The organism is Caproicibacter fermentans (genome assembly GCF_009746625.1).
GTDB lineage: Bacteria > Bacillota > Clostridia > Oscillospirales > Acutalibacteraceae > Caproicibacter > Caproicibacter fermentans.
On the sequence record NZ_VWXL01000100.1, the window covers coordinates 1 to 57,671 of the forward strand.

Sequence of the window (57,671 nt, forward strand, 5' to 3'; positions counted from 1 at the left end):
TTGTGCATGGGCTACAACTTGAACAAGCTCTGTGCGAAATGCAACACAGGAAGGCTAAAAACACATTTGTTTTGCCTTCAAAAAGAGTAGATTCCAGAAAAACAGAAAATGATTGATTTTTCAGCTTCGCTTTACGGCGGAGCTTAGCATTGCTATTCCTATTTCGACGATTTATCTCGCAAAGTTTTCAACAAAAGCTTCGTATTTAGATCACTTTTCAACATAAATGGGGGTGTTGCAAAATTTTCATTTTGCAACACCCCCGTTCCTTTTTTAAAAATTTGAAAACATATGTTAAAAAATGTATAATAAAAAAGAAAATTTTCGGAGAGTCAATTTTATTTGAGAATACAAGAATCATGAAACATAAAAAACAAGTTATTTCTTTTGGCCTGATTGCGCTTATCATCGGAATTTCATTTACAGCCCTTCTTTTTTATGTTCATTGGGAAACGGACAGAAGGCTTTCGGTTCAGGGTGGAAGAATTGATTTGTCCGATTGGGAACAGCAGCCGGATCGAAATCTGGTATCCCTGACGGGCGAATGGGAGTTTTACTGGAAGCGGCTGGTGACCGACAAGGAGCTGCGGGAGGGCGTAAAGCCGGATTTGCTTGTGACGGCGCCTAAAGTCTGGAACCGGTATCGGATCAATGGAAAAGGATTGGGCGGAACCGGCTTTGGCACCTATCGGCTTCATGTTACCGGCATTCGGAAAGGGGAACCGCTGGCTCTTTGGATTCCGACCTTTTCGACTGCTTACCGAATTTACATAGATGGGAAACTGCTGGCGGCCAACGGCGTTGTTTCTGCATACGAAAAGGATGGGAAACCGGAATACCGCCTGAATCAGGTTTGCTTTACCCCTTCCGGCAACAGCCTTGACATGATTATTCAAGTCTCCAATTATACCTATGCGCGCGGCGGTATGTGGGGGACGCTGTACCTGGGTACTCCGAAGCGCATCGAATCGAGCCGCGACCTTCTTCTTTTCCGGGATTCGTTTTTATTAGGCAGCTTTTTTGTAATGGCGTTTATATACGGCTCCCTTTTCTTTTTTCGCAGGCGGGAGAAAAGTCATATCTTTTTCTCGGCTCTTTGCGGAATGATCGCGGTGCGGACCTTACTGCACGGCAGTTATCTTTTCAAGACCTTTTTCCCTTTTCTCGGCTTTTCAGCGATTATTCGGGCGGATTACATGACGCTGTACTGGATTCCGATCCTATTGGGGCTGTTGTTTCAGAAACTGTTCCCTGATGAAATCCATCAAAAGGCTTTAAAAATATTCACGGGTTATGCTGTTTTTATGACGGCTTTGACTCTATTGACGCCCGTTTCTTTTTTTACCAGTCTGATTTACGGGATAGAAATAATGATTTTATCATCTCCGGCTATCTTTTCATCCGAATGTGCACCGCGGTTTTTCGAGACAGAATCCATGCTGCGCTGATTATGACCGGCGGCCTCGTTGTGTTGGAGTGCTGTGTCTTTGACATCCTGTTTCAGAATAATATTGTGAATGCAGGCTTGCTTGAGCTTACTCCGATCGGGTTTTTCCTCATGCTGCTGGGGCAGGCGCATGTATTGGCGGAAAGCTTTGCCGAGACCATCCGCAAAAAAGAGGAGACTCTGCTACAGCTCCAAGCTTCTTTGGAACGGGAGAGAAAATCGGAATTAAAGTTTCTAAAATCCCAAATCCGGCCTCATTTTATTCACAACGCATTAAATACAATCCTGTCGATTTCGCGAAAAGATGTTCCGCGTTCTCAGGAGCTTCTGGTAGAATTCAGCAGCTATCTGCGCGGATGCTTCGATTTTAAAAATCTGGAGGATATGATACCGATTGAAAAAGAACTGGAGTTTATTCGGTCCTATCTTTCTTTGGAACAGGCACGATTTGGGGATCGGCTTAAGGTCCGATATGATATTGACGATCAATCTGTCAGGGTACCTCCTCTTATCTTGCAGCCGTTAGTTGAAAACGCGGTGATTCACGGCATACGGCCTAAACCGGATGGAGGAAACATATTGGTGTATGTCAAACGAGTCGGTGACGCCGTGAAAATAGGGGTGATGGATGACGGGGATGGAATCCCTCCCGAGCGGATCGAAAAATTGATCGCCGGGGAAGAATCCGGAAGAGGTGTCGGTATTTATAATATTACGCGAAGACTCAAAAAAATTTATCATATCTCGCTTTGCATCCAAAACAGGGATACCGGCGGTTTGGATGTATCTATGAAACTGCCGTTAAATGGAGGTCGATACAATGCTGAAAGCAATCTTGGTTGACGACGAACTGCCCGCTCTGGAAGAGTTGGAGTACCAGTTAGAAAAATACAAAACGGTTACGATTGCGGCAAGGATTCAGGATTCCCGCACCGTGCTGGAAAGAGTGGAAGAAATCAGGCCGGACTTGATTTTCCTCGATATCAATATGCCGGGGACGAACGGTCTGGAACTTGCGCTTAAAATTCAGGACTTGTGTTACGGGATTATTATCGTTTTTGTCACGGCGTATTCGGAATACGCGCTTCAGGCGTTTCAGGCATATCCTCTGGATTACATTTTAAAGCCGGTCGATGAAAAACGCCTGCGCAAAACCATGGAACAAATTCTCAGGCAAAAGGAAAGACCGCTCGTTGCAGAGGAAGCATACCACACCGTGATCCGGTGCTTCAATCATTTTGAAACCTTCAGCGATAACACCCAAAAAATACCGATCAAATTTTCAACAAGATACGCGAAAGAGCTGTTTGCTTACCTGATTTGCCATTTTGAAACGGATGTTACGCGGAATGAGCTGATGCACAATATTTTTGACGGTAAGACGGATAAAAAAACCATAAACCTTCTTCATGTGACGATTTATCGTCTGCGCCGTTCAATCGAAGAAGCCCAAATCAGCTGGGACACCATTCAAATTTCAGGAAACTACAGGCTGGAAGCGGCCGACGGCGTCTGCGATTATATTGATTTTTGCAAATTTATCAAAAGAAATCCTTATATTGACGCGTCTAATATACAGCAGGCAAACGCAATGGCGAATCTGTATTCCGGTGCCTATCTGCAAAGCGAGGATTATATTTGGGCTGAGGAAATCCGGACGGAAATGGAGCTTAAATACGAATCGCTTATCCTGAAAATGGTGGAGTTTTATTACGGCACAGGCGAATTTGATCTTATTGAACGGCTGCTGATCACATTGATCCATTACAATCCATTGTCCGAAGCGGGCAACCGTTCTCTACTGGAGTTTTATATGCGGCAGGAAAATCGGGAAAAGTTTGAAATACAGTACAGGATTTATGAAAAAATCTTAAAAAGCGATTTACAAATTAGGCCGGAGCGAAAATTTGTCATATTTCACCAAATAGCCACCCGATAGCTGCAAACGTGCAATCCCCAGCTTTTGCTGCCGGCGCAGCGGGGCATGGACCGGGCATATATCTCTTCATGCTTCAATCCGTCTCTTTCTCGCCATCATCCGCAGGACCGTTGGATAGCTCCCTGCGGTTCTGGAAGTTTATCGCGATCCCGGCCCCCAGAAGAATCCAGAAAGCGGGAGCGACGCTGACCACCGAGTCGTTAAACAGGCCGGCGAACAAATATCCGACGATTCCAAGACAGAGCGCGATTCCGCGAATTTGATTTTTTTGATATTCCCTTTTCATGGCATACAGACGGAAACTGTCAATCAAATAGAGAAGCATCATGGCCAGAAAAGCCGCCAGCGCAACGCCGCCTTCGCCAAGTAGCGTTTGCAGATATAAGTTATGCGGCTTGTCAACCAGCATATTCGCGGTGCCGTACGCCCAATATTTGCCCAACAGATCGTTCTGCGGAAAATACAGTTCAAAAGTATCGGGCCCGGCGCCAAGCAGCAGACGCTCGGAAGCCATCGGCAAAGCACGGGACCAGATGTAGCCGCGCGCGGAGCCAAGCTTTTCCTTGCCTTTAAACCCGAACGTCGGCGGGGTTTTCAGGGAATCGATATCGACCGTGCCGGCGGAGTTGGTCATCTGAAGTTTATCCCCGCTGTCAATCCGGAAAAAAAACTGCGGCTGCCCGTCAATGCTGACCGCAATTCCAGGAAATTCCTGGTCCAGCCCCATCATTGTCAGCCCAAACCCGATCCTCTGAAAACGCGGGTCCGTGATCGCGCTGAGCCCGTTTTGCATCTGAATGGAAACACTGCGGCCGCTTCCGTCCTTTAAGTCCAGGGAATTCTGCTTCAGCGCGGCATTCAGCACGTCATTATTCTGTGTCACTATTTCAATCGTGCCGCCGTTTTTCACGGAAATATCTTTAACTGGGAGTTGGGAAAGGTAGTCGTTGCCGCTGCTGTTTTGAAAGACCGCCGAAACGTCGCTGAGCAGGCTGGGAATTCTGGAAAATATTTTTCCGTGGCTGACAGTGTTCACTCCGATCAGCGCAATCATGACGAAAGCGAAAGCGGACAGCGAAATTTTCCAATGCTCTGTAAGGATTTTCCAGAAAAATACGATTCCAAAAATCAGGGCGAAAACCACGCCGACAATCCCGGCGCGCGAGGTACTTCCCAGCAAAAGCCAGACGGAAAGCAGCGCCATGCTCCAAAGCGCAAGCCTTGCGCGCAGATTCTTTGCGAACAGCGCAGGCACGAAAAACACAGGCGCGGCAATGGCGGCAAAGCTGCCGGCATAATCCCAGTGATAAAACGTGCCGTACAGCCTTCCGGAACTTGACTGCAAACTTATTTTTTTAATCCGATCGAAATCCCAGGGAAAAACCGTCAGCAATTTGCTAAAATCCGTTTGAAAAAGGTCATGTCCGAAATATTGAAAAGAACCCAGGAAAGACGATACGGTCACCACGATTCCCAGAGCAATGAAAAGATTGCGACAATCCCTTTCCGTGCGATAGGCGTACATGGTATAGAAAAGCAGCAAAATATAACAGCAAAGAATCAGCGCGCCCTCGGCACGGTCGTGGGCTCCCCAGAAAGCAATGGAAGAGTACTGCGAAAAACAAGCGGAAAGAAGCGTAAACAGAAGGAAGACTCCGCCTGCGGCAAGGTATGCGGTATAAATGCGGCTTTGCTTTTTTAATATTTTCTTATAATTGAAAGCGCTTACGGCCAGCAAGATAATTCCGGTCAAAAAAAGAAGCCACGCCTTGCATTGAGAAAAGAGATCGCCGTAAGTATCCGTACCGATAATTTTCGCTTCGTTCGGGTCCACGGAGACGATTGTCATATGTACGGTCAAAGGGATGACCGCAAGGGCCAAAAGCACAGGCAAAAACAATCGGTTTCTATCCGACGAGAGAAGAACCGAAGTTGCTTCCGCCTTTTTTGAGTTTTTTTTCGCTGCTATTGCTTTTTTCTTTGATGACATTTATACACACCTTCTATATTTAAACCTTGAATCCGCTTCTTAATCATTTCAAACCGCTATTCTGTTCCGGGAGTTAAGCCGGGGCGAATAGCTAAATTATATCATTGGAACCACAAAGATACAACAGAATGGAAGGATTGCTCCGTTAATTTTGGAAACTCCCTTGTATTCATCCGGAAAAGCCATTACAATTAATGCAGATATTTTTTATAGTAAGGAATGCATATGATTAAAGATAACCAAAAAATATTAAATGCGCTTTTAGCTCTGATCGATGCGGGAATCTGTTTTGCGTCGATGATGCTCGCGTACGCGCTGCACTTTTGGAACTATCAGGGCGTCCATCTTGAAATCGCCTATTACGTAAAACTGCAGCTCTATATTATTCCGATTTACTTCTTTCTGTATCATTATTTTGACCTTCACGATTCCTTTCGTCACAAGTCTCTCGTTTCGGAAATCGGAAGTGTGGTGCAGGCGAATACCATTGGCACCATTCTTATCTTCGTACTGGTGTTCTTTTTAAAAGAAGTCCATGTTTCCAGATTTGTCATTTTAATGTTCGGCATCCTCAACGTGGTGTTTTCCTCTGTGTTTCGTTTCTCCCTGCGCAAATTGCTCCGGCGCATGCGGGCAAGGGGGTACAATTTAAAGCACTTGCTGCTGGTGGGCTGGAACGACGTTTCGGCGGAATTTTACGACAGAGTCCTTGCCAACCACAGCCTGGGCTATGATTTTGTCGGGTACCTTGAACACACAAAGGCCTATACGGCCGGAAGAAGCATCGCCTATGCGGGCGGATTTTCCTCTTTGCCGTCTCTTTTGGACCGCAAAGGAATCGACCAGGTTATTATTTCTCTTGATTACAATGATTTTTCCGAATTGGGCGGCTTGATCGAAGCTTGTGAAAAAGCCGGAGTAAAATCGAATTTACTTCCCTTTTACACAAAATATCTTCCGACCCGGCCATACATTGACGAAGTGGAAGGAATGCCGCTGATCAACATCCGCAAGGTCCCGATCGACAACATCCTGAACAGCTTCAGCAAGCGCCTTTTCGACATTGTCGTTTCCCTTTTTTCCCTGGTGTTGTTCTCCCCTTTGATGGCCATGACCGCACTCGGAATCAAGCTCACTTCACCCGGCCCCGTAATTTACAAGCAGGAAAGGATCGGCCGGCAGAAACAGCCCTTTCAAATGTACAAATTCCGTTCCATGAAAGTAGAAAACGACAATTCCGACATGAATACCTGGGGAACCGGGAACGACTGCCGCCGAACCAAATTCGGCGCTCTGATCCGCAAATTCAGCATTGACGAACTTCCTCAGCTGATCAATGTTTTGAAAGGAGACATGAGCCTGGTTGGGCCGCGGCCTGAACGCCCGTACTTTGTGGACAAGTTTAAGGAAGAAATCCCGCTCTATATGCTAAAGCACCTTATGAGGCCCGGAATTACCGGCTGGGCGCAGGTAAACGGTTGGCGCGGAGACACTTCCATTGAGGAACGGATTAAATGCGACATGTATTACATAGAAAACTGGACTTTCCTATTAGATGTTAAAATCCTGCTTTTGACCGTTTTCAAGGGATTTGTGAACAGAAACGAATCCATGAGGTAATTCTCCCAAGGAAAGTTGCGCGTGAATAACGTCCGCTGCGCCGAGGCCGATTTCTGCGATGTGCGCCATTGCCGGATGCTCCGGTTTCGGTCAAAAGGATTTATTCAAGAGAGCGTCGGATCAGTCTTCCTTCCGTTCAGAGTTATAAATTATGCATAAATTTTATTAAATATTATTATATATTTTGTTGGTTGACACAAAGCAAGAAATGACTTATAGTAATGATGGATTGTGACTAGTATTGTAGGCAAAACCACTTAATGAGTTGTGGTTTTGCCTTTTTATTTTGTTTCGAGAAAGAGTGAGCCGTATGACAATTTTAAAAATACTGAATAATAATGTAATTGTCACACGAAATGAAAATGATCGGGAAATTGTGGCAATGGGACGCGGAATTGCTTTTCAGAAAAAGCCTGGAGATAAAGTTGATTCTGAAAGAATTGATAAGATCTATGCGTTGTCAGATCAAAGCACTTTCTCAAAGTTTCAAGCCATGCTGGCCGAAATCCCTATGGAGTATATGCTCCTGTCCGAGCGCATCATTGATTATGCAAAAAACCGACTTGGGAACAAACTAAATGACTGTATTTATATAACCCTGCCCGATCATATTTCAACCGCCATTGCCCGATATAAAGAGAACATTGTGTTGGAAAATCCGCTTCTTTGGGACATCCGACGTTTTTATCCGGATGAATTCGAAGTAGGATTAAAGGCTAATCAGATTGTTCTGGAAGAAACCGGGGTAAAATTTATTGAGGATGAAGCGGCTTTCATTACGCTGCATTTTATCAATGCCGAGTTGAACAGTCAAATGAAAAACGTTTACGGCATTACGAAGATCATGCAGGAAGTCTGCACGATGGTTAAAGATTATTTCCATATGGAGTTTGATGAATCATCTCTGAATTATTACCGATTTATCAACCATGTCAAATTTTTTGCGCAGCGTCTTTTATCTGGGAGCCGTTATAAAGACGGTGACGACGATTTGTTGGAAGTCATTCAGTTTAAGTATAAGGAAGCCTTTCAATGTGCAGAACAGATCAAGCAGATGATTTTCAGCAGATACAACTACGATTTGGGGAAGGAAGAATTGTTGTACCTCACCATTCACATTTCCAGGATAACTCAAAAATCTTAACCCGTTTGACAAGGGATTGTAATGATTCAGTTCAGCAAAACCCGGATGGCGTAAGCATGATGCTTTGCTGTTCGGGTTTTTTCTTTTAAATGAAGAAGACCTTTGGCACTATTTTATGAATGAATGAAACCAGCGCGCGGGTTTTATTTATCTATGATTCAAAAAGGAAGTGATTGATTTCTTTTATCCGTCGGCAGACTTTAAATTAAAAAGTCCCGCCAAAACGGATTTGTTAAATGATCAGTCCAAAGAAATTTACTTAGGGAGGAAATAAGAATGGCTATCGATATGGAACAGCTAACTGCTACGATTATTGAAAAAGTCGGCGGCGCCGAGAATATCTCGTCGGTTTCTCATTGTGTAACACGCCTTCGTTTCAGTCTGGTTGATAAGGGCAAAGCCGATACCGAAAGTCTGAAAAAAGTCGAGGGAGTATTAGGCGTAACCTACGGGATGGAACAGTATCAGGTTATCCTGGGACAAAACGTTTTCGAAGTTTTTGATATCATTGAAAAAAACTATCGCTTGAAAACCGGCGATATCGTGGAGGAATATCACAAAGAGGATCTTAAGCCGGTGCCCAAGAAAAAAACCACATTGAAAGGCTGCATGCAGGATCTTTTCGGTTTTATCGTCAGTTCCGTAACACCGTTTATTACCGTCATCTACGGCGCTGGTATGTTAAAAGTGGTTATGTCACTGATTGCTTTTGCGTGGCCGGATGTCACAAACAACTCAACCTATATGATGTTCAATTATCTGTCACAGACAGCATTTTACTTTATGCCGATTTTAATTGCCTATGGCGCCGCCAAAACCCTGAAATCCAATCCGGCTTTTGCCATTACTATCGTGGCCATGCTTTTATATCCTGATTTTGTGGCCTTGATCGGAGGCAACACGAAAATGGATGTTTTCGGCCTCCCCGTTACTCTCGTCGTAAAATACTCCAACACGCTGCTTCCGGCATTATTATCAACATATCTAGTCGCAAAACTCGAAAAATTTTTCTACAAGGTGATTCCCGGCGTTCTCCGCACAGTTTTCGCGCCGATGCTGACACTGGGCATTGCAATGCCGATCGTTGTTGTTTTCCTTGCCCCGATCGGCGCGGTAACCGGTAATTATGTCGTCGAAGCCTTCAACTGGATCTATCGTGTGGCGGGTGGTTTTGCGGTCGGTATTCTTGCAGCCGCGATACCGTTTATTATTATGAGCGGTATGAATATGATGTTTGCCCCGTTTATGGTCAGCAGTATATCCTCTTTGGGTTACGACGCGTTTTTCCGTCCCGCGTTTCTTCTACATAACATGGCGGAAGGGGGAGCCTGCCTTGGTGTTGCGCTCAGAACAAAAAACAAATCGATTAAGACCGACGCCATCAGCGCGGCAATCGGCTGTATCGTTTCCGGTGTTTCCGAGCCTGCGATTTACGGGATTAATTTTAAGCTGAAAAGGCCCATGATCGCCGTCATAATCGGCGCCGGTGTCGGCGGCTGGGTTGCCGGATTGTTCGGAGCCAAAGCATTTGCCATGGGTTATTCCAGCATTCTTGCCGTTCCGATCTTTGAAAGCACGATGCTCATGATTACCATAGCCATTGTAGTTACGATTCTTATATCTGCCATTATGACTGTGATTCTGGGTTTTAAAGATGTTCCGGAAATAGATATTACCAGTGAACAATAAGGAGTAACCCAACTCCATTTCAGGCTGTGCCTTCGCTTTATTCTGAGGCCCTATGCTGAAAACGAAGCTCCCTCCGGCGAAATCCCACCCCGAGTATCTTAAGTGGATTTCGCCCGGAGAAACTCGTATGAATTTAAACAACCAGGCAAGAGTCCATATATACTGAATGCTGCCCGGTACAAGGAATGTTTGATATGATGAAATTATTCAAGAAAAAGCAGAAAAGTCTCGCTGAGGGAAATATTCTGACCGCCGTCGCCGACGGAAATTTGGTTTCGCTGGATAATGTCCCTGATGAAGTATTCTCAAAAAGGACATTGGGCGACGGTGTTGCGATTCAAATAAGGAGTAATACCATTGTTTCACCGGCTGATGGAGTGATTAACTCCATTTATCCGCATGCTTTCGGAATCACCCTTTCGAACGGAATTGAAATTCTGGTTCATATCGGCGTGAATACGGTCGTCCTCAAGGGAAAAGGCTTTGAAACACTCGCAGAAAAGAATACATCGGTAAAAAGAGGGGATAAAATCATACGGATTGATAAGGAGTTTATCGAAAGCAGCGGATTAAACTGCATTACGATGATGGTCGTCACCGATCCAAAAGACTATCATTTTACTTTTCAAACAGAAGGAATAGCTTGCGAAGGGGCCAGCATTGTTGCCACTTATAAAACTATGACAGAGTAAAAAGGAGATATCTATGAACAACGATAAAAGATCTGGATTTCCCCGCGGTTTTTATTGGGGAGGAGCAATCGCCGCTAATCAGGCGGAAGGAGCGTATCTGGAGGGCGGGAAGCTGCCTTCCACGGCGGACATCAAATCGCAGGGCTTTTTCGGCGGGTTAAGACGAGACGCTGATTTTTACCCCACTCATAAGGCCATTGACTTTTATCATCGCTATCGGCAAGACCTGAAATTATTCCAGGAGGCAAACTTTAACATATTTCGCACTTCAATTAATTGGGCGAGAATATTCCCCACGGGCGAAGAAAAGGAGCCGAATGAAAACGGACTCCAATTTTATGAAGATTTGTTCCGGGAAGCAAAAAGCGACGGGATAACAATCATGATTACTATTTCTCATTATGAGACGCCTCTGGCGCTTGTCGATAAATACGGGGGATGGGATAACCGAGCGTTTATCGACTTCTATCTCCGTTTTGTCCGTACGATTGTCACCCGATACAAGGGTTTAGTGAAATTTTGGCTCACCTTTAATGAAATTGGAAATGCGGCCGTAGTCCCGATCTGTTGGGACGCCGCCTGCATCGATCCCAAAAGTGATCACTTGTTGCAAAGAATGTATCAGGCTGCCCATCACCAGTTTGTCGCCAGCGCCCTTGCAACGAAAATAATTCACGAGATTGATCCTGACGCAAAAGCCGGCGCAATGATCGCCTATAAGACAGTATATCCGTACACCTGTAAAGTCGAGGATGTCAAAGCTGCGGAAGATGCCAAAAGAAAAGAGTATTTCTTTTCGGACGTTCAGGCCAGAGGCTATTATCCCTCCTATATCCGGCGGTATTTTGAAGAAAACAATATCCATGTCGCAATGGAAAGAGGCGACGAGGAGATTATCCGGCAACATCGCGTCGATTTTATTTCCTTTAGCTATTATCGCTCCCGCGTCGTATCCGCCGGCTACGAAGAACCTGCCGAAAAAACGACGGATTCACTGGAAGGATTAGTCAATCCCTATCTGCCTAAAACCGACTGGGGATGGACGATCGATCCCGACGGGCTGCGGCTGGCATTAAACGATCTTTATGACCGCTATCAAATGCCCTTGTTTGTTGTGGAAAATGGTTTGGGTGCGAAGGATATTGTCGAAAAAGATGGATCGATCAACGACACATACCGTATTGAGTATCTGTCTGCGCACATGAAAGCCATGAAGGAAGCAATCGCAGACGGCGTCGATCTGAGGGGCTACACCATGTGGGGCCCTATTGATATTGTCAGCAACGGTACCGGTCAAATGTCTAAGCGGTACGGCATCATCTATGTTGATCTGGATGATTACGGCAAAGGCACCGGCAAAAGGATTAAGAAAAAATCCTTCGACTGGTACCGAGAAGTAATTGCAAGCAACGGAGAAAATCTCTGAAGCAAAATCAGGTGCCACACATTTGTTGCAGCACACAGGAAACTGCCCTGCGCCCCGCAGCAGCTAGACTTCTCTGCAAGCTTTCTGCAGCCTGTTGCTTAAACTCACCCATAATCTGTTTCCCGGCACTCTTTGGGCATAAAAGCAGGGGTATTGCAAACCGAATTTGCAATAGCAAATTATACAAATGATCCACCCCAAATGCAAGAAAATGCGCCTTGAAATGGACTTTTCAGCCCATTCAAAGCGCATTTTTTGTGCAACATTTTTTTGAGAAGCTATGATGCTAAAACACGCCGATCTGCCTGGTGGAATCACCCCTTGGGCGAATGCCCGTTTTCACGTCGACGCGTACGGACGCGTGGGCCAGCAAATGATTCTTGCTGTCGTAAACGTCGAACATGATATACGCCGTGCCAAGGCCGTTTCCGGTGACTTCATAATTGCCGTTTTTCAGCTTTGTAACTGCCGCGGTTTTATCGTTTGTGGAAGTGACTTTTACGGATGTGGCTTTGCTGCCGGTCAGCTTCACACCGATCTGGTATTTGCCGTTTACCGGCATCTGGTAGGTTCTTGTGTCCAGTGTAATCGAGTCGCCCGTGCCTGCAACAATATAATAGCTGAAATGGGTCGTGGTAAAGACCAGGTATCCGTCCTGCACCGTCGCGCCGAGATCGGTCAGCGTGCCGTCCGCCTCATAGCGGTAGACGTGCGGCGTGCCGTGGATTCCGGCGGGGACGGGAATTCTGACCGTGACGCTGCCGGTGAAAGATACCGGGTTTCCGTTCTGGTCAAGCAGTTTCAGATGATAAAGATGCGGCGCCCCGATAATGTTCAGGGCCGCGTCGGACACGGCAGAACGGTAGGCCGCAGCGCCCTGCGGGTCGGCCGCGCCTCCCAACGCTCCTTCCGGAACACCGGCAGACGTTTCCGGAGTAACGGAAAGCGACACGCCGGTCACACCGGACGGGAAGCTCGCGCCGGAAAGATCGGCCGCCGCGCCGGTTTCACTGTTTGTGACCGCGGACGGAAGAGACGGTGTCGAAACAGTTGAAGAGGAGGAAGAAGAATGGTGACCGGAACCGCCGCCGTTGTCGGACCCCGAAACAGTCACGGCTGCCGTGCCGTATTTGCTCGGGTCGGAAGCGGAGACTGCTTTCACTGTCAGCGCTGACGCGGTTTCATCCGCAGCCACCGTCAGTTTTCCAGCTTGGTCCATCACTGTTTTTGGGTTCTGATTGCCCGCTACCGACCACGTCACCGCCTGACTTGGAGAATTCGTCCCCCCGACGACGGCGCTGAACCGCAAGGAATTCCCCCGGCGGATCGTCGCTGTGGACGGCGATACCGTTACGCCGGAAACACCGGGCAGCGGCTGGACCGTGACTGCAACCTCGGCGCTTACGCCGTCGTCCAGTACATATCCTTCCTCCAACGGCAGGACGGGAGAAAAGGTATAGGTTCCCGCCTGACTTGGATCATACGTGGGCGTGGAAGTCCATGTGACGGCTGTGGTTTCCGGCTTGCCGTCAACGGTAAGGGTCAGGGACGACGGCAGTTTCAGGTCCGCCTGCGCCGTGCCGTTCGCGACCCTCTGCGCCGCCGGCAGACCGGCGACCGCGGTGACAATTTTTTCACCGACTATCTTCGCCGTCGTTTCTTTCATAACAGACGAATTCAGCTTGTCTTGGTAACAGGCTACAAGACTCGCGGGCACGATGAAGGTAACGGTCACAGGTCCTTCACGGAAGGCATCCTCTCCGATTGCATCCAAGGACCCTTTCAGAACGACGCGGGTCAGGGCGGTGCAGCGGAAAAATGCGTCTTCGCCGATCTGGCGGACTGATTTCGAAATCGTGACGTCCGTCAGGCCGGTACAGTCCTCAAACGCATCCTCTCCAATGGCTTTAACTCCTTCGGGAACCGAAAAGGTTCCGCTTTTGCCTTCGGGACAAAAGATCAGCGTGGTCTTATCATGGTTATAGAGTACGCCGTCTTTGCTGGAATAAGTGGCATTGCCGCCGTTCACGTTGATTTCGGAAAGCTTAGTGCAGCTCATAAACGCCCAACTGCCGATGCTCCGCACGGAATCGGAAATCCGAATCCGGTCCAGGTACGAACATTGTCTGAATGCATATTCTCCAATACCGGTGACGCCTTCGGGAATCGAAAAAGTACCGCTTCTCCCCTCGGGGCAAACAATCAGCGTTTTTCCGTCGCTGTTATACAGTACGCCGTCTTTGCTGGAATAAGCGGTATTGCCTTCCTCCACGTCGATTTCGGTCAGTTGGCTGCAGCCGTCAAAAGTCCAACTTCTGACAGAAGAACTGTCCGAAGTGACCGAAGCAGGGATTGTGACTTTTGTCAGGCTGCTGCAATCACGCAATGCATTGTCGAAGATAGAAGTTACGCCGTCAATAAATCTGACTTCTGTAACCAGGCCGCGAAAGCTGTCGTCAATGACCTGTGTGCAGGCTTTGTCTTGATAGAGATCCTTGCCGTCACAATAGACGACAGTTTCCGTCTTTTCCAGGCTGTCCGGGTCAATCTGAGGGGAAACGGCTTTTCCGTACAGCGTTTTCGGGATCAGGATCCCGGCCTTGGTGCCGGTGTACTTTGTCAGTTTATATCCGCCGGCCCCGTTCTCAGCAAACAGAAACGTGTTCGAAAAGCTGGGCAGGGTATCGGACGCCGAATCGCCCACCAGGTAAAGGTTCCTAAGATTTGTGCAGTGAAAAAACGAATCATCCGCAACAGTGAGCTTTTCAGACGGGGTGAGGGCGACGCTTTTCAGGTTTATGCACGCTTCAAATGCCCACTCGCTGATGGAATCGACCGAGGGAGGGAGTTCCACGGATTGAAGAGACGAACAATATTCGAACGCATCCTCCCCTATTGTTTCAAGACGACTGTCCGCACCGAATGTGACGGAGCTAAGCTTCTCGCAGTCCACGAACGCACCGGCCCCGATGGAGGTGACGGAGTCCGGAAACACAACACCGGTCAGGCCGAAACATTCTTCAAATGCTCCGTCCGCTACGGCGGTGACGCCATCGGGCAGCGAAAGGACCCCGTTTTTCCCCTCCGGGCAGGTGACCAGCGTTGTTTTGTCATTGGTATAGAGTACTCCGTCTTTGCTGGAATAAGCGGTATTGCCTTCCGCTACGTCGATTTCGGAAAGCTTATAGCAGCTTATAAACGCCCAATCGCCGATGCTCCGGACGGAATCGGAAATCCGAATCCGGTCCAGGTAGCAACATTGTTTAAATGCGTATGCTGCAATGTCGGTGACGCCTTCGGGAACCGAAAAAGTACCGCTTTTCCCCTCGGGGCAGATGATCAGCGTTTTTCCGTCGCTGTTATACAGTACGCCGTCTTTGCTGGAATAAGCGGCATTGCCTTCCTCTACGTTAATTTCATCGAGCGCGGTGCACTCTAAAAATACATCTTTGCCAATCGACGTAACCGAGGCGGGAATCTTAATTGATGTAAGGGCACATGCTTCGAACGCCTCGTCTCCGATCGTTTGGAGCCGGCAGTCCGGATCAAACGTAACGGATGAAAGAGAGGAACAGTCTTCAAAAGCGTCGTCGCCGATGGATTCGACTGAAGGCGGCAGTGCAACGGATGTAAGCGAAGTGCAGAATCGAAACGCTTCTTCTTCGATCGTTTTGAGGCTGCTGTTTTTGCCGAACGTTACGGAGCTTAACTTTTCGCAATCATAAAATGCCGCGTCCCCGATGGTTTCGACCGAATCCGGGATCGTGATGTTGGTCAAACTTTCGTAACGCCAGAACGCGCTAGACCCGATGGCCTGCGTGCTGTCATTCACCTCGATGCTCGTAATAGATTTCGTATCGCCGTCGAAGGGCGTCGTGCAGTTCGGGTCCTGATACAGGCCCGAATCGCAGTAATAAGCGGTTACGCTGGAGTCCGTCGCGTCCGCGGCCTTTGCAAATGCCGTCAAGCCGGCGCCCTGCGCCATACCGAGCAGCAGGGAAACAGAAAGCAGCAGGGAAAGAGCTTTTTGAGTGATTTTTTTCATCTTTCTAATCAATCCTTTCAAGTGTCCGCAGACAGGGCACCATGAATTCCATTCATGAAATCCGGTTTGTCCGGGTAAAATCTCCCCTCGGGAGGATCAGCGGCAAAAACACCCGCTTCCCATTTAATGTACAATAGAAAGCGGGCGTTTCATATCCCCCATTTGGGGTATTTTTTGTTTCCGGGGCGGGCCATGCCGGAGCGTCAGAGCAAACCGTTTTGCCGGGCGGCCCGGAGAGCGGAGACTTTCCCGTCGGCGTCAAGCTTTTGATAGATTGCGCGCAGATGCGTTTTAACCGTGCCGGGAGAGATAAAAAGCCGGTCCGCGATCTCGTTTCGCGTCAGTCCGCGGTCCAGGCATCGTAAGACCTCAATTTCCCGCGCGGTCAGGGACCGGTCCTCTGAGAGCAGCGGGCGAACGGCTTCCAGATAGGAGGCGCAGATTTCCTGAGCCCGGCGTGCAAACGTATCCTCGTGCGCTTTCTTCGGCAGGGCCCGGAAAACCGGCAGGAGATGCCTTGCGCACTCCGCAAACGGCAGGACAATGCCGTCCGGCTTCGCCATGTCCAACGCTCGGATAAGCTCCGGCACGGCGGCCTCCGCGTTGGAGAGATGAGCTTTTGCCGCCGCTCTCAGGATTGCGCCGTGCAGGAAACCCAATCGATTCTGAAAGACGGAGAACGACGCGTCGAAGCTGTCCGAGAGCGCCTCCAGCTTCAGGTATTCGCCTTGCGCCAGCAATGCCTTTCCGTAGACCAGCCTGTCGAACCCCATGCCGCCGAAATACAGGCTCAGCGAGGAAAGTCGACCGTCCTTCAGCCATTGCGGAATCGGCATTTCCAGCGGAACGCAGAAATACCCCTCGCACAGCCTCGCCATCGACAGATAAATGGGATTGCTTTGCTTCTCGGCGTCCTCGCGCAGGGCCCGCAGCAGTTCCCTTGCCGTTTGTAATTGTCCCAAGGCGAAATTTGCCCGCGCCCCGCAGAAGCGCGCGCAGATCATAATACTGATCTGCGCCTTGGTTTCCGCCTTATAGACCGCTTTTCGGCTCTCAGAGACCGCCGTCCGGAAATCGCCGGTCTCGCAGGCAAGCTCCGCCAGCGCAAGCGAGTCGCTTCCGATGCCGCACCCGTCGGAAAAGGCGGGATGGAAATTGTATTGGCTCAGTTCGGCAAGGCTTTTGAGCGAACCCGCGTCGCGGAAATAAAGGTAGAGATAGTGCGGCAAACCGAAGGTGAACTCATTAACCTGAAGCATGATGGATGACTGACGTCCGTTTAAAAGGCGCAGAATCTCATCATTGTAGGCATGCATCGCCTTTAAACGATTGAACGCGGTGAATTTGCGCACACAAAGAATTTCAGCGAGGATGCGATCCCGTTCAACTCCGCCGATTCCTTTTTTCCTCCGGAAAACGGCTTCCAGCCTGTCCAGCCGCCTTGGCAGGTCCGCAACGACCGATTTTTTGCCGGACACCATGGAAAAGAACAGATACCGCAGATAGGCAACCGGATACTCGGTCAGCAGTTCCTGCGAGCCGGACTCGAACACCTCGTCTGCTCCGTCAAAATCCGTGTAAAGGTTGCGGATGGGTAACGTGCGGTTCATATGGGAAAGAATCCGCTCGGTTTTTCCCGCCCTGGCAAGGCAGGAATAGGCCGGCCGCAGATCGTTTTCCTGCAGGAGCCATTCTCCCAGGCGCGCGTAAAGGGCACGTTCCTCTTCCGATGAAAAATTCTGCCGCGCGCGAAGAAAATCCAGCAGAACGGGATGGATGCGGTAAAGCCGCTCCTGCCCGTCATACTGAATAAACGCGTTCTTTTTTCGCAATATCCGCAACAACTCGTAGGAATCCTGGCGGCCCGTCACAGAATCCGCCTGCCGCGCCGTGAAGCTGTCCATCACGGAAAGCTGGAGCAAATAATGGCGGATATTTTCATTGTGTACCTGGAAAAGCGTCTGGTCGATCAATTCATCCAGCGTGGGGGTCATCCCGATCGGGATTCCCTTTTCCATGCCGGCCAGCATAACGTAAAGCAGGCTGATCCAGCCGTCCGCATAGACAATCAGTTTATTGACCGCGTCGTCGGTAATCCGGAATTGGGTCAGCATGCAGTAGCCGCGCACCTCGTCCGCCGTGAATTTCAGCTGCGCCCGCGAGATCACACAGCACCGTTCCCGTGCAAGTGAGAGAGCAAGGTCAAAGTCCGATGTATCGCGGGTCAGCACCGCCAGGTGCAGATTTTCGATGTCCTCTTCCCCCAGCCGCAGAAGAAGCTCCGTCAGTCCGGTTCCCACCGCCAGCTCGTAATTGTCAAGCACCACGACCACAGACCGCTTCAGTTCCAGTTCGTTCAGAATGGAGAACGCTTTTTCCCTTCGGGGAGTATCCGCCGGGGGACCCAGTTCCGCCAGCTTTGCCCCAATCGAAGGGTCGCGTTTCCCCATTTCCTCGGCAAAGCGCGACCAAATTTCCGACAAGCCGTGCATTCTCTGGAAAGAAAGCCACACCACGTCGTCCCGCCGGCCCGAGAGATAGTCTTTCACGGCGGTCGTCTTCCCGTATCCGGCGGGCGCTTCCACAATGGTGAGAGGGTATGTATCAATCGAGAACAGCAGGCTGTTCAGCCGTTTCCTTATTAAATGCTTTGGCCTGTCCAAGCTACCAAGCCTTCTTCCAACATTTTGCTTTTTCTGTAAATATGGTAGCATCAGTATGGCTGTTTTGCAAGAGCGGACGCTCGGGTTCTTCCAAGGCCGCGCCGCCGCCGTGCGTTCGTCTTGCGCGCTTGCCCCTTCATGTTCCTCCCCCCCGGCTCTTTTGAGCAAATTACCTCTATCTCTTTCCTGCCCGTTCTTGCGGCGGCGGAACAGACCAGCGCGATCCGGCCCGGTCGGGACAAACGGAGCCCCGCTTCAAACCCGGCGGCATCCGGCCCGGTAAGTTAACTTTTTTCCGCAGTCTGATATTCGTGACAATCAACATAAAAAATTCACGATCCGGAAAAAATATATTGACAAATGTCTCGAGAATGTTATAATCTAATTAATGCAACCGGTTGCATTAATTAAGAATAAATTAAATAACAATATTAATGCACAACCGCAAAGTTATATTGATTATCTTTGATTATTACAGAAATTTTAAAAAAACATCGGTGCTATTTTAGTACACCGGTTGCACAGGAGGAAATATGTCAGCTACAATTCGCGATGTGGCGAAAGCCGCGGGGGTTTCTTCGTCCACCGTCTCACGCATTATCAACAATAAGGGAGTCATTTCAGAGGAAACACGGGATCGGGTTTTAAAAGTCATGAAAAAGCTGGATTATGTCCCAAACGATACGGCGCGAAGCTTTGCAAACGGCAGCACGTCCGCGATCGCTTTGGTCATTGACGTGATAGAAGCCCGTTCTTTTTCCAATAACTTTTTTAACAACAGCGTGTTCGGCATTGAAACAATCGCGCATGAAAATAATTTTAACCTGATTATAACCAACGGTCACATGCAAAAGGGGAATACGACCTCAGCCGACAAATTGGTATTCGGGAAAAAAGTTGACGGCATCATTTTGCCGAATTCCTTAATTAGCCACACCTTAATCGGGAAATTGAATAAAATCCGATTTCCATATGTCGTTTTAGGCGACCCAAGGATGCTCGACGCCGATAACAGCTGGGTGGATATCAATAACGTTCAGGGCGGAACTCTTGCGGTTCATCACTTAGTGGAAAACGGTTACAAAAACATTGCGTTTTTGTCAAGCGGCAGTAAAGAAATTTTTAATCAGGACCGCATTACCGGCTATAGCCGCGCGCTGAACGAGCTGGGGCTTCCCGTCCTGAAAGAGCGGATCCGCCATTGCAATTCCGACGTGGGTAGCGGCTTGGACGTCATGTCGCGGATGTTTCAAGCCGAGCATCCCCCGGACGCGGCGATCTGCAGCGACTATTACCTGGCGGTGGGCGCACTCCGCGCGGCGCGGCAAAACGGGATTCCGGTCCCCGAAGCGTTCGGCATTATCAGCTTTGACAATACGCCGGTGACCGAGCTTTCGGAGCCCTCCATCACGACGGTGGATATCGATACTTTCGGGCTGGGCGAACAGGCGGCTTCCATATTAATACGGAAGATCAAAGACAAAGATATGAGCAGCAGGCAGATTTTGATTTCCACAAAAATTATTGAACGGGAATCCACAAAAAGGAATCGAAGGAGGCAAGACGGTGAATAAAGCGGCTCTGGCACATCGGCCTGTGGAAAGCTTCGTTTATCCGGTTCATTCAAAGAAACTGGTCTTTCGCTTTCAGGCCGCAAGAAAAGATTTGAAATCCTGTTTTTTGGTCTTCTGGCGAAGGGATGAAGCCCCCAAAAAAATCCGACGAATTCCAATGCGATGCACCCTGCGCGACCGGGAGCACGATTATTTTTCCGGCAAAGCCGTTTTTCAGAAAACAGCTTGCTACATAAGGTACTATTTTGAACTGAGCGACGGCAGCCAGACCGTATGGTACGGGGCGCAGGGAGCACAGCCGACCAAACCGGATGAAAATTATTTCGAATATCTTTACCCCAATGCGGGCGATGGACCTCACCCGCCCGAGTGGTGCGAACGACAGATTTATTACCAGATTTTCCCGGAACGCTTTCAAAACGGAGACAGAAGCAACGATCCCCCGGATACCGTGCCGTGGGGGTCATCCCCAAGCCGAGGCAATACCATGGGCGGCGACCTGAAGGGTATTATCGACAGTATCGATTATCTTTCAAAGCTTGGAATTACATGCCTCTATCTGACTCCAATCTTTCATGGCTCGTCAAATCATAAATATGATACGATTGATTATTACAAAATAGATCCGCAATTCGGCACGGAGGAAGATTTGACAGCGCTTACCGATCAGTGCCACAAACAAGGGATTCGAATTGTTCTGGACGGAGTGTTCAATCACTGCGGTTATTATTTTCCGCCCTTCCAGGACCTGGTGAAAAACGGAGAACGGTCAAAATATAAAAGCTGGTTTTTCCCGCTTGAATTTCCTGTAAAGTCCGACCCGCCGAATTATGAATGCGTCGGATATTATAAATGGATGCCGAAGCTGAATCTTTCCAACCCGGAGACCTGCGATTACTTCGTAAATGTCGGTAAGTACTGGGTCGGAAAATGCGGGATTGACGGTTGGAGGCTAGACGTAGCGGACGAAATAGAGGGACGGTTTTGGGAACGCTTTTCCGGAGCGCTGAAAAAGGATTTCCCGGAAGCCGTGCTGATTGGGGAAAGCTGGGGCGACGCAGGCCGTCTGGTGCTCGGCAACCGTCTGGACGGAGCGATGAACTATCTTTTCAAAAACGCCGTGACCGATTGGCTGGCAAAAGGAAAAATCGACGCTCCGGAATTTGATCACCGCGTCAACCGTATGCTGTCCCTGTATCCGGAAGAAACCCGCCGATGTATGTATAATTTGCTGGATAGTCACGATACGCCTCGTTTTCTGTACGATTGCGGGGGAAATCTGCAAAAGCTGAAGTTGGCGGTCGCGCTCATGATGACATTTCCGGGCTGTCCGGCCGTCTTTTACGGGGATGAAATCGGCCTGACGGGAGCAAACGACCCGGACTGTCGGCGGGCCATGAACTGGGACGGCGCCCGGCAAAACCATGCGCTGTTCGCCTGGTACCGCAGGCTGATTCGGGTCCGAAAAAAATACGGCGCGCTGATCCGGGGAAATTACTGCGCCAATCTTTGCAGCTCTGAAACGGGACTTTACGGATTCATCCGGTCCGATCGGGGGCAGAGCCTCTATATCGTTATAAATCCGACCAACCGGAAACAAAACGCCGCTGTCCCTCTTTTGGAACCGGAAAGCGAATGGTTCGACCTGCTGAGCAAAGAGACGGTGTCTTCCGAAAAAACCCAGAAAGGAGAAAGCTATTACAATGACGACATCGTGCGGTACGAAAGCAAGCTTCAAACAACCATGGCGCCCTGTTCCGTAAAAATTTATATTCAGAAAGTGGTGTGAAGCATGAAAAAGCAAGCGGGCAAAAAAATTCTGGCATTTACCCTTTCATCAGTCATAATGTTGACAGCACTGACTGCATGTTCCGGGCAAACGCCAGAAAATAGTCCATCATCCACAGACCGGCAGGGAAGTCAAGCGGCTTCCCAAAACAACGCGCCAAAAGAAACCGTTACGTTAAACTTCTGGCATCATTACAGTGCACAATCTCCGGAGAACGAAACTCTAACGAAAGTATTGATTCCCAAATTCGAAGAAGAGAATCCGGGTTATAAGATCAACGCGACATCCTATGAATGGGCAAAGCTTCATGACAAAATACTGGTCAGCGCCAACGCCCACACCTTGCCTGACGTCGCGCGGCTGGATATCGCCTGGGTTCCTGAATTCCAAAAGCTCAATATTCTTGTCCCCGTTGATCAGGAAATGAGCGATTATTCTCAGTATTCCGGCAGCCTTTTGGAAAACGCCATGAGCACGGCAAAAATCGGCGGAAATTACTACGCGCTGGCGCTCAATACCAACACAAAGATCTTGTTCTACAACAAAAACGCGTTGAAAGAAGCGGGCGTACCCGTCCCGAAAACGATGGAGGACTTCGCCGCGGCGGCCAAAAAACTCTCGGGCAAAAACAGCGGCGGCCAGCAGGTATGGGGATGCACGGAACCCGCGCTGGCAGGCTGGAATGTACTTCCTTATATCTGGAGCATGGGCGGCGAAATTACAAACAGCGACTATACAAAAGCCTCGGGGTATTTAAACGGGTCGAAAACAGTAAAAGCAGTCCGGATGCTTGCCGATCTATATAAAAACAAAGCGCTGACCGGCTTCAACAGCGGAGATATCCCCATGACCGACGGTTTTGGAACAGGCCGTTATGCCATGCTTCTGGAAGGGCCATGGAAAATTTCCGAACTAAAAGGGGCGTATCCCGCGTTCTCTTATGGGACGGCGGACGTACCCGCCGGAGAGGGAGGGTCCCATTCCGTTCTGGGCGGCGAGGATATCGGCATGTTTTCTTCGGCGAACAAGGAGGGCGCATGGAAATTTATGAAATTCATGACCGGTGAGTTCGCTCAGGAGGAAATGGCAAAATGCGGGCTGATTCCCGTCAACAAAGCGGCGCTGGAAAGCGCTACGGTCAAAGAAGCGTCCTTCGCGCCGTTCCTGGATGCGATTCAAAGCGCCAAAGCGCGTCCCCCGGTGGCAAAATGGACTGAAATCGACAATCAGCTGACAACCGCCGTCACCGCCATTGTAAAGGATGGAGCGGATGCGCAAAAAACACTTGACTCGCTTGCGCCTCAAGTTGATGAATTACTAAAATAGTATAAACCAACAACGGCAGTTTCGTCAACAGTCGGCTGAAATTGCTATCTGGAGAGTTGTGATGGGAAAGGATGGCGTCATGGAGGCAAAATCGCTGAAAAACAGGCTGCAGATCTTTTTGCTTTTACTGCCCGGAATTTTCATGTTCGCGGTGTTTACCATTTATCCGATCGGGAAACTGCTTTTCATGAGCTTTTTCCAAAGCGGCTACGGCTCCTCTCCGGCAGATGCCTTTGTCGGTTTTCAGAGCTATAAAATGGTCTTATCAGACCGGACATTCTGGGTTTCCTTTGAAAACACATTACTATACACCTTGGTTACGGTACCGGCTCAAATGGCGACGGGCCTTCTGGCGGCCGTCCTGATCAACGGACTTCCCCGCTTTCAGGTTGGCTTTCGGGTGATTTATTATCTTCCGGTTATCACTTCGTGGGTAATCGTATCCCTTGTGTTTAAATACATTTTCAACACGGAAGGGATGTTGAATTACTTTCTGTCGCAAGTGATCCGCGCGACAGAAGGAAACATCGCCTGGCTGGACAGCCGCTGGGGCGGGCTTACCGTCGCCATGCTTCTTGGAATTTGGAAGGGCGTGGGGTGGAATATGGTTGTTTTCCTGGCGGCTCTGCAAAACGTGCCGAAAGCCCTTTACGAGTCCGCGTCGATTGACGGCTGCGGCGCCGTGCATAAATTTTTCTACATTACGCTCCCAAGCATCAAAAGTACGACCCTGTTCGCGCTGGTGATGCTGACCATAGGCGGATTCAACGTCTTCACGTCCATTAAAATGATTACGGACGGCAAGCCGATGCACCAAACGGAAACCGTTTTAACATGGATGTATTACAAGGCTTTTAACGAGGGACAGTTCAGCTATGCCGCCGCTCTTTCCTTTATTGTCGCAGTTGTGCTTGTCTTCCTCGCGGTGCTGCAGTTCAGGACAATGAAAAACAGGGACGAAGGAGATTGACGCGTGCCTATGAAAAGAATCAGATACTCCGAATTATTGATGTACTTTGCTTTATCTTTGGGCGGGCTTGTCTCCGTGCTGCCGATGATCTATATGCTCAGTACGTCCCTTAAGCCCAATGGGGCGCTTTATGAATATCCGCCTCATTTCTTTCCCAGTAAAAGCAATATCACTGTCGAAAATTATATTTATATTTTCCAGCAGCAAAAATTTTATATCAATTTTATAAACAGCTTGCTCGTTTCGGTTCTGACAGTCGCGCTGGCCGCCGCCATATCAGCGTCCCTTGCTTTCTGCATTGCCCGTTTTCGGTTTCCGGGGAGAAGAATGCTGTTCGGCCTGGTGATCGCAACCATGATTATTCCCGGTACAGCGCTGATTGTCCCGCAGTTTGAGCTAGCGACTTTTCTCCATATTACAAACAAATTATGGGGACTGATCCCCTTCTATGTCGCGTGGGTCATTCCGTTTTCCACCTTTATGATCAAGGGATTCATCGAGGGGATTCCGCGCGACTTCGACGAAGCCGTCTATATGGACGGCGGGAGCGTATTTACCGTTTTCAGGGCGATCGCCGTACCGCTTTCAGGTCCGGCGATCGCGTCCGTAAGCATTTTCAATTTTCTCACCGCCTGGGAAGAGTATCCCTGGGCATTGACGGTCATAAACGACAACGCGAAACGAACTCTTCCGATTGCTATTGCAGGTTTTTTTGGCGAGCATCAGTTCACGCAGTGGGGCTATGTTTTCGCCATGTCCGTTGCAAGCTTAATTCCGGTACTGATCATCTTTATCTGTTTTCAAAGATATTTTGTGAAAGGATTGCAGACCGGCGGGATCAAGGGCTAAGTCCCGCCGTCCCTGCGTGGAGTTTCAATTCGTCCTGAATTGCGTACTGGAAAGTTTCATTTCAGGCGGCATCAAGCCCGGATTCGTCCGGAGCGTTGCAGGGCCGATTGAAGCATTTTTCCCAGGAACCGCGCGCGAATCGGACGGAAAGCAGGACGCAGCGGGTGACGTTGTCACCGATCATGCAGCCCCAGACGGCCACCAGCCCGAGGCCGAGCAGCCTGACGCAAAAGACCGTCCCCCCGATCCTTACGCCCCACATGCAGAAGATGGAAAAAAACAGCGGCGCGCGGGTGTCTCCCAGACCGTTAAACACGCCCTCCATAATAATCGCCACCGCGAACATCGGCTCTGAAAGCGCGATCATGCGCAGAAGTACGGCGCCCTGGTTCACCACGTCGGCATTTCGGGTAAAAATGCGCATCACGTGGGACGGAAACAGAAAAAGGAACAGGCTCATGCCGCCCATCATGCCCACGGCGAGCGCCGTGATGGTCAGGGAGGAACGGCGCAGGGCCCTTTTGCTGCCCTCCCCCGCCGCGTTGCCCGCCAGCGTGGAGGCCGCAGTCTGCATTCCGTAGCCCGGCACATAGAACGCCTCCTCGGCGGCGAGCGCGATGGTGTGGGTGGCAAGCGCCAGCGTGCCGAGCCGGGATACCAGTCCCGTGAACAGAACCTGACCAAAACACGCGGAGACCCGTCCTCCCGCGATGGGCAAGGCCACGCGGACGCACTCCTTCATCACACCGCGGTTGATTCGCAGGCCGAAGCCGCGCGGGGTGAGCCGTTCGTCCCGGCAAAAAGCGGCAAACATCAGGATTCCCCCGCACGCCTGGGCAATCGCGGTCGCCGCCGCGGAACCCGCTACCCCAAGGCCCAGACCGGGAAACACGAGTCCGCCTGCCAGTTTTGTCGGGTGGTAGATCAAAAGCGCGTTCAGCACGATATTGATGAGATTGGCGATTACATTCACAATGAGCGGAGACCGAGTGTTCCCCACCGCGCGCAAAACCCCTCCGAACAAAATCATCGCGGCCCGCATCAGCATGGGCATACTGGTGATGAAAAAATAAAGATAAGCGTCCCTGTAAATTTCAGGCTGCACGCCGAGCCAAATCGGCAGAACAGGGCTCAGGGCCATGCCCGCAACGCCGAGCACTGCGCCCGATAGCAGCGTCAGCCACACCGACTGCGCCGCCGCGGTTCGCACTTTTTTCGGGTTGCCAGCCCCGTCCGCCTTCGCGATGCAGGAAAGCACGCCGATGGAAAGCGCGAACATCGGGCTGTTGATCAGCCACGTGCTGGTCGTTGTAAGGCCCACCGCCGCAGACGCTCCGGCACCGAGACGCCCCACCATCGCCGTGTCCACATAGGTTTCGGCCGTCTGCAGCGCCTGCTCCAGAACGGTCGGCCAAGCCAGCGTCCAAATTGAAGAAACCATCAGCCGCCCGTTCTGTCCGCCCGCGCCTAAAAAGCGCATGGAATCCCGTCCCCCTGGTTGAGGCCGCCCCCTGGGGCCGGCCTCATATTCTTGCCGCCCGAAAAACCAGCGGCGGCAGATGCTGTTCCCTTTTTGTAGATGCTTTCATTATATAAAAAGAATCTTAGAAATGCAATAGATAAGATACATTAAAAAACATCCCAAATTTTTATTGGCCCTCTTCCAAAATGAATCAGCGGCCTCCATCAGCTTGAAAAAAAATCGCAGAAAAGCAGATTTTTATTCCTCGCTGTTCAAATTTCGGTTAAAAAATCCCGTACGGTTTTCGACAAGCCGTGAAATCCAACAGAACCGCACAGTTTTATCTGTATCTTCATAAATTCCATACCATTTCTTTTCTATCCACGGGGCCGCCTGTCGCTGCCAAAGCATAGCACAAGCGCAGCTGAACGCAGAAAAATGCGCCCATGCCGGCCCTTTCAGCCGAAACAAGGCGCATCCTCCGCCGCCGGCTCTCTCTTTCACCCTCCGGGGTTTAAACGGGCGCCGGCATATTGTCTCATCCGTTTTCCCCGCCAGGGCCCGCGATCCTTAAAGCGCCACGCGAAGCGGCACTTTCAGATGATTGGCCGGGAAAGAAATCTCTTCGCCGGTCAGGACCTCCACAATCCCCTGCGCTGCCGTCGTGCAGCAACGCTTTACCGCTTGCTCCGTAGTCGCCGCGGTGTGAGGCGTAGCCACCACCTGCGGCAGGTTCAGCAGCGGATGCTCCGGGCCGATCGGCTCCCCGTCGTAAACGTCCAGTCCCGCCCCAAGAATCTCGCCGCCCTGCAGCGCCGCAATCAAATCGTTTTCCACAACCACATCGCCGCGCGCCACATTGATAAATGACGCTGTCGGCTTCATCAGCCGGAAGTCCCCGGCGGCAATACTGCCGCGCGTCTGCGGGGTCGACGGCATGTGCAGGCTGACAAAGTCCGCTTCCCTGAGAACCTCCGCCTTTGTTTTCAGTTGGATCGGAGCTTTCAGCTTTTCCTGACTGAGGAAGGGATCGTACCCGATGACTTTCATTCCGAGACCATAGGCCGCTTTTTTTGCGAGCAGCTGTCCGATTCGGCCGCATCCGAGCAGTCCAAGCGTCATTCCCTGCAACTCAAAGGTATTATGAAGCGTATACCGCACATTGAAGTCGCCTCCGCGGAAGATTTCGTCCACATAACGAAATCGCCGCGCGCAGGCAAGTATTAAAAACAAGGCGTGCTCCGCGACGGAATTGGAGTTTCCCGTCGGGGCGTAAACCACCTGGATTCCCCGTTTCGTGGCATAATCCAGATCAATATTGTCCAGACCCACCCCGTGCTTTGCAATGACCCTCAGGTTTTCGGAAGCGTCGATCATGGCCGGCGTCACCTTTCCCGTGCGGCACAGAATCCCCTCCGCCTGCGTCTCTCGAAGATCCCGGATAAAGTCCGCTTCGCTGTTTCCATGGCTCACCAGGACTTCAATTCCGTTGTTTTGCAGGATGTCCCGCCCGGACTGATCCATTTCTCTTAAAAACAGTACTTTCATTTCCCCAAGCTCGCTCCTTAGATAAATCGTTTTCTGCGACGTTTTCCCTGACCCAAATGTATCTTTTTCAGTGGATACGTTTCCTGTTCATGGTAAATCTTTTCCGCATCATTGATTATATGCGCGATGTATTATATAATCAAATATATATAGTTGTATATGAACTATATTATTTTATTTATATCGAGGGAATCACGGGGCATGATGGATTACAAGTACGTTTACGAAGTTTACCGGGAACGCAGTTTTTCCCGCGCCGCCAAGAATCTGTATGTTTCTCAGCCCGCCCTGAGCGCGACGGTTAAAAAAATAGAAACCCGGCTGGGGTTTCAGATCTTTGACCGCAGCACCTCCACTCTTGAGCTGACGGAGGAGGGAAAAGCCTATGTGGATGCGGCGGAAAAAATCCTGAAGATCGAGGAAAACTTATCCTCCTATGTAAACGACATTTCCAACCTGAATGCCGGGAAGATTGTCGTCGCAGGGCCCGCGTTCTTTTCGTCGTTCATCATTCCCTCCATTGTCAACCGGTTTGCCGCGCTGCACCCCGGCGTTACGCTTGAGTTTATGGAAGCGGATTCCGTGGAGCTGTATGAAAAAGCCATGGACAATAAAATCGATCTGATCGTCGATTCCGGCATCTGCGACCCGAAGCTGTTTACATCCGCCGACCTGTTTACCGAGCAGATTCTGCTGGCCATCCCGCTGAACTATCCGATTGTGAACCGGCTGCGGGACTATGCGCTGACCAATGAGGATATCTGTGAAAACAAACACCTTTTACCGCAGACAAAGGGCATTGACCTTACCCTGGTCCGCGATCTGCCGATTATCCTTTTGAAAAAGGACCACGATATTTACCGGAAAGCGAAAGCCCTGTGCAGCGAAAGGAATTTTTCTCCGAAATCCTCCATCCGTCTGAATCAGATGCTGACCGCCGTCAACATCGCCTCTCAGGGGCTGGGCTGCGTATTTATCTCCGATTCGCTGATCAAACACTCTCATTCCGCCGTCAACCTTGCTTTTTTCAAGATCGACACAAAAGAGGAAAATCTGTTAAAAAGGGAAGTGTTTATCGCCTATAAGAAAAACTGCCATTTGACAAGGGCAATGAAAAGCTTTCTTTCGGTTGCGTCGGATTTGTTCCGTCCCTCCGTCGGGAGCGGCGCCCGGCGGCCCGCGTGAGACGCCCCGGTTCTCCCGGCGGAAGTCCGCTTTATAATTTTACTTGTGTAAAACGTCTGAATATTGTAAAATACATACGTCGGAATAGTAAAAACGAACAGGTGATTCTTTGTATCGTGCATGTATCTTTGATTTGGACGGAACTTTGGCAAACACGCTCTACTCCATCGCCAACTTTTCGAACACGGCGCTGAAACAGTGCGGATACCCCGAAATTCCGGACGAGGATTACAGGAAAATCGTCGGCGACGGCGCCGATATGCAGATTCGGCGGATGCTTGCCGCCGTTTGTAAAGAACCTTTTACCGAGCGGGAGGCGGCGGAGCTGAAAAGGGTTTACAGCGCCCTTTACGAAAGCGACCCGGTGCATCTTGTGCGGGAATATCCCGGGATGCGGGAAACGCTGGCGGGGCTGAAAAGGGCGGGCGTCCCGGCCGCGGTGCTCACCAACAAACCCGACGCCTGGGCCAAGGCGATCATCGCCTCGCTGTTCCCGCCGGATAGCTTTGAATTTTGCTTCGGCCAGCAGCCCGGCCTTCCGCGCAAACCGTCCCCGCAGGGAGCCCTGATGATTGCGAAAAAGTTCCGGGCGGACCCGCGGGAAATCCTTTATCTTGGCGACACCAACACCGATATGAAAACAGGCACAGGCGCCGGTATGGACACGGCCGGAGTTCTCTGGGGGTTTCGCGACCGCCGTGAACTCGAAGAAAACGGCGCGTCCTATCTGCTTGAGACACCGGATGAAATTCTTCCGCTCATTTTTAGCGGCAAGGGGTGAATTATGGAACGGTTTTTCCGTTTTTTCCGGACGAATTTGCGGCTTGGCCTTCGAATCATCAAAACGGGGATCGCCGTGACATTCTGCATCGCGGTTTCCAATATTTTACATCTTAATCAACCCTTCATCGCCGTGATCGCCACAGTGATTTCCATGGGAAAATCCATTGATCTTTCCGTCAAGGCCGGTAAAAACAAAATGATCGGGGCTGTGATCGGCTCCGCCGTGGGGGCCGCGTTTGCCGCCGTCCTGCCGGGCAACGCGGGCCTGTGCGGCATCGGAGTGATTCTGTCGCTGTACCTGTGCCATTTCTTTCATCTGCAGAGCGCCGGGGTTCTGTCCAGCTTTTCCTTCGCCGCGGTCATGTTCGGCGCGGCTCGGAACGCGCCCTGGCAGTATGCGCTGTCCTGCACGGGCGCCGCGCTGCTCGGAATCGCCGTGGCGGTCCTGATCAATCTGGTCGTGATGCCGCCCAATCATGCGCTGGAAATTAAAAAAACATATTCGGAATTAAAGAAGAAAACCGCGGAAGCGATCGGCAACGCCGCGCAAAAGCAGACGGCCGGCACCAAAACCGTAACCGAAGAAATCGACCGGATCTCGCGGTCGGTAGAGCTTTATATCTCCGAAGCAAAAATTCTGCGCTGGAATGACGAAGAGGTTTTTCGCATCTCCTCCAGCATAGCGGTTTACCGGCTGATTCTGGACGAACTGAAAGCGGTTGAGGCCATTCGCCTGATGGAAAACGGCGAATCGGACGAGGAGACGCGCACGGTTTACCAGTATCATATGAAGCGAATGCGCGAGCTTTTTCAGCGCGCGCAGGAATCGGAGCAGGGGTAGCCGCCGCGGCTCCAAAAAAAAGCAGCCTGAAAGCGGAAACGCTTTCAGGCTGCTTTTATAATGTCCGGATTTTTAAAACGCGACGTCCTCGCCGTAATAAGCGCAGGAAAGGACTTTGAGCATATCCTCCGCGTTTGTCGTTCTCGGGTTGGAGGAGGTGCAGGGATCCTTGACCGCGTTTTCCGCAATGGTCTGCGCATGGGCCTTGAAATCCTCTTCGCTCACGCCGTTTTCACGATAAGTGGGCTGAATGCCGAGCTTCTTATTTAACGCGCGCACAGCCTCGACCAAAGAATCCGTAAGCTGTTTGTCCGTCGAACCCGGCAGGCCGAGCATCTTCGCAATCTGGGCATAGCGCTCCATGCACGCTCTGGAATTGTACTCTATGACAAACGGCAGAAGAATCGCGTTGCAGCAGCCGTGCGGAATGTGGAACATTGCGCCGGTTTTATGCGCGATGCTGTGCGCGATGCCGAGCAGCGCGTTGGAGAAGGACATGCCGGCCAGGCACTGCGCAATGTGCATCTTGCCGCGCGCTTCTTTATCGCCGTTGTAGGAATCGAGCAGGCTGTCGAAAATATCGGAAATCGCCTTAAGCGCGAGGGCGTCCGAAAAATCGGAACGGGCCGTGGCGACGTAGGCTTCGATCGCGTGAGTCAGCGCGTCCATTCCCGTGTGGGCGGTCAGGGTTTTCGGCATGGCCTGCGGAATATCAGTATCCAGAACCGCGATGTCGGGCGTGATCTCAAAGTCCGCGAGAGGATATTTGATATTGGTGGAATAATCCGTAATAACGGAAAACGCCGTGACTTCGGAAGCGGTGCCGCTGGTGGAGGGAATCCCCACGAAAATGGCTTTCTTTCTCAGCTTCGGCATGGTGAACGGGTCCTTGATGTCGTCAAACGTCTTGTCCGGGTATTCATAGAATACCCACATGGCTTTCGCGGCGTCCATCGGGGAGCCGCCGCCGATCGCGACGATGACATCGGGTCCGAATTCGCGCATGGCCTTCGCGCCGTCAAAAACGCGCTCAATGGATGGGTCCGGCTCCACGCCCTCATAGATTCTGGTTTCCAGTCCCGCTTCCTTCAGAACGTCCTCCAGCTTCTGCAAAAACCCGGTTTTTCTCATGGAATGTCCGCCGGTAACAATAAAGGCTTTTTTATAACCCTTCAGATTTTTCAGTTCGCCGATTGCGCCCGCTCCGAAATAAATGTCGCGCGGCAATGTGAATCTCGCCATAAAAAAATCCTCCCTTTTCGTTTGTTAATTATTAAACGATTTTTTTCGTTTCTATCTTACCATACCGATTTATCTGTTTCAAGCATTGGTAAATATTTATTTTTTTCCATGTATCAGGCGCAGAAGCTGATCCGCGTCGTCAACCGGAGAGTAGCAGCGACGGCCCGCGCACACATAAGCGCGCGGCCCGTTATTTTCCCGCCCCGCGCCGAAGTTTGCGGGGTTTGTCCGCGCGGTCAGAAACGGGAAGTAACCGCTGTGAATCGCGCCGTAAAATGGTGCAAGCTCCGTTTCGTCCCTTGCGGTCAGCGTGACATCCGTTCCTCCGCCGCGCAGATACAAAACCGCGCCGGCCGCGGTGGGACACGCCGCGGGCGCCCGGGATAATTCCAGCGGAAACGCTTCCAGAATTCTGGCCGCGCGCTTTTCCAGTTCCGGCCTGTCCGCCAGACGGGCAAGACGGACCAGCTGGAACGCGTGGACGGCGTTGGCGGACGGCATGGAGGAATCCCAGATTTCCTTGCCGCGCGCGGGGGAACGAACCGCTCCCGCCTCCGCGGAATAGAATCCTCCGTTTTCCCGGTCCTCAAACCGTTCTGCGAACACCTTCTCCAAACGCAGGGCGCTTTCAAGCCGGCAAGGTTCCCGGCCCGCTTCGTACAGCTCCAGCAGCCCCCAGAGGAAAAAGGCGTAATCCTCGGCAAAGCCGGGCGCCCGGGACGGGCCCTCCCGGTAAACGGCAATCAGCGAACCGTCCCGCGCGGTCATGTTTTCCAGAACAAAATCCGCAGCGCCGCGGGCCTTTCGCAGATACGCTTCCTCTCCGAACGCGCGGGCGGCCAAAGAAAGCGCCGCGACGGCCAGCCCCGTGCGGGACGGAAGAATTTTGTCATCAAGGAACGGGGGAACGCGCCCGGAACGGCAGGCCAGCACCTTTCGTCGGCAGGCTTCGGCAAACTCCCGCCGATTTTCCGGAATTCCGCCGGACAAAAGATTCGGGATATTTTTCCCTTCAAAGTTGCCTTCTTCCGTAATTCCGAACAACCGGCTGAATTCCTTTTCGTCCGGACCGAGCGCCTGCCGGAGCTCCTCCGGTGTAAAGGTATAGTACTTTCCCTCCACACCCTCGGAGTCCGCGTCCTCCGCCGTGTAAAATCCGCCGTTTTCCGACTGCATCCGACCCGTGAGGTACGAAAGGATTTCCTCCGCCGTCCGACGGTATTCCTCTTTTCCCGTAATCTGCCAGCACTCGGTATACGCCATGCAGAGCAGGGCGTTGTCCGACAGCATTTTCTCAAAATGGGGAACCAGCCAGCGGCTGTCCGTCGAATACCGGCAGAACCCGAACCCGATCTGGTCGTAGATGCCGCCCCGGCGCATGCAGCCGAGCGTTTTCTCGCACATATTCAGAGCCTTTTCCTTTCCGGCGGCGGCATAAAAGCGCAGCAGAAACAACAGATTCTGCGGGGAGGGGAACTTCGGCGCTCCGGAAAAACCCCCGTATTTAGCGTCAAACCGCCGTTCAAGCTCCAAAAACACGCGTTCCGGCATATTTTCATCCACCGGGGCCGGGCTCTGCGCATGGGACACGGCTTCGCGCCCGATGCGTTCCGCCGCGCCGGCGATCCGGTTCCGGTCGGTTTTCCAGAGCGTGGCAATCTGCCCGAGCAACGTCAGAAATCCGGACATTCCGGGGCGGTCGTGTTTTGGGAAATACGTCCCGGCAAAAAACGCCTTGCCCTCCGAGTCAAGAAAAACGCTGAGCGGCCATCCGCCCGAGCCGGTCATTCTTTGGCAGACCTCCATATAATAGCCGTCCACATCCGGGCGCTCCTCCCGGTCCACCTTGATGCTGATAAAATCCCGGTTCAGCGCCCCCGCGACCTCTTCATCCTCAAAGCACTCCTCCGCCATGACGTGGCACCAGTGGCAGGTTGAATATCCTATGGATAAAAACACGGGCTTGTCTTCCCGCTTCGCTTTTTCAAAAGCCTCGTCGCCCCAGGGATACCAGTTCACCGGATTACGGGCATGCTGTAACAGGTATGGACTTTTTTCATGAATCAGGCTGTTGAATCTCACCGCGCTCGGCATGTTGTCCGCCCTCTTTCGTTCCTTTGCATCCTATTGTTCCTCCGGCTCACGCAAATATAACCGTTCCGGTTTCACAGATTCGACATGACCGCCGGTTTACTTTTTCTGCGGATCGGATTATAATTGTTAAAATTCTCGAATGCGGGTCGTAACCAGAAAAGGGAGGAATCGGTATGAAGATCAGAAAAGCCGGGCCGGAGGATGTTGAATCCGCTTATGAACTGATCTGTTCGCTGGAAGAAAGTTATCCGCCGCACGACGCCTTCCGGCAGATTTATCTCAACAACCTGAAAAACCCCGGAATCCTTTACCTGATGTGCGAACGTCAGGGGCGGGCGGCTGCGTTCGGAAGCCTGCACATCCAGCTTTTGCTGCATCACTGCGGGGCGGCGGCGGAAATTCAGGAATTGGTCGTACAGCCGGACCTGCGGGGAAACGGGATCGGGGCGGCTCTTTTCTCGGCGCTGAAAGAAGAAGCGCTGCGGCGCGGCTGCGTTCTTCTGGAAGTCTGCTGCAACCGAAAGCGGGAACGCGCCCACCGGTTTTATGAAAGCTGCGGCATGCGGCGGTCGCATTTCAAATTCACCATGAATTTATAAGGGACTGTCGCAAATAGTTTCTAAATTTCGCATAAAAACGCGTCTTAATCAGGCTTGAATCGCCGGTTTAGGGCGCATTTTCTTATTTTCCGGGCCGCTGATTTATGCAGCTTGCTATAGCAAATTCATTTCAACAGCCCCATCATTTTTCCGCCGGTCTCTTCAGAATTCGTCCAAACCTCCGACCTGTTCCAACCCGGCGCACGCGCCCCGGTCCTCCAGCAGGACCTTTTTCCCTTCGGTCAGGCGAACCGCCGAGTCACAGCAGGGATACTCCCGGATCGCGCGGGACATATCCCCCAGCAGCGGCGCCTTCAGTTCCCGGCTCGCTCCGGCGCGGACCCGTATTTCCAGGCGGCGTTCTCCCTGCCGGGCGGAAATACAAACGATGTTTCCCTTTCTTTGCACCCGCTCCAACCCGCCGCCGAAATAAGTTGCGAGCCGGTACTCCCTGCCGCCGGCCCTGCACACGCCGAGCAACCCGTTGAATGCCCACGGACCGATCGGCACCCGCGCGGCGGCGAGCATGACTCCGTCCCCGGGGCGGGAGAAGCAGTTCGACTGGTACCAGACCCACGCCCTGGGAAAAGACTTTCCCGCGTCCCGCTCCAGGTAACCCGTTCCCCCCGTCAGGTCCAGCGTCTCGCCGTTGACGTTCAGCTCCCCTTTGAGCGAATGGCTCATGCTGACGACGTCGTGACTGCACTCCAAAAACCAAAGATAGGAGAAGGGTCCCATCACGGTGGGGCAGTATAAGCTTTTGAGGATCGGCTGAAATGCGGAGTACGCAATTTCGCCCGAAATCCGCATCCCGTCCTGAAAGATGGAAACCGCCGCTCCGGCTTCACCGAATACGCTGTCCCCGACCCGGACGCGAAGCGGGTGCCGTTCGACGCGGAAGGACTCTGCCGGATAACGGAAAAAGCGGGACCATTCCGGAGAAATCACTTGGAGAAAGGCCGTTTGTCTCCCGTCCGGAGCGGCGGAAAGGCCGGGAATAAAGGAGTAGACCATCCCCCCCGCGCTGTGCTTGAAATACCAACCTTCGAACCGACGCGCGCCCTTATCCGTCAGTCCGGCCCCCTCTTATCCAACGGGAGGAACGCGGGATTTTCCAGAATGTTTCCGTCCGCGTCGAATCTGGAACCGTGGCAGGGGCAGTCCCAGGTTTTCTCCTCCGGGTTCCATTTCAAAGGGCACCGCATGTGTGTGCATACGGTTTTGACCCCGTGCAGACCGCCGTCCGTGTCGCGGTAGGCTCCGATCTTTGCGCCCTCAAACTCCACAATACCGCCCTCGTCGTTTTTCAACTGCGCCACGCCGCCTTTGGGGATTTCCGTATATCCGTGAAAAAAATTCGCGGCGGTGTCGGCCGCCTCCTGAAAAAATTTGCCCGCCTGCAGGCGAAAGTCCGACCTTCCCGGAGAGAAAACATCCGCCACCTCGCTCTTGCCGGATAGAATCAGATCCGAGAGGATGCCGGCCGCGGCCATGCTGCCCGTCATTCCCCATTTGTTGAAGCCCGTCGCCAGATAAACCCGGTCGCCGAACTGCCGGTACCGGCCGATGATAGGAATATGGTCGTTTGTCATGCAGTCCTGCGCCGACCAGCGGGATTCGACCGAACAGCCGGGATAGAGCTTCTGCGCCTCTTCCTCCAGCTTTCCGTAGTGGGACACGTCCGTCTCATGTCCCGTTTTATGGGAACCCCAGCCCAAAAGCAGAACCGGTTCCCCGTCGACGCGGGCGCTGCGGAACGACAGCCCCGCTTCCTCACAGTCGAGATACATGCCGGAAAGCTCGGGCGCGCCCTTCAAGGCGGCAAGATAAGAGCGATTCTGCACAATCCGCGCAAAATAGAACCCGCGCAGGTTGGTAAACGGGTAATGGGAACAGATGAGAACGTTTTTGCCGTAGACGCGGCCCGCTCCGGTCAGAACCATGTTGTCGTCCAGAGCGACGGCCGGGGTGTTTTCATAAATTTTCACGCCGCGTTCCCGCAGAATCTCCGCTAGGCGGCAGGCAAATTTCATCGGATGAAACCTTGCCTGCCCGGAAAAACGAACCGCCCCCTGCACCGGGAACGGCAGCTCGCCGCATTTGTCCGTAAACGACGCGTCGATGGAAAGCCTCCTCGCCGTTTCCGCCTCTTCCCTCACCCGCTGCGCGCCCTCCGGCGTACAGGAAAAAACATATGCGTCGCAGGGGACAAAATCGCAGTCGATCTTTTCCGTCTGAACAATCTGAGCAAAGCGGGAAACCGCCTCTTCATTTGCCTTGGCGTACTGCCAGGCGGCTTTGGTTCCCATTCCCTTTTCCAAAGAGCTGTAGATTAATCCGTGCTGAGAGGTGATCTTCGCCGTGGTCCGCGCGGTCGTTCCGTGCAGGACCCTGCCCGCCTCCAGAATCACGATATCCCGCACTCCCCTGCGCTGCAGCTCATACGCGCACAAAAGGCCGCAGAGTCCTCCCCCCACAATGACCGCGTCGGCGTTGCAGTCGCCCGAAAGCTTTGGGAATTCCGGCGGCGCGACCGTCTGCCAGCAGGATTGGAACCGGTTCTCCTCCATTGTTTCGATCACATCCTTTTTTCCCTATTTTTACCGGTTTTCAGGAAATCATTCAGAACCCAAAAGAGAACAGGGGGCCTTTTCCGCCGCGCTGTGCTTTCGCAAAAGTCTTCTAAACGTTTCCCGCCGCTTCCGCCCAGCCGGAAACCGGGTGGTTCGAATATGGAGGGAATCGAATACCGTTATGAAAGATAAACGGTAAAATCGCAATCGATCCATCGTCTGAACGAGTCGATAATGCCCAGTTTTTCCGGACTCATTTTACCATATTTAGCAAAAACACTGAATTCGGCGCAAAAGATTGACTAACGGTCATTTTTGATCTATACTATCTGCACAAACTCAAAATGACCATTAGTCATTTTTAAAAGGCGGTATCAAATGGCAGGAAAACTGTTGGAAAACAAAAAAATCAAAATGAGCCGGCTGTATGACGCCGCCTATGAGCTGTTTACCTTAAAAGGCGTGCACGCCACCGTGGTGGATGAAATCGTACGGCACGCCGGAGTGGCCAAAGGGACGTTTTACCTTTACTGCAGGGACAAATACGATTTGGTCAACAAAGTGATTCTGAGGAAGACCTCCGCGCTGCTGGAAGAAACCATGCGGGCTCTGACGAAAAAGAAGGAAGAGCAGCCGATGAGCTTTCAGCAGAGCGTCGTATTTTTTGTCGACTCCCTGATCCAAACATTTCGCGACGACACCCGGTTTCTGGAGCTTGTTTTCAAAAACCTTTCCCCTACGCTGTTTGAACGGCTGTTCGGGTGCACCGAGCTGGAAGACGTTCGGAAAGAATTTGTTGAAAACTTCATGCTCCGCGGCGGCACCAGCGAGGCGGCCGGGCAGCGCCTGTATCTGATCGTATGCATGGTAGGCGCCGTCTGCTACAGCTCCCTCATTATGAAAATGCCGTACGGCTTTGACGAGGTTCGCCCGGAACTGTACCGTTCCATCGAACAGATTCTCGTCTGAGGCGTAACCTTTCGCCGCGGCCGGAATACACTCAAACAAAAAAGCATTAACAGGAAACGGAGAGATGCCGATTGCTTTCCAGATTTGCAAAAATTCTCACCAGACACCCCACTATCGTAACCGGAATTGCGATTTTACTTCTGATCCCCTGCGCTCTCGGATTTATCAAAACAAAAGTCAATTACGACATTCTGTCGTACCTGCCGAAAAATCTGGATTCCGTAAAGGGCGAAGATGTTCTGGAGGATACGTTCCACGACGCAGCGACCTCCATGCTGGTCATTGACGGGATGTCAAGCAAGGATATTTCGGACCTAAAAGAGAAAATCAAAGAAGTCCCGGGAGTCAATAACTGCGTCTGGGTTGACGATGTGGCGGATCTGAGCGTTCCGGAGGAAATGCTTCCGGACACCGTAAAAGATTTGTTTTACAGCGACAGCGCCGACTCCACCATGATGCTGATTACCTATAACGGTTCCACTTCATCGGAAGAGACCTTCGACGCCATCGGGAAAATCAAAAGTCTCTTGAATAAGCAGTGCTTTCTAAGCGGTTTTTCGGCGATGCAGCGCGATATGAAAAATCTGCTGGAAGGCGAAATGCCCTACTACGTGCTGCTGGCCGGCGGGCTGTGCCTGGTTGCCATGACGTTTTGTCTGGAATCCTGGCTTTTGCCGATTGTTTTCCTTCTGGGCATCGGTTTTGCCATTCTGTACAACATGGGAACCAACATTTTCCTTGGCGAGATTTCCTACATTACCAGGGCAATCGCCGCAATCTTGCAGCTGGGCGTCACGATGGACTACTCCATCTTCCTCATCAACCGCTATGATGAGGAAAAGCCGAAATTCGAAGACCGGCGCGACGCGATGGCAAGCGCGATTCAAAGCACCTTCCTCTCTCTCGCGGGCAGCTCCCTGACGACGGTCGCCGGGTTTCTGGCCCTGTGCTTCATGAGCCTCGCCCTCGGCAAGGACATCGGTATCGTCATGATGAAGGGCGTCGTGCTCGGCGTGTTCTGCACGGTCACCGTCCTTCCTTCCCTGATTCTTCTGTTTGACAAGCCGATTCACAAATATACGCATCGCATCCTGATCCCGCCGTTCGACAGGGGCTCGAATTTCATTCTCCGGCACCGTGTCATTTTTGTCGCGGCCGCGCTGCTGCTGATCGGACCGACCTTTTACATGCAGTCGCATACGCAGGTCTATTACAACATTGACAAAACGCTGCCCGCAACCACCGATTCCGTGGTTGCGACCGATAAGCTGAAACAGGATTTCAACATGGCGACCACGCATTTCATTATTCTGGACGACAACCTGCCGTCTTATCAGACAAAAGACATGATTGACGAGATTAAAAAGCTGAACGGCATCGAAACCGTCCTTTCTTACGACGATCTGGTCGGCCCGGCCGTACCGTCCGACTTTATTCCGGACAGCGTCAAGGAAATATGCAAAAAAGACGGCCGGCAGATCGTCATGGTGAACTCCCAGTACCAGGCCGCTGAAAACGAGGAAAACGAACAGATCGCTCAAATTACCAAGATTACCAAAAAATACGACCCGACTTCCCAGGTGACCGGTGAAGGCGCCCTGACAAAGGATCTGGTTGAAATTGCCAACCATGATTTCACCGTGACCAGCTATATTTCCATTATCCTGATGCTGATTATCGTGGCCGCGGTGTTCCGCTCCATCGCCGTACCCATAATTCTTGTCGCCGTCATAGAGCTGGCAATTTTCCTGAATCTAAGCATCCCGTACTTAACCGGAAACGTCATTTCCTTTATTTCCCCCATCGTCATCAACTGCGTGCAGCTCGGTGCCACCGTCGACTACTCCATTCTGATGACCACAAGGTTTCAGGAAGAACTGAAATCCGGAAAGAACCGCCTTGACGCGATCAAAATCGCAAGCTCCTCCTCGTTCCGTTCCATCATTACGAGCGCGCTGGTTTTCTTTTGCGCCACTACCGGCGTTTCGATAATTTCCAAAATGGGAATCATTCAGAATATCTGCGCGATGCTGGCGCGCGGCGCCATTATCAGCGCGGCTGTCATTATTCTGGTTCTTCCGGCGGTGCTGTACGTAACCGAGCCGGTTATTGAAAAACTCAGCTACCATTTCCATACAAAATGACAATCCTTTTGTGCGAAGGAGGTTTTTACAATGAAAAAACAAATTTACTCCCGCGCCGGACGGGTCGGCTGCCTGCTTCTCGCCCTGATCTGCTCGGTATCGCTGCCGACGGCCGCCGCGGCAAGCGGGGAGTCCACCAAAAAAGACGAGACTGTTTACGTCAACCTGAGCGCGGCCGGAAGCGTGCAGAGCACCACGGTTTCCGACTGGCTGCACTCCGATTCCGGCAACGTCCGGATTGCGGACCGGTCCAATCTGACCGATATCAAAAACGTCAAATCGTCGGACCAGCCGCTGAAAACCGGGGATAACCTGACCTGGGTGCTCAACGGCGGCGACAGCGGCGCCGACGTTTATTATCAGGGAAAAACAACCTCTGCGACCCCGTTAAAGGTGACTGTCTCCTACGAACTGAACGGCAAATCCGTCACGCCGGAACAGATTGCCGGAAAATCCGGAAAGGTGAAAATCACCGTGAATCTGGAAAACACGGACGCGCACACGGTTCAGGTGGACGGCAAAGACGTCGTCATGTATACCCCCATGACGGCGATTGTGGCGGCCACGCTGCCTTCCGACACCTTCAATAACGTTGCGGTCAACAAAGGCAAGGTGATTTCCGACGGGAACAACCAGTTTGTCACGTTTCTTTCCATGCCTGGCCTTTCGGAAAGTCTCGACCTGAAAAACTGCGGGGTGGAGGGGCTCGACACCATCGATATTCCGGAGGATCTTGTCATCACGGCGGACGCGAAGGATTTTACCCTTAGCTCAATCGCCATCGCGGCGACGCCGGAACTGCCGGACCAAGACGAGCTCGGCGACGAAACCAGTCTGGATGATCTCAAGGACGATCTCGACAAGCTGAGCAGCATGCAGGACAATATTGAAAAAGCAGACCCGAATAAAGACATCCGCTCGCTCTTCACCAATCCCGACCGCACCGCAGCCGCCCGGCTGATCGTGGACGACGTATTCCACTTTTACGATCTTGACACGGCCGCGCTCGACGTCATGCCGAAATATGTGACGGATCAGAACATCAGCCTTTACGACCGCGTGACATCGGATATCGATAAAGCGGATCTGAAATATATTATGGATAATCAGATTATCCGCGGACTGAACGACCGCCTGACCGACGAGAACGTAAAAAAGGCAAAAGTCCTGCTTAAGGATTACGACGATATTGAAACCTTCCAGATTGGAAAGCTGAACCGCGTGATTCAGGTTTTGAATCATTATGACTCGGATTACGACCATCTGGACGACATTCTGAAGGACGCGAAGCATATCATGCACCGTTTGGACAGCGACAATGTTGACACGCTTTCCGCCCTGACCCGGTCCGACGTTCAGGATTCTCTTTCTGATACCCTGAAAAGCATGAGCTCGCTCTCCTCTTCCGGCCTGCTCTCTTCCTCCATTAAGCTGCAGGCCCAGGATGTGGAGAAGATCATCGAGGTTCTGCTGGCGAATCATCCGGAGCTTATCGAGGAAGCCGTCAACCAGAAGCTCGTCGCCATGGAGGATCAAAACGGTTATATTCCGGTTTCCGACTTGCTCGAGATGCTGCAGGAATCCGGCCTTTCATCCAGCCAGATCAGCGGCATCACACAGGCGATGACTGCGGCGGTTCTCAGCGACGCCTCTTCCAAGGCGGTCATTCCGCTTAAGAGCGTTCAGTCCATTCTGGGCCCCGTGCTGAGCACTTTGCCTCCCGCGCAGCAAGCAGCGGTCCTGCAGAAGCTGACGAAGATCACCGACAGCAACAAGAATATCGAGGTGCAGTCCCTGCTTCCGCTGGCAAAGCAGCTCGGCGTCCCGATTGAACAGACGACCGGGGCTGCCGCCGCCGTCCTTCTGCCGGAAAAAGAAGCACAGCGTCAGACCCTCTCCCTGCTGCAGGACGACAAGATTAAAAATGCCTTGCTTTCGGGCATGATGGATAAATCCAACATTTCCGGCTTGACGGATTCGCTCAACGGGCTGCTCGGCAGCTCGGCACGGCTCAGCACCAGCCTGACAAACGCGCTCGGCAGTAACTATGCTGCACAGCTGACCAGCTCACTTTCCGACATGAGAGGACTAAAGAGGAATATCGATGACCTGAAGGATGACGTCGACGATCTGGAGGACAGCGATCGATCAGGTAAATTGTCAGACGATTTTGAGGACGCCGAAGACCTCCTTCTGAACAAAGACGATATGGACTATCTGATTACCTGGGCCAGGAAGCTCAAAAGTATGAAAACCGATATGGACGACAATACGGACAATATCTCTATTCTGCGCGACCTGATCAACCTGAACGACGACCCGAAAATCAAGAATTTCCGAGGCATGGTCCCCTCTCTCCTGAAAGATTACGACGATTCAGAGCCGATTCTTGACTCGATCAAAGCCGAGCTGGATGATCCGGCCGTCAACGCAAGCCTGCACAAAATGCCGCAAACCACTCAGGTTTTAACCAAAATGGAAGACGACATCCGCAGCAACAGAAATATTATGGAAATTTTCCGCCTGACCACCCAGCCGAATACGGTATCGCTCTTTCAGGATACTTTCAATCATCTGGACGAATTCACGCAAAAGGGCACGGCGGATCACATGCGTACCCTGATGGATAAGAAAGACGCTTATACCGGTCTTTCCAACCAGTACAAAATCTTTACCGAAGTTGCCGACGGAGCGGAAACCAGTGTAAAGTTTGTTTATAAGACCGCCGAAATCAAAGAGCCGGAGCCCGTGAAAACCGCAGCGGTTCAGCCCGCTGAAAATTCCGGCAAATCTGATTCCGGGTCCGGGCTTTGGGGATGGATCCGCTCCGCCTGGAACAGTGCGGCAAACACAATCAGCCATCTGTTATAACCGTTCTTTTTTAATGATCAAATCCGCCGAAAAATTCGGCGGATTTTTTTATTTGTAGTGCGAAAACTCCCGGCGATGCCGGGAGTTCAAAAAAGCTTTAGCGGTGAGTAAAAACGCAAGCTAAACTTTACCCACAATCCTTCCGTTTCGGTGTCAAAGCAAAAATAGGCAGCTTCCATGAAACGAGAAGGGCTTTGGCGGGGAGGGGGCGCAGCCCCCTCCCCGTATCGGTCCCCTTCCGCACCAAATGTGCTTTCGATTTTCGTTTTGTCTTGTTTGCGGGAGGGGGCAGGGGGTGAGAAGTTTCGTTGCAAGCGTAAGAAAACTCCGAGCGCCTTGGAGGCGCTGCCAGTAAAACAGGGCTTTGCCCGCATAGGAAGACCCCCCGGCTGTGCCGGGGGGTGACTATTTTCAGACAGGTGAATTCTTGCGGACAAAGTTGTACTATATTTGTTAACAAATAATCGAAAACTTATATTGACAATTTAAAAAAGCAGATGTATATTATGAATATATTATTGATGTTTTTAGTTAAAAATATAGATAAAAATCAGCATTACTTCCGACAGCATCGTTTTTAAAGCGGTTTAAGCCGTTTTTGTATTTACAATTCGGCTTTCTGATTTTAATTTAAGGAGAGAGTGTAAATGAACCGTGTATTGAAAAGCATCGTCGGAGCAACGCTCAGCCTGTGCGTGCTGGTTTCTGCGGCCGCCTGCACAAGCGCACCGACCAACACAGCCCCCGCAAACGCAGGCACAGACAGCCAGGCGGCCTCCTCGTCGGCAGCGCCCTCAGCCAAAGGCAAAAAAGTTGGCGTGGCCATGCCGACCAAATCCTCCGAACGCTGGATCAGAGACGGAAACAACATGAAGGACCAGCTGGAAAAGCTGGGCTACGCCGTAGACCTGCAGTATGCGGAAGACGACGTCCAGGCGCAGGTTTCCCAGATTGAAAACATGATTACCAGCGGGGCGAACTGCCTCGTCGTCGCCTCCATCGACTCCAGTGCGCTGGTCAACGTTCTGGAGGAGGCCAAAAAGAACAGCATTCCCGTCATCGCCTACGACCGTCTTCTGATGGACACCGATGCGGTCTCTTATTACGCAACCTTTGACAACAAGGGCGTCGGCACTCTGATCGGCAAATACATAGAGGAAAAAGCGGGGCTCAAGGATGGAAAGGGGCCGTACAACATCGAGCTGTTCGCAGGCTCCCCGGACGACAACAACGCGCATTTCCTGAATACCGGCGCAATGGAGGTCCTTCAGCCGTATATCGACGACGGCAAGCTGAAAGTGGTTTCCGGCCAGACGGACTTCGATAAGATCTGCATCCTGCGCTGGAGCCAGGAAACGGCTCAGAAAAGGATGGAAGACCTGCTTTCCGGCTACTACAGCACCGGGAAGGACGTCGACATCGTACTGAGCCCGTTCGACGGCATTTCCTACGGCATCGCTGCCGCCCTGGAGGGCGCAGGTTACAAGGTCGGAGAAAAGTGGCCGATGATCACCGGGCAGGACGCCGAAACCATGGCGGTCAAGAACATTCAATCCGGCAAGCAGTCCATGACGGTCTTCAAGGATACCCGCGTGCTCGCCGCCAAATGCGTCACGATGGTCCAGGCCGTCCTGGAAGGCAAGGAACCTGAAATCAACGACAAGACTTCTTACAACAACGGCAAGCTGGTCGTCCCGTCCTACCTGTGCAACCCCGTGGCTATCGACAAGGATAATATTCAGAAAGAACTGATCGACTCCGGTTATTACAAGCAGTCGGACATTTCCTGATCCGATAACCACATCGTTTTGGGCGACAGCCGGAACGCTGCCGCCCAAATCTTCCATTCGATCACGGGGAAAGAGGGATTGAAACGTCATGTCCGACATTATCTTGGAAATGAAAAACATCACGAAGGAATTTTCCGGCGTAAAGGCTCTCGACGACGTCAACCTTTCCGTGGAGCGCGGCGAGGTCCACGCCCTGTGCGGGGAAAACGGCGCGGGAAAGTCGACGCTGATGAATATTCTTTCCGGTATCTATCCCTACGGGGAGTATACCGGAGATATTCTGTACAACGGAACGGAGTGCAGGTTCCGCGATATCCGGGAAAGCGAACGCCGCGGGATCGTGATCATTCATCAGGAGCTTGCGCTGAGTCCGTACCTCTCCGTTGCGGAAAATGTGTTTCTTGGCAACGAGATCACCTCCGCCAAAGGCGTCATCGACTGGCACAAGACGCACCAGCGCGCCGCCGAAATTCTGGAGTGCGTCGGTTTAGCGGAGGAAAATATCAGCATTCCGGTCAGCAAGCTCAGCATCGGCAGGCAGCAACTGGTAGAAATTGCAAAAGCGCTGGCGAAAAAAGTAGAACTCCTGATTCTGGACGAGCCGACCGCCTCTTTAAACGATGAAGACAGCCAAAAGCTCCTCCATATCATTCTGAGCCTGAAAGATCAGGGAATTACCTGCATTATGATTTCCCACAAGCTGAACGAGCTCAGCTCCGTCGCGGACAGCATCACCGTGATCCGGGACGGAAAGACCATAGAAACGCTGAAAAAAGGCATCGATGAAATCTCCGAAGACCGCATCATCAAGGGCATGGTCGGCCGCGAGCTGACAAACCGTTACCCTCCGCGGGAAAGAAAGATCGGCGGCGTCGCGTTCGAGGTCAAAAACTGGAGCGTCCGCCATCCGGACGACCCGGAAAGGGCGGTCATCAACAACGTGTCGTTTCATGTCAACGCGGGGGAGGTGGTCGGGTTCGCGGGGCTGATGGGCGCCGGGCGCACGGAGCTTGCTATGAGCATTTTCGGCAGGGCATACGGATGCAATATTTCCGGCAGCCTGAAAAAGGACGGAAAGGAGCTGCGCCTGCGCTGCGTGAAAGACGCCATCCGCAACGGGATTGCCTACGCGTCGGAGGACCGCAAGGGATACGGACTGGTGCTGATCAACGACATCCGCTGGAACATGACACTCGCGAGCCTACCGTTCCGTTTTTCCAGAAAAAGCGTAATCAATAAAAACGATGAAATCGTCGCCTCGGAGGAGTTCCGGAAAAAGCTGAATATCAAAGCGAATTCGGTCCAGCAGACCGTCGGGGCCCTTTCGGGAGGCAACCAGCAGAAAGTCGTGCTTTCCAAGTGGATTATGACAGGCCCCGATCTTCTGATTCTTGACGAACCGACCCGCGGGATCGACGTAGGGGCAAAATACGAAATTTACGAGATCATCAATGAACTTGCAAAACAGGGAAAGGCCGTGATCTTCATCTCCTCCGAGATGCCGGAGCTTCTCGGCGTCTGCGACCGGATCTACGTGCTGAACCAGGGGGAAATCGCCGGCGAACTAAGCCGGGAGGAGTTTTCGCAGGAAACGATCATGAAGATGATTCTGGCCCATGCAAGAAAGGAGAGACCGGCAATATGAGCGAAAAATCCGCCGCCAGGAAAAAGGCGGGCTCAATCAACGCGAAGCAATACGGAATGCTGATTGCCCTAATTGTCATTTACCTGATTTTCACGCTGCTTTCAGGCGGGAAAAACGCAAGCCCGATGAATATTAACAACCTGTTCATGCAGAACAGTTACGTCGTGATTCTCGCGGTCGGCATGCTGCTCTGCGTACTGACCGGAAACGTCGACCTTTCCGTCGGCTCCGTGGTCGCCTTCACAGGGGCAATCTGCGCCATCTTTGTGCTCGACCTGGGGATGTCCATCCCGCTCGCGTTCCTTCTGGTGCTACTGTCCGGGGTGCTGATCGGCATGTGGCAGGGCGTGTTTATCGCCTACCTCCGGGTTCCGCCCTTCGTGGTCACGCTGGCGAACATGCTCATCTTCCGCGGACTGACCCTCGTCGTGCTGAACGGGCAGACCAAAGGGCCGCTGCCCGCCGGTTATGTGACCATCGGCGCCGGCTATCTGCCGGAGATCAACACCTATTTTCTCGGCAGAACAAAAGTTGAGATGCTGTCCGTTCTCGCGGGTCTCGCGGGTTCGCTGCTCGCGATTTTCATGGAGGTCCGTTCCCAGCGAAAAAAGAGCTCCTACGGCTTTGCGGTCCCGCCTCTTTGGCAGACCGCCGCAAAGCTGGCGATCATTATCGTCATTATCAACTTCTTTACGGTTAAGCTCGCCCTGTACAACGGCCTTCCGGTCGTTCTGGCCATTATGCTGCTTCTGATCGTGATTTACACGTTCCTTACGGACAACACCGTGCCTGGGCGGCAGATCTACGCGGTCGGCGGCAACGCAAACGCCGCAAGGCTTTCCGGAATCAAAACGCAGCGCGTCATGTTCTGGATTTACACCAGCATGGGACTGATGAGCGCGCTGGCCGGCATCGTGCTTTCCGCCCGGAACGCTTCGGCAACGCCGAAAGCCGGCGACGGCTTCGAGCTCGACGCCATCGCCGCCTGCTACATCGGCGGCGCGGCCGCTCTGGGCGGAAGCGGAACCATTATGGGAGCCGTCGTCGGCGCTTTGATCATGGGCGTTCTAAACAACGGCATGTCCCTGATCGGCTGGTCCGTCGACGTTCAGAAAGTAGTCAAGGGGCTTGTCCTTCTCGGAGCCGTAACGGTCGACCTTCTTTCAAAAAAGAAAAACGCGTAAGCTCCAGCGGTTTCCCCGCCGTCTGAAAGTCCTACTTGTATTGACAATTAGAGAGCGATGAAGTATGATGATTTTTGACTTTTAGGAGGCGGAAACATGTCCGATATTCCAAAATACATGACTCTGGTAAACTGGATCCGGCAGAAGATAGAAACAAAAGAATTAAAATACGGGGATAAGCTCTACTCTGAAAATGAGCTGAGCAGCATGTTTGAAATCAGCAGGCAGACGATCCGCCAGGCCATTAAGCTTCTGGAGCAGGAAAAGCTGCTGGAAAGCAGACAGGGAAGCGGAACCTACGTCGTGTTCGACCCTTCCGCAAGAAAGCCAAATATGACGATCGGCGTTGTAACCACCTATGTGGGCAGCTACATCTTCCCCAACATCATCAAGGGAATTGAAAAAGTCCTGACCGAAAACGGTTATTCCATGCAGTTGGCCTTTACCCACAACAAAGTGGAAAACGAGCGCAGCGTGATCTCCTCCATGCTGGGAAAGGGTGTCGACGGCATGATTGTGGAACCGACCAAAAGCGGCCTGCCGAATCCGAATCTGGAGCTTTATCGAAAAATAAACGAAGACAAAATCCCAATGATTTTCATCAACAGTTTTTACCCGGCCCTAGATCTTCCGCACGTGTCGCTGAACGACTACAATGCCGGATTTCTGGCGGCCGACTGCCTGATCCGGAAGGGACACCGGCGGATCGCCGGAATTTTCAAACTGGATGATTACCAGGGCCACCGGCGTTACGCGGGCTACGTCGACGCGCTGATCCGGTCGGGCCTGGGCCTGCGGGATGAGAACGTTCTGTGGTACAGCACGGAGGATTTCTCTTCCCTTTCCGGCGACGCGAAACGGATCCTGTCGCGGATCGACGGCTGCACCTCCGTCGTCTGCTACAACGATCAGATTGCGATCAGTCTGGTCAGTCTGCTGAAAAGTAGGGGGGTCGGCATCCCGGGCGACGTGTCCCTCATCGGGGTGGATAATTCCGATCTCGCCACTCTGTGCGAGGTCCCGCTCACCAGCGTTTCTCATCCGAAGGAACTGCTGGGCGAGACGGCGGCGCGCAACCTTCTTCACCTGATTTCGGACCCACGTTTTTCCGCGACGGTCGAATTTGAGCCTGAGCTGATGGAGCGCTCCTCGGTAAAGCAGCTCTGACGGATTCCCTTCCGGCCCGGAGCGTTTGCTTGGTGGAATGATCGCACAAGTTGTCTGTATAACTTAAAAGTTAAGAAACTATGTCATCGGAGTGGACTTCGGCTCTTTTGTCGGGACGGCCGCTGCTGGCGGACGCGAAAACGGAAGAGGAGATCGCCGCCTCCGTTTTCGCCTATCCTCCGGGGTCATGGTCCGGTCACTGCCCTGTGGGACAGAGCTGGGCCCTTCAGAACCCGCGGGACTACCTGGACGTTCTGAGCCGCATCGTAAACGATGCGTTCGCCCGGGCGGGAGTGTCCGCCCGGTCCCCTGCACGCGGGGAATTGCGGCACGCCCGCGCTTCAATTATCCCGGTCCCGGGCAGGCGGTCTCGCAGCCTTTCCTGAAGTGCCGTTTCAGCTCACAATCACCGTCACGCTGGCACAACTGTTGGAAAGGGGGTCAATCGCGTAAACCGTCGCCGTGCCCGAAGCAACCGCGTGGATTTTACCGGAATCCCGGTCCACGGCGGCAACGGAGTCGGACGAGGAAATCCACAGCAGCGTGGAGGCGTTGACGGACGCGCCGTTCAGGGTGATTCCGCTCATTGTATTGTCTGAGCCGACGTTCAGGCTGACAGTCTGCTGAGGGAACACCAGCCCGACCTGATTGACAGAGATCGTCTTCGCCACACCGGAAGTACCCGAAACGGCGACCGGCATCACGGCGGAAACCCAGTTGCCGTTCACCGATTTTTTATACCAGAAGCTGACCGTGGTAGACCCGGCGCTCACCGCCGTGACGACCACATGGTTTTTGCTGTCGATCGAAGCGCAGGCGACGGTGTCGTCCGCCACGCTCAGATGCAGAACCCCGAAATAGCTGTCGGAAATATAGCTGGTGTTTGCCGCCAGCGTCACATTTGAAAGATTCACAGTGGAAACCGCGCTTTCCGTCGTTGTAGCGAAAGCAGTGGTCACAGCCCATGTCGCAATTACAAAAGTGACGATCAGTACCGCGGCTGTCATCGGGATGATTTTTTTCAGGGCTCCGGTTCGCGCCAGATTCATCTTAAGCACTCCTCTCTGTTTTTCGGTCTTATGCCAGCGCGACATCCGCCTCGTCGCCTTCAAAAAGCTCGCCGTCAATAATCTTGACAATTCGCTTGGCGCTTTTGGCGACATGCAGGTCGTGCGTGATCATGACGATCGTATTGCCCATTTCGTTCAGCTGCTGAAACAGCCTGAGCACCTCTTCTCCCGTCGAACGGTCCAGCGCGCCGGTCGGTTCGTCGGCAAGCAGAAGCTTTGGGGAACCGACCAGCGCGCGCGCAATGGCGGTGCGCTGCTGCTGCCCGCCGGACAGCTCGTTCGGTTTGTGGTCGGCGCGTTCCTTCATGCCGAGCAATTCCAGCTTCTCCATCGAAAGGCTTTCCGCCTCCTTTCGGGACATTCCGCGGATCAGAAGCGGAATCATCGTGTTCTGAAGAACGGTGTACTTCTGAATCAGATGATATTTCTGAAAAATAAACCCGATCTGCTGGTTTCGAAGAATCGTAAGCTGTGCGTCATTCATTTTGTTTACAAACGATTCCGTCAGCCAATATTCTCCCTCCTGAAACCGGTCCATACATCCGATGATATTCATCAGCGTGCTTTTTCCGGAGCCGGAAGGCCCTAAAATCGCAAGATACTCGCCTTCCAGAACCTCCAGAGAGATCCCTTTGAGGACTTCCAGCCGGTTTTCACCCTGATTGTAAAACTTTCTGATCTTCTGCATTTGAATGACCTGTTCCAAAGCCGTCCCTCCTTTTCAGGCCGATTCCGACAGAACCGCAACCTTTACAATTCCCTGCGTTCCGTCGCTGAGCGTTTTTTCCGTAATCTGCAGGATCATTCCTTTCGTAATGCTGGAAAAATCCCGCGTCCTTTGGGTCGTCATCGCGGTCCCCGCGCCCTGAGCAGACCCGGACTTGCCGCCCGGCGTTGAGTCGGACCGACCGGGGAGTTCCCCTCCCCCGGTCGGTGCGCCTCCCTTTGCTTCGCTCTGGGAATTCCCCGTGCCGCCGCTCGATGCCCCGCTTTTTGTTCCTCCCATGGTAAGGGACAGGCCGACCGGAATCAGCACGGTCTGCGTTTCACCGGTCAAAGTGATCAGGCCCGAAGACGTTCCTTCCGCTTTCGATGAAGCCGACGAAGAAGAGGAGGGCTCCGCGGACGAAGGCGCGGAGCTTGATGAGCTTTCCCGGCTCGACGCGGAACTGCCGCTCCTCTTTCTTCCCCCCGAACCGGACGACCCGGACCGCGCCGAACCGCTTTTCTCTCCGGAGCCGCTGAGGGTGCCGATCGCAAGCGTCACCTGGTTCCCGACAACCGACGTCACTTTACCGACGATCTGAGTCTGTGAAGAGCTGTCCTTGGACATTTTTCCAGTCTCAACGCTGTCGGCGCCGCCCGCCTTGGAACAGGCCGCGAGGGAAACCAACAGTAACGCGGCGCAAAGAACGGCGCAAAATTTATTTTGAAATTTCATGGAAAATCATTCCTCCTATTCCTGTGTCAGGGCTTCAATGGGCATCAGGGCGGCCGCCTTCCATGCCGGGTAAAATCCAAAGATCGTCCCCGTTCCGACCGCAAAGATCATGGAATAGACCGCGCTGGCCGCGACAGGCTCCACCGTCATGCCGCTGAGGCGCACAAGCGGAATCAGCGCGAAGCCGGAAAGCACGCCCAGCAGCCCGCCGAAAACGCTGATAAAGGTGGCTTCCAGCAAAAACTGCAGCAAAATCACCCGTTTGGAGCTTCCCAGCGCTTTCAGAATGCCGATTTCCTGCGTTCGCTCCTTCACGGAAACGAACATGACATTCATGATTCCGATCCCGCCGACAATAAAGACGATTGCCGCCACAATCATCAGCAGCATGGACAGCGTTTTCGCGGAAGAGGTCGCGGACTCCAGCGTACTGCCGGCGTCGGTAACGTTAAAGGCGTTCTCCTTGACATTGGAATGATTCTCCATTAAAACGGCTTTGATTTCCGTAATCTTATCGGAGACCGAGTTCACGTCGGACGCAATGGCCATAATCTGAGGGTCGGCGCTCTTCCCATAAATATACTTTGCCGCCGTCTGATACGGAACGAAAATGGAATCATCCGGGCTGGTCCCAGAAGAGACCGAGCCCATTTCGTTGAGAACTCCCACAATTTCGTACTTTTTCCCTTCGATTGAGACGCTGTCGCCATACGCGGAGTACGCGCTTCCGAAGATCGTCTGCGCGAGCGTGTAGCCGATGACGGCCACCTTGCTCTTGTCTTCGTTATCCTCGTCGGTGATAAACTCGCCCTCAAGAAGATCAAGATTGCACATCTCCTGATATTCGCTTCCCACGCCGGCCACCGTTTCGTCGGTCTCTTCCGTCAGGTCTCCGCCGTCTACGGAGCTGGTGCCCGTCGTGTAAATGGATACGCTTGATAAGCCGGACACCAGGGACGCAATATCCTGTTCATCGGACTCGGTCAGCGTAACCGCTTTGCCGCCGGTACCGCCGCCCCCCATCCCGCCGAAGCCTCCGAAGCCTCCGCTTCCCCCGCTTCTTCGGGTGCCGCCGCTGCGGTTTCCGTTTGCTCCGCCCGGCGTCCCGCCCGGCATACCCCCGCCGGGGAATCCGCCGCCAAAGCCGCCCATCATCTGATCCTGCATCTGAGCCTCGGTGCTGGCGGCCACATTGATCGAACCCGCGTTCAGGGTTTTATATTCGTTCTGCACTTCCACCTCGCCGCCGTGGCCGACGGCAATAACCAGAATAATGGTTGCGGAACCGACGATGACGCCCAGGGAAGTCAGAAAAACCTTAAATTTGCTTTCCATAATGTTGATCCAGACCAGGTGCATAATTTCGCCGATGCGCATTTGGCCCATGGATAGTTTCTGCTTTGTCATTTCCCGCTCACCGTGCTTTCCGCCAGAACGGTCTCTCCCTTCTCAAGTCCGCTGGTGATTTCCACATAGGTTCCGTCCGAAAAACCTGTTTTCACTGTCTTTTTCGAAGTGCTTCCGTCCGCGTTTTTCACAAGCACGCTTGAAACGCCGTCCCGAAAGGTCACGGCCCTGTTGCTGACATACAGAACATTCTTGGCTTCGTGCTGAATCACCGTGGCCTCGCCGCTCATTCCGTCGTAAACCGTTCCGATGTCTGAAACCTTTTCGGTGCTTTTTACCACGACGGTATAGGTGACGGAAGAGGAACCGCTGCGCGCCGGTTGCGCCGTAATGCTGTCGACCTCCGCGCCGAGCGTCTGCCCGTCATAGGCGGAAAGGCTGATGGAAGCCTCCTGCCCCACACTGACACTGGTGATGTCGTCCTCGGAAACCGATACGGAAACGGAGACGGAGTCGTTCCCGGAGATGGTCATGACGGTATCGTTCGCCGTAACGCTTTCGCCGCCCGTATAGGAAACGCTTGCAACCACGCCGTCGCAGGGACTGGCTACAATCCCGTTGTTGGAAAGAGCGCTGTTGATCTCGTCCATCTGCCGCTGCAGCTTGTCATAGGAATTCTGAGCCACCGTAACCGCCTCTTTCAGCTGGCTGACGGTCAGTTGATAAGTCGCGGCGGCATTGTTCGCGGTATTCAGGTCCGTTTCTTCCGTCTGTCTGGCGGCAACGGACGAGATTTCCGCGCTTTTCTGCGCTTTCTCCAGATTGTACCGGTCGTTCTCAACCGTCGCTTCCAGAGAAGCCACCTTATCGTCGATCTCCGTCTGCGACATTTCCGAACTGCTTGACTTGTATTTCTCATCAAACGTTTCCTTATAATCGCTGTAAGCGGAGGAGTAATTGTTATATTCCGCGGTATACTGCGCAACTTTGTCCTCCAGCGCTTTCTGCTGCGTGATAATCGTGTTGGCAATGGAGTCGTTGTATGCGTCGAACGCGTCGCGGTCCTCGTCCAGAATATCATCCCACTCGTCCGCGTCATAGCCGTCGATGGTCGTATCGCCCCTTTTCGCGGCAAGATATTTCTGCTCGTCGGTATCCACAGTGGATTTCAGGCTGGTATAGGTGCTGATGACGCTGCTGTTGTCGTCCTCATAGTTGCTCAGCTGCGTTTCATAGCTTGTTTTACAGCTTTCGGCGTCATCCATCCATTTTTTTAGCTTCTGCAGCTTTTCGTTATCAGCCGGCCAGCTTTTTTGCAGCTCCTTGTATTCGTTCAGGCTTTTCTGGTCATTCTTCAGCGTTGTCTGCGCGGACGAGATATTGTGCGCGATTTCCGCCTCCGCCAGTTCCTCCGTAATCGGCGCGGAGGTTGCAAGATATTTGTTCGAATCATAAGTGATTTTTGCAGTTTCCAGCTTCGCCTGCTGGTCGTTGATCGCGGACTGGAGGGACACCTTGGCCTCCTCCAGCTTTTCCCTTGTATCCGCGCTTCCGTCGGCCACGCTGTCCATATCGAGCTGAAGAACGGGGTCTCCCTTTTTCACCGTCGTGCCGGATTTGACCAGAACAGAGGTGATTTTTACATCGACTGGGAGCGAGACGGTCTCATCATCCAGGGCAACCGTTCCGGATTCCGTCGTGCCGACCGTGACGTTTCCGTCCGCAACGGTGTATTCCCGGTAAGACGGTTCCGTTTTTGCGGATTTCCCCTTCCATATCATAAAAATCGCGATCAGAATTCCTACCGCCGCCACGACTCCGACTGTCACAAGGATGGCAATCCGCTTGTGAAGTTTTGCAAAATCTTTCACCGTTCCTATTTTCCCCTGCATCAACAGAACCTCCGATTCTTCCGATCCCTAATACTGGAATTTGTTTCTAATGTTACTGGAAGAATATGAGTAAAGATTGAAATGCAAATGAGAAAAGCATGAAAAAAGCCGAACCGTTACGGTTCGGCTTTCTGCTCTCCCTGACAGGGGCCTGCTAGTTTCGGCAGGCAAACGGTGAATTTTGTCCCGTTTCCCGGTCTGCTGCTTACACGGATTTCTCCCCTGTGCCGCTCCACAATCCATTTGGCAATGGAAAGGCCCAGCCCGGAGGAACCCTTGCCTCGCGTCCTTGCTTCATCCGCCTTGTAAAAGCGGTCGAAAATGTGGGGAAGGTCCTTTTCTGAAATTCCAATGCCGGTATCGGCGACTTCCAGCTCAACAAGTCCGTTTTGTTCCCGGCAGGAAATTGAGATAGCTCCCTCCGGCGGCGTGTATTTCATGCTGTTGTCCACAATCGCGCGCATTGCCTGTTTTAAAAGCGCGTAGTCCGCGGTCAGGAAGACACCCTCTTCCATATTTTCCGTCAGCCGGTGTTCCTCGTCAATCATCCGGGTTTCTTCCGCGACCTCGCGCATCATGTCGGTTACGCTGAAGCGTTCGAACCTGACATGCTGGGTTTTCCGGTCCGCTCGGGCAAGGAAGAGCAGCCGGTCGACCAGCTGCTGCATATTTCCCGTTTCCTCAATGATTTTTTCCACGGATTCTTCCAGCACATCGGGGCTGCCGCTGCCCCAGCGCCGCAGCAGATTGGCGTAGCCGGAAACGACGGAAAGCGGCGTGCGCAGCTCATGGGAAGCATCGGACACAAACCGGTTCTGCTTTTCATACGACTCCTGAATCCGGTCCAGCATTCCATTGAAAGTTTCGGCAAGCTCGCGGAACTCGTCGTGGGAATCCACCGTATCGATCCGCTTGCTCAGGTCTTTTGCCGTGATCGACCGCGCCGTACGGGTCATATCGTAAACAGGCCGAAGCATCTTGCGAATCATCAGTCCGCCGAACACGGAGGAAATTAAAAGAAGAAGCAGGATCAGCGCGATAAAAGCGCCGACGGAAAGCCCCGCCGGGCCCGGACTGTCACTGCTGACCACCCGGACCATCAGGTGCCGCGAGGGCGAATTGACTCTTCTTATGGTATCCATGTGCCCAGCGACATTGATGCTTTTTTCGCCGTAAGAAACGACGACGCCCGTGTCGTTGTCCTTGATTTCGACATAAATCCGGTTCGCCTCGGCAAAGCTGTCAAGGCCCGTTTCCGGGTCGTCGGTAAACCCAGAGGAACGGGAACCGGTGTCGGCGTTGGGGCCGCCGGGCGCTTTGGGCCGTTCGAAACGCCCGGCCACAAACGAGGCGAGCCTGTCCAGATTCTGGGAGCGCACCGCAACGGTTGTGTAAGCGCTGGTCAGGCCGACCACCACCCCGACCAGAATCAGGCTGAAAAGCAGCGTGTAAACCGCCGCGGTCTTAAAGGCAAACGGAATCCGAATTCTTTTCCCCTCTGTGCCGCGGCGGTGTAAAAATTTAAGTTTCATAGGTCTTTATGATATACCCCACGCCCCGTATGGTGCGAATCAGTTCAAGATGGAACCGGTAGTCGATCTTATTGCGAAGATAGCGGATATAAACATCCACCAGATTGGTTTCACCGCTGAAATCGTATTCCCAGACCTTCTCCATCAGCTTGTCCCTTGAACAGACAATGTCGTGGTTCTCCATCAGGTAGCACAGCAGATCGAATTCCCGTTTTGTCAGCTGAATCGGCTGACCGGCATAGCTGACCTCCCGGGTGGAGCGGTCCACGCTGAGCTGCCCGATGGAAAGGATTTTCTTTCTGTCGCCGTCGGCCGCGCCGTTCTTTTTCAGCGCCGCGCGCATGCGGGCAAGCAGTTCTTCAATCGCGAACGGTTTGGTCAGGTAATCGTCGGCGCCGCCGTCGAGGCCCAGCACCTTGTCGCTTACGGCGTCCTTTGCGGTCAGCATAATGACGGGAGTCTCCGAAACCCTGCGGAATTTCTGCAGAACCTCCATCCCGTCCAGACCGGGCAGCATGATGTCCAGCAGGATTAAATCAAAATTCTCCTGCGTGGCACGCTGCAGTCCCCGCAGCCCGTCGTATTCCTTTTCAACTAAATATCCCTCGTGTTCCAGCTCCAGCTGCAGAAACCGGACGCTGTTCCGGTCATCGTCTATGATCAGAACCTTGTTCTGCGCCATAATCCTTCCCCGCTTTCCGATCCTTTTTATTCAGCTTACAGGGAAATTATGAGGAAGATATAAAACGACTATGAAAATTGTGTGAGAAAATAATTCTGTTCCGCCTCGTCTTCACCGTCCGGAAGGGAAAGCGAACGCTGCAGAAGCTCCTGCGCGAACAGCTGCAAAAACCGGCTGTAATCCTCCGTGGTAAACGAAACGGACTGCGTGCCGGAACCGCCTGGCGCAATGCCGGATTCCCCCGCGGCGGCCGGAACGGAAACATCCCCGCCCGCATAGGACAGAACTTTTTCCACGTAATTCCGCGTTTCACGAAACGGCGGAATCCCGCCGTATTTTTCCACGTTTCCGCTTCCCGCGTTATAGGCCGCGAGCGCCAGCTTCGGGTCGCCGTATTTTCCAAGCAGAGAGCCGAGGTACTTGGCCCCGCCCATAATGTTCTGCTCC

The 57,671-nt window shown here is 52.4% G+C and carries 42 protein-coding genes (1 of these 42 running past the window's edge); 25 read left to right on the top strand and 17 right to left on the bottom strand.

Annotation, left to right across the window (positions count from 1 at the left end):
• Nucleotides 1-359 precede the first annotated feature (359 nt).
• From CAFE_RS16515 to CAFE_RS16525, 3 genes are read left to right on the top strand one after another with little or no spacing between them, the layout of a single operon-like run.
• A complete protein-coding gene (locus tag CAFE_RS16515; protein ID WP_156991235.1) occupies nt 360-1,448 on the top strand; it encodes a 7TM-DISM domain-containing protein in 1,089 nt (362 codons plus the stop codon).
• Nucleotides 1,449-1,468: 20 nt separating this feature from the next.
• The gene (locus CAFE_RS16520) at nt 1,469-2,290 is read left to right on the top strand and encodes a sensor histidine kinase (RefSeq protein ID WP_166525168.1); all 822 of its coding nucleotides are present in this window, start codon (nt 1,469-1,471) and stop codon (nt 2,288-2,290) included.
• Nucleotides 2,268-3,386 carry a response regulator gene (locus CAFE_RS16525; protein ID WP_166525169.1) on the top strand — a complete coding sequence of 373 codons (1,119 nt, stop codon included), beginning with the start codon at nt 2,268-2,270 and terminating at the stop codon, nt 3,384-3,386. The genes CAFE_RS16520 and CAFE_RS16525 overlap by 23 nt, the downstream gene beginning before the upstream one ends.
• A gap of 73 nt (nt 3,387-3,459) precedes the next feature.
• On the opposite strand, the gene CAFE_RS16530 is transcribed toward CAFE_RS16525, so the two are convergent.
• A complete protein-coding gene (locus CAFE_RS16530) occupies nt 3,460-5,376 on the bottom strand; it encodes an O-antigen ligase family protein (protein WP_156991238.1) in 1,917 nt (638 codons plus the stop codon).
• 225 nt (nt 5,377-5,601) lie between these two features.
• Here CAFE_RS16530 and CAFE_RS16535 point away from each other — a divergent pair, with 225 nt between their 5' ends.
• The 5 genes from CAFE_RS16535 (at nt 5,602) to CAFE_RS16555 (ending at nt 11,947) form a co-directional block, all read left to right on the top strand.
• A complete protein-coding gene (locus tag CAFE_RS16535; protein ID WP_156991239.1) occupies nt 5,602-6,996 on the top strand; it encodes an undecaprenyl-phosphate glucose phosphotransferase in 1,395 nt (464 codons plus the stop codon).
• A 310-nt stretch (nt 6,997-7,306) separates the two neighbouring features.
• A complete protein-coding gene (gene licT / locus CAFE_RS16540) occupies nt 7,307-8,140 on the top strand; it encodes a BglG family transcription antiterminator LicT (RefSeq protein ID WP_066650385.1) in 834 nt (277 codons plus the stop codon).
• A gap of 276 nt (nt 8,141-8,416) precedes the next feature.
• Nucleotides 8,417-9,829, top strand: a complete 1,413-nt coding sequence (locus CAFE_RS16545; protein WP_066650383.1) for a PTS transporter subunit EIIC — start codon at nt 8,417-8,419, stop codon at nt 9,827-9,829.
• Between the two features lie 194 nt (nt 9,830-10,023).
• Nucleotides 10,024-10,521, top strand: a complete 498-nt coding sequence (locus CAFE_RS16550) for a PTS sugar transporter subunit IIA (RefSeq protein WP_228724936.1) — start codon at nt 10,024-10,026, stop codon at nt 10,519-10,521.
• A 13-nt stretch (nt 10,522-10,534) separates the two neighbouring features.
• Nucleotides 10,535-11,947 (top strand): glycoside hydrolase family 1 protein, encoded by a 1,413-nt coding sequence (locus CAFE_RS16555; protein WP_066650379.1) that lies wholly within the window; start codon nt 10,535-10,537, stop codon nt 11,945-11,947.
• Nucleotides 11,948-12,233: 286 nt separating this feature from the next.
• On the opposite strand, the gene CAFE_RS20815 is transcribed toward CAFE_RS16555, so the two are convergent.
• Together CAFE_RS20815 and CAFE_RS16565 are read right to left on the bottom strand one after the other, a co-directional pair.
• A complete protein-coding gene (locus tag CAFE_RS20815) occupies nt 12,234-15,992 on the bottom strand; it encodes a leucine-rich repeat domain-containing protein (protein WP_156991240.1) in 3,759 nt (1,252 codons plus the stop codon).
• A 203-nt stretch (nt 15,993-16,195) separates the two neighbouring features.
• Nucleotides 16,196-18,655 carry a helix-turn-helix transcriptional regulator gene (locus CAFE_RS16565; protein ID WP_066650377.1) on the bottom strand — a complete coding sequence of 820 codons (2,460 nt, stop codon included), beginning with the start codon at nt 18,653-18,655 and terminating at the stop codon, nt 16,196-16,198.
• A gap of 533 nt (nt 18,656-19,188) precedes the next feature.
• Here CAFE_RS16565 and CAFE_RS16570 point away from each other — a divergent pair.
• The 5 genes from CAFE_RS16570 to CAFE_RS16590 all read left to right on the top strand — a co-directional run bounded on the left by CAFE_RS16570 (nt 19,189) and on the right by CAFE_RS16590 (nt 25,163).
• Nucleotides 19,189-20,229, top strand: a complete 1,041-nt coding sequence (locus CAFE_RS16570; protein ID WP_066650375.1) for a LacI family DNA-binding transcriptional regulator — start codon at nt 19,189-19,191, stop codon at nt 20,227-20,229.
• Nucleotides 20,222-22,018 (top strand): glycoside hydrolase family 13 protein, encoded by a 1,797-nt coding sequence (locus tag CAFE_RS16575; RefSeq protein ID WP_166525170.1) that lies wholly within the window; start codon nt 20,222-20,224, stop codon nt 22,016-22,018. Before CAFE_RS16570 ends, CAFE_RS16575 begins: the two co-directional genes overlap by 8 nt.
• A 3-nt stretch (nt 22,019-22,021) precedes the next feature.
• Entirely contained in the window at nt 22,022-23,344 is a 1,323-nt protein-coding gene (locus CAFE_RS16580; RefSeq protein ID WP_066650371.1) for an extracellular solute-binding protein, read from the top strand.
• 61 nt (nt 23,345-23,405) lie between these two features.
• The gene (locus CAFE_RS16585) at nt 23,406-24,314 is read left to right on the top strand and encodes a carbohydrate ABC transporter permease (protein WP_066650369.1); all 909 of its coding nucleotides are present in this window, start codon (nt 23,406-23,408) and stop codon (nt 24,312-24,314) included.
• A 9-nt stretch (nt 24,315-24,323) separates the two neighbouring features.
• The gene (locus CAFE_RS16590) at nt 24,324-25,163 is read left to right on the top strand and encodes a carbohydrate ABC transporter permease (protein ID WP_066650367.1); all 840 of its coding nucleotides are present in this window, start codon (nt 24,324-24,326) and stop codon (nt 25,161-25,163) included.
• Nucleotides 25,164-25,224: 61 nt separating this feature from the next.
• Here CAFE_RS16590 and CAFE_RS16595 read toward each other — a convergent pair whose 3' ends face one another.
• Both CAFE_RS16595 and CAFE_RS16600 read right to left on the bottom strand, forming a co-directional pair.
• Complete coding sequence (locus CAFE_RS16595) at nt 25,225-26,643, bottom strand: MATE family efflux transporter (RefSeq protein ID WP_156991242.1); 1,419 nt, start codon at nt 26,641-26,643, stop codon at nt 25,225-25,227.
• Nucleotides 26,644-27,195: 552 nt separating this feature from the next.
• Entirely contained in the window at nt 27,196-28,173 is a 978-nt protein-coding gene (locus CAFE_RS16600) for a hydroxyacid dehydrogenase (protein ID WP_156991243.1), read from the bottom strand.
• A 201-nt stretch (nt 28,174-28,374) separates the two neighbouring features.
• On the opposite strand from CAFE_RS16600, the gene CAFE_RS16605 reads away from it, so the two are divergent.
• From CAFE_RS16605 to CAFE_RS16615, 3 genes are all read left to right on the top strand, one after another.
• The gene (locus CAFE_RS16605; protein WP_066650363.1) at nt 28,375-29,358 is read left to right on the top strand and encodes a LysR family transcriptional regulator; all 984 of its coding nucleotides are present in this window, start codon (nt 28,375-28,377) and stop codon (nt 29,356-29,358) included.
• A gap of 109 nt (nt 29,359-29,467) precedes the next feature.
• Nucleotides 29,468-30,139 (top strand): HAD family hydrolase, encoded by a 672-nt coding sequence (locus CAFE_RS16610; RefSeq protein ID WP_156991245.1) that lies wholly within the window; start codon nt 29,468-29,470, stop codon nt 30,137-30,139.
• Between the two features lie 3 nt (nt 30,140-30,142).
• On the top strand, nt 30,143-30,982 hold the full coding sequence (locus tag CAFE_RS16615; protein WP_156991246.1) for an FUSC family protein: 840 nt from the start codon (nt 30,143-30,145) through the stop codon (nt 30,980-30,982).
• Between the two features lie 72 nt (nt 30,983-31,054).
• Here CAFE_RS16615 and CAFE_RS16620 read toward each other — a convergent pair whose 3' ends face one another.
• Both CAFE_RS16620 and CAFE_RS16625 read right to left on the bottom strand, forming a co-directional pair.
• The gene (locus CAFE_RS16620; RefSeq protein WP_066650353.1) at nt 31,055-32,224 is read right to left on the bottom strand and encodes an iron-containing alcohol dehydrogenase; all 1,170 of its coding nucleotides are present in this window, start codon (nt 32,222-32,224) and stop codon (nt 31,055-31,057) included.
• Nucleotides 32,225-32,320: 96 nt separating this feature from the next.
• Nucleotides 32,321-34,318 (bottom strand): thioredoxin domain-containing protein, encoded by a 1,998-nt coding sequence (locus tag CAFE_RS16625; RefSeq protein ID WP_156991247.1) that lies wholly within the window; start codon nt 34,316-34,318, stop codon nt 32,321-32,323.
• A gap of 173 nt (nt 34,319-34,491) precedes the next feature.
• Here CAFE_RS16625 and CAFE_RS16630 point away from each other — a divergent pair, with 173 nt between their 5' ends.
• Nucleotides 34,492-34,917 (top strand): GNAT family N-acetyltransferase, encoded by a 426-nt coding sequence (locus tag CAFE_RS16630; protein WP_156991248.1) that lies wholly within the window; start codon nt 34,492-34,494, stop codon nt 34,915-34,917.
• A 162-nt stretch (nt 34,918-35,079) separates the two neighbouring features.
• Here CAFE_RS16630 and CAFE_RS16635 read toward each other — a convergent pair whose 3' ends face one another.
• Nucleotides 35,080-35,931 (bottom strand): tocopherol cyclase family protein, encoded by an 852-nt coding sequence (locus CAFE_RS16635; RefSeq protein WP_156991249.1) that lies wholly within the window; start codon nt 35,929-35,931, stop codon nt 35,080-35,082.
• 56 nt (nt 35,932-35,987) lie between these two features.
• Nucleotides 35,988-37,499: an FAD-dependent oxidoreductase gene (locus tag CAFE_RS16640; RefSeq protein WP_139104169.1), complete on the bottom strand. Its 1,512-nt coding sequence runs from the start codon at nt 37,497-37,499 to the stop codon at nt 35,988-35,990.
• A gap of 369 nt (nt 37,500-37,868) precedes the next feature.
• Between CAFE_RS16640 and CAFE_RS16645 the strand changes: the two genes are divergently transcribed.
• The 8 genes from CAFE_RS16645 (at nt 37,869) to CAFE_RS16680 (ending at nt 49,646) form a co-directional block, all read left to right on the top strand.
• The gene (locus CAFE_RS16645; protein ID WP_066650343.1) at nt 37,869-38,459 is read left to right on the top strand and encodes a TetR/AcrR family transcriptional regulator; all 591 of its coding nucleotides are present in this window, start codon (nt 37,869-37,871) and stop codon (nt 38,457-38,459) included.
• Nucleotides 38,460-38,530: 71 nt separating this feature from the next.
• On the top strand, nt 38,531-40,603 hold the full coding sequence (locus CAFE_RS16650; protein WP_156991250.1) for an efflux RND transporter permease subunit: 2,073 nt from the start codon (nt 38,531-38,533) through the stop codon (nt 40,601-40,603).
• 30 nt (nt 40,604-40,633) lie between these two features.
• Complete coding sequence (locus tag CAFE_RS16655) at nt 40,634-43,474, top strand: hypothetical protein (protein ID WP_156991251.1); 2,841 nt, start codon at nt 40,634-40,636, stop codon at nt 43,472-43,474.
• Nucleotides 43,475-44,121: 647 nt separating this feature from the next.
• Nucleotides 44,122-45,264 carry a multiple monosaccharide ABC transporter substrate-binding protein gene (gene chvE, locus CAFE_RS16660; protein ID WP_066650336.1) on the top strand — a complete coding sequence of 381 codons (1,143 nt, stop codon included), beginning with the start codon at nt 44,122-44,124 and terminating at the stop codon, nt 45,262-45,264.
• An 88-nt stretch (nt 45,265-45,352) separates the two neighbouring features.
• Complete coding sequence (gene mmsA, locus CAFE_RS16665; protein WP_066650334.1) at nt 45,353-46,909, top strand: multiple monosaccharide ABC transporter ATP-binding protein; 1,557 nt, start codon at nt 45,353-45,355, stop codon at nt 46,907-46,909.
• Nucleotides 46,906-48,093: a multiple monosaccharide ABC transporter permease gene (mmsB, locus tag CAFE_RS16670; protein WP_066650333.1), complete on the top strand. Its 1,188-nt coding sequence runs from the start codon at nt 46,906-46,908 to the stop codon at nt 48,091-48,093. The genes mmsA and mmsB overlap by 4 nt, the downstream gene beginning before the upstream one ends.
• 96 nt (nt 48,094-48,189) lie before the next feature.
• The gene (locus CAFE_RS16675; RefSeq protein WP_066650332.1) at nt 48,190-49,260 is read left to right on the top strand and encodes a GntR family transcriptional regulator; all 1,071 of its coding nucleotides are present in this window, start codon (nt 48,190-48,192) and stop codon (nt 49,258-49,260) included.
• Between the two features lie 107 nt (nt 49,261-49,367).
• Entirely contained in the window at nt 49,368-49,646 is a 279-nt protein-coding gene (locus tag CAFE_RS16680) for a hypothetical protein (RefSeq protein ID WP_156991252.1), read from the top strand.
• Between the two features lie 9 nt (nt 49,647-49,655).
• On the opposite strand, the gene CAFE_RS16685 is transcribed toward CAFE_RS16680, so the two are convergent.
• The 8 genes from CAFE_RS16685 to CAFE_RS16720 all read right to left on the bottom strand — a co-directional run.
• Nucleotides 49,656-50,309 carry a pilus assembly protein N-terminal domain-containing protein gene (locus CAFE_RS16685; protein ID WP_166525171.1) on the bottom strand — a complete coding sequence of 218 codons (654 nt, stop codon included), beginning with the start codon at nt 50,307-50,309 and terminating at the stop codon, nt 49,656-49,658.
• A 28-nt stretch (nt 50,310-50,337) separates the two neighbouring features.
• Entirely contained in the window at nt 50,338-51,036 is a 699-nt protein-coding gene (locus CAFE_RS16690) for an ABC transporter ATP-binding protein (RefSeq protein WP_066650324.1), read from the bottom strand.
• Between the two features lie 15 nt (nt 51,037-51,051).
• Nucleotides 51,052-51,771 carry a hypothetical protein gene (locus CAFE_RS16695; RefSeq protein WP_156991254.1) on the bottom strand — a complete coding sequence of 240 codons (720 nt, stop codon included), beginning with the start codon at nt 51,769-51,771 and terminating at the stop codon, nt 51,052-51,054.
• Nucleotides 51,772-51,786: 15 nt separating this feature from the next.
• Entirely contained in the window at nt 51,787-53,178 is a 1,392-nt protein-coding gene (locus CAFE_RS16700; RefSeq protein ID WP_233452849.1) for an ABC transporter permease, read from the bottom strand.
• A complete protein-coding gene (locus CAFE_RS16705) occupies nt 53,175-55,010 on the bottom strand; it encodes an efflux RND transporter periplasmic adaptor subunit (RefSeq protein WP_156991255.1) in 1,836 nt (611 codons plus the stop codon). Before CAFE_RS16705 ends, CAFE_RS16700 begins: the two co-directional genes overlap by 4 nt.
• Nucleotides 55,011-55,126: 116 nt before the next feature.
• Nucleotides 55,127-56,542 carry a HAMP domain-containing sensor histidine kinase gene (locus tag CAFE_RS16710; RefSeq protein ID WP_066650319.1) on the bottom strand — a complete coding sequence of 472 codons (1,416 nt, stop codon included), beginning with the start codon at nt 56,540-56,542 and terminating at the stop codon, nt 55,127-55,129.
• A complete protein-coding gene (locus CAFE_RS16715; protein ID WP_066650317.1) occupies nt 56,532-57,224 on the bottom strand; it encodes a response regulator transcription factor in 693 nt (230 codons plus the stop codon). The genes CAFE_RS16710 and CAFE_RS16715 overlap by 11 nt, the downstream gene beginning before the upstream one ends.
• Nucleotides 57,225-57,292: 68 nt before the next feature.
• Nucleotides 57,293-57,671: the 3' portion of a lytic transglycosylase domain-containing protein gene (locus tag CAFE_RS16720; RefSeq protein ID WP_083210295.1), read on the bottom strand. 305 nt of this gene lie beyond the right edge of the window; only the last 379 of its 684 coding nucleotides appear in the window; its start codon lies off the right edge, out of view; the stop codon is at nt 57,293-57,295.

Coding starts and splice junctions, on each gene's coding strand:
- CAFE_RS16515 (WP_156991235.1), top strand. CDS start 360: ATGAAACATAAAAAACAAGTTATTTCTTTTGGCCTGATTGCGCTTATC.
- CAFE_RS16525 (WP_166525169.1), top strand. CDS start 2,268: ATGCTGAAAGCAATCTTGGTTGACGACGAACTGCCCGCTCTGGAAGAG.
- CAFE_RS16530 (WP_156991238.1), bottom strand. CDS start 5,376: ATGTCATCAAAGAAAAAAGCAATAGCAGCGAAAAAAAACTCAAAAAAG.
- CAFE_RS16535 (WP_156991239.1), top strand. CDS start 5,602: ATGATTAAAGATAACCAAAAAATATTAAATGCGCTTTTAGCTCTGATC.
- licT (WP_066650385.1), top strand. CDS start 7,307: ATGACAATTTTAAAAATACTGAATAATAATGTAATTGTCACACGAAAT.
- CAFE_RS16545 (WP_066650383.1), top strand. CDS start 8,417: ATGGCTATCGATATGGAACAGCTAACTGCTACGATTATTGAAAAAGTC.
- CAFE_RS16550 (WP_228724936.1), top strand. CDS start 10,024: ATGATGAAATTATTCAAGAAAAAGCAGAAAAGTCTCGCTGAGGGAAAT.
- CAFE_RS16555 (WP_066650379.1), top strand. CDS start 10,535: ATGAACAACGATAAAAGATCTGGATTTCCCCGCGGTTTTTATTGGGGA.
- CAFE_RS20815 (WP_156991240.1), bottom strand. CDS start 15,992: ATGAAAAAAATCACTCAAAAAGCTCTTTCCCTGCTGCTTTCTGTTTCC.
- CAFE_RS16570 (WP_066650375.1), top strand. CDS start 19,189: ATGTCAGCTACAATTCGCGATGTGGCGAAAGCCGCGGGGGTTTCTTCG.
- CAFE_RS16580 (WP_066650371.1), top strand. CDS start 22,022: ATGAAAAAGCAAGCGGGCAAAAAAATTCTGGCATTTACCCTTTCATCA.
- CAFE_RS16585 (WP_066650369.1), top strand. CDS start 23,406: ATGGGAAAGGATGGCGTCATGGAGGCAAAATCGCTGAAAAACAGGCTG.
- CAFE_RS16590 (WP_066650367.1), top strand. CDS start 24,324: ATGAAAAGAATCAGATACTCCGAATTATTGATGTACTTTGCTTTATCT.
- CAFE_RS16595 (WP_156991242.1), bottom strand. CDS start 26,643: ATGCGCTTTTTAGGCGCGGGCGGACAGAACGGGCGGCTGATGGTTTCT.
- CAFE_RS16600 (WP_156991243.1), bottom strand. CDS start 28,173: ATGAAAGTACTGTTTTTAAGAGAAATGGATCAGTCCGGGCGGGACATC.
- CAFE_RS16605 (WP_066650363.1), top strand. CDS start 28,375: ATGATGGATTACAAGTACGTTTACGAAGTTTACCGGGAACGCAGTTTT.
- CAFE_RS16615 (WP_156991246.1), top strand. CDS start 30,143: ATGGAACGGTTTTTCCGTTTTTTCCGGACGAATTTGCGGCTTGGCCTT.
- CAFE_RS16620 (WP_066650353.1), bottom strand. CDS start 32,224: ATGGCGAGATTCACATTGCCGCGCGACATTTATTTCGGAGCGGGCGCA.
- CAFE_RS16625 (WP_156991247.1), bottom strand. CDS start 34,318: ATGCCGAGCGCGGTGAGATTCAACAGCCTGATTCATGAAAAAAGTCCA.
- CAFE_RS16630 (WP_156991248.1), top strand. CDS start 34,492: ATGAAGATCAGAAAAGCCGGGCCGGAGGATGTTGAATCCGCTTATGAA.
- CAFE_RS16635 (WP_156991249.1), bottom strand. CDS start 35,931: ATGGTCTACTCCTTTATTCCCGGCCTTTCCGCCGCTCCGGACGGGAGA.
- CAFE_RS16645 (WP_066650343.1), top strand. CDS start 37,869: ATGGCAGGAAAACTGTTGGAAAACAAAAAAATCAAAATGAGCCGGCTG.
- CAFE_RS16655 (WP_156991251.1), top strand. CDS start 40,634: ATGAAAAAACAAATTTACTCCCGCGCCGGACGGGTCGGCTGCCTGCTT.
- chvE (WP_066650336.1), top strand. CDS start 44,122: ATGAACCGTGTATTGAAAAGCATCGTCGGAGCAACGCTCAGCCTGTGC.
- mmsA (WP_066650334.1), top strand. CDS start 45,353: ATGTCCGACATTATCTTGGAAATGAAAAACATCACGAAGGAATTTTCC.
- mmsB (WP_066650333.1), top strand. CDS start 46,906: ATGAGCGAAAAATCCGCCGCCAGGAAAAAGGCGGGCTCAATCAACGCG.
- CAFE_RS16675 (WP_066650332.1), top strand. CDS start 48,190: ATGTCCGATATTCCAAAATACATGACTCTGGTAAACTGGATCCGGCAG.
- CAFE_RS16685 (WP_166525171.1), bottom strand. CDS start 50,309: ATGAATCTGGCGCGAACCGGAGCCCTGAAAAAAATCATCCCGATGACA.
- CAFE_RS16695 (WP_156991254.1), bottom strand. CDS start 51,771: ATGAAATTTCAAAATAAATTTTGCGCCGTTCTTTGCGCCGCGTTACTG.
- CAFE_RS16700 (WP_233452849.1), bottom strand. CDS start 53,178: ATGACAAAGCAGAAACTATCCATGGGCCAAATGCGCATCGGCGAAATT.
- CAFE_RS16705 (WP_156991255.1), bottom strand. CDS start 55,010: ATGCAGGGGAAAATAGGAACGGTGAAAGATTTTGCAAAACTTCACAAG.
- CAFE_RS16710 (WP_066650319.1), bottom strand. CDS start 56,542: ATGAAACTTAAATTTTTACACCGCCGCGGCACAGAGGGGAAAAGAATT.
- CAFE_RS16715 (WP_066650317.1), bottom strand. CDS start 57,224: ATGGCGCAGAACAAGGTTCTGATCATAGACGATGACCGGAACAGCGTC.